General features: G+C 72.5%; 45 protein-coding genes (1 of these 45 running past the window's edge). 24 read left to right on the top strand and 21 right to left on the bottom strand.

Features of this window, described 5'->3' with window-relative positions; all coding sequences use genetic code 11:
* Window positions 1-123: 123 nt before the first annotated feature.
* Together AB0C99_RS12070 and AB0C99_RS12075 are read right to left on the bottom strand one after the other, a co-directional pair.
* Window positions 124-594: an indole-3-glycerol phosphate synthase gene (locus tag AB0C99_RS12070; RefSeq protein ID WP_362473211.1), complete on the bottom strand. Its 471-nt coding sequence runs from the start codon at window positions 592-594 to the stop codon at window positions 124-126.
* Window positions 595-700: 106 nt separating this feature from the next.
* The gene (locus AB0C99_RS12075; protein ID WP_362473214.1) at window positions 701-1,471 is read right to left on the bottom strand and encodes a pyrimidine reductase family protein; all 771 of its coding nucleotides are present in this window, start codon (window positions 1,469-1,471) and stop codon (window positions 701-703) included.
* A 36-nt stretch (window positions 1,472-1,507) separates the two neighbouring features.
* Between AB0C99_RS12075 and zapE the strand changes: the two genes are divergently transcribed.
* From zapE to AB0C99_RS12090, 3 genes are all read left to right on the top strand, one after another.
* Window positions 1,508-2,593 carry a cell division protein ZapE gene (zapE, locus tag AB0C99_RS12080; protein WP_362473217.1) on the top strand — a complete coding sequence of 362 codons (1,086 nt, stop codon included), beginning with the start codon at window positions 1,508-1,510 and terminating at the stop codon, window positions 2,591-2,593.
* A 60-nt stretch (window positions 2,594-2,653) separates the two neighbouring features.
* Window positions 2,654-3,082, top strand: coding sequence for an OsmC family protein (locus AB0C99_RS12085; RefSeq protein WP_362473219.1), 429 nt, complete (start codon window positions 2,654-2,656; stop codon window positions 3,080-3,082).
* A gap of 124 nt (window positions 3,083-3,206) precedes the next feature.
* A complete protein-coding gene (locus AB0C99_RS12090; protein ID WP_362473222.1) occupies window positions 3,207-4,574 on the top strand; it encodes an alkaline phosphatase PhoX in 1,368 nt (455 codons plus the stop codon).
* On the opposite strand, the gene AB0C99_RS12095 is transcribed toward AB0C99_RS12090, so the two are convergent.
* Window positions 4,575-5,525 carry an oxidoreductase gene (locus AB0C99_RS12095; protein ID WP_362473225.1) on the bottom strand — a complete coding sequence of 317 codons (951 nt, stop codon included), beginning with the start codon at window positions 5,523-5,525 and terminating at the stop codon, window positions 4,575-4,577.
* A 66-nt stretch (window positions 5,526-5,591) separates the two neighbouring features.
* Here AB0C99_RS12095 and AB0C99_RS12100 point away from each other — a divergent pair, with 66 nt between their 5' ends.
* From AB0C99_RS12100 to AB0C99_RS12110, 3 genes are all read left to right on the top strand, one after another.
* Window positions 5,592-6,224, top strand: coding sequence for a TetR family transcriptional regulator (locus tag AB0C99_RS12100; RefSeq protein ID WP_362473227.1), 633 nt, complete (start codon window positions 5,592-5,594; stop codon window positions 6,222-6,224).
* Window positions 6,225-6,333: 109 nt separating this feature from the next.
* Window positions 6,334-7,161: a PPK2 family polyphosphate kinase gene (locus AB0C99_RS12105; RefSeq protein ID WP_362473536.1), complete on the top strand. Its 828-nt coding sequence runs from the start codon at window positions 6,334-6,336 to the stop codon at window positions 7,159-7,161.
* Between the two features lie 17 nt (window positions 7,162-7,178).
* Window positions 7,179-8,090 (top strand): polysaccharide deacetylase family protein, encoded by a 912-nt coding sequence (locus AB0C99_RS12110; RefSeq protein WP_362473230.1) that lies wholly within the window; start codon window positions 7,179-7,181, stop codon window positions 8,088-8,090.
* A 27-nt stretch (window positions 8,091-8,117) separates the two neighbouring features.
* Here the strand turns inward: AB0C99_RS12110 and AB0C99_RS12115 are convergent, their stop codons facing one another.
* Window positions 8,118-8,795, bottom strand: a complete 678-nt coding sequence (locus AB0C99_RS12115; protein ID WP_362473233.1) for an AIM24 family protein — start codon at window positions 8,793-8,795, stop codon at window positions 8,118-8,120.
* A gap of 81 nt (window positions 8,796-8,876) precedes the next feature.
* Between AB0C99_RS12115 and AB0C99_RS12120 the strand changes: the two genes are divergently transcribed.
* Entirely contained in the window at window positions 8,877-9,590 is a 714-nt protein-coding gene (locus tag AB0C99_RS12120; protein WP_362473235.1) for a peptidyl-tRNA hydrolase, read from the top strand.
* A 38-nt stretch (window positions 9,591-9,628) separates the two neighbouring features.
* On the opposite strand, the gene AB0C99_RS12125 is transcribed toward AB0C99_RS12120, so the two are convergent.
* Window positions 9,629-9,955, bottom strand: a complete 327-nt coding sequence (locus AB0C99_RS12125) for a hypothetical protein (RefSeq protein ID WP_362473238.1) — start codon at window positions 9,953-9,955, stop codon at window positions 9,629-9,631.
* Between the two features lie 110 nt (window positions 9,956-10,065).
* Complete coding sequence (locus AB0C99_RS12130) at window positions 10,066-10,824, bottom strand: DeoR/GlpR family DNA-binding transcription regulator (RefSeq protein WP_362473240.1); 759 nt, start codon at window positions 10,822-10,824, stop codon at window positions 10,066-10,068.
* A gap of 49 nt (window positions 10,825-10,873) precedes the next feature.
* Here AB0C99_RS12130 and AB0C99_RS12135 point away from each other — a divergent pair, with 49 nt between their 5' ends.
* The 5 genes from AB0C99_RS12135 to AB0C99_RS12155 all read left to right on the top strand — a co-directional run bounded on the left by AB0C99_RS12135 (window position 10,874) and on the right by AB0C99_RS12155 (window position 16,763).
* Entirely contained in the window at window positions 10,874-11,563 is a 690-nt protein-coding gene (locus tag AB0C99_RS12135) for an NUDIX domain-containing protein (protein WP_362473243.1), read from the top strand.
* Window positions 11,564-11,691: 128 nt separating this feature from the next.
* On the top strand, window positions 11,692-13,104 hold the full coding sequence (locus tag AB0C99_RS12140) for a DUF692 family multinuclear iron-containing protein (protein ID WP_362473246.1): 1,413 nt from the start codon (window positions 11,692-11,694) through the stop codon (window positions 13,102-13,104).
* On the top strand, window positions 13,101-14,147 hold the full coding sequence (locus AB0C99_RS12145) for a TIGR04222 domain-containing membrane protein (protein ID WP_362473249.1): 1,047 nt from the start codon (window positions 13,101-13,103) through the stop codon (window positions 14,145-14,147). Before AB0C99_RS12140 ends, AB0C99_RS12145 begins: the two co-directional genes overlap by 4 nt.
* Window positions 14,084-14,944 carry a TIGR04222 domain-containing membrane protein gene (locus AB0C99_RS12150; RefSeq protein WP_362473252.1) on the top strand — a complete coding sequence of 287 codons (861 nt, stop codon included), beginning with the start codon at window positions 14,084-14,086 and terminating at the stop codon, window positions 14,942-14,944. The genes AB0C99_RS12145 and AB0C99_RS12150 overlap by 64 nt, the downstream gene beginning before the upstream one ends.
* A 124-nt stretch (window positions 14,945-15,068) precedes the next feature.
* Complete coding sequence (locus AB0C99_RS12155) at window positions 15,069-16,763, top strand: alpha/beta fold hydrolase (protein ID WP_362473255.1); 1,695 nt, start codon at window positions 15,069-15,071, stop codon at window positions 16,761-16,763.
* 22 nt (window positions 16,764-16,785) lie between these two features.
* On the opposite strand, the gene hemQ is transcribed toward AB0C99_RS12155, so the two are convergent.
* Together hemQ and hemG are read right to left on the bottom strand one after the other, a co-directional pair.
* Window positions 16,786-17,499 carry a hydrogen peroxide-dependent heme synthase gene (hemQ, locus tag AB0C99_RS12160; protein ID WP_362473257.1) on the bottom strand — a complete coding sequence of 238 codons (714 nt, stop codon included), beginning with the start codon at window positions 17,497-17,499 and terminating at the stop codon, window positions 16,786-16,788.
* A gap of 17 nt (window positions 17,500-17,516) precedes the next feature.
* Window positions 17,517-18,980 (bottom strand): protoporphyrinogen oxidase, encoded by a 1,464-nt coding sequence (hemG, locus tag AB0C99_RS12165; protein ID WP_362473260.1) that lies wholly within the window; start codon window positions 18,978-18,980, stop codon window positions 17,517-17,519.
* 138 nt (window positions 18,981-19,118) lie between these two features.
* Here hemG and AB0C99_RS12170 point away from each other — a divergent pair, with 138 nt between their 5' ends.
* Complete coding sequence (locus AB0C99_RS12170; RefSeq protein ID WP_362473263.1) at window positions 19,119-20,165, top strand: DUF4349 domain-containing protein; 1,047 nt, start codon at window positions 19,119-19,121, stop codon at window positions 20,163-20,165.
* 26 nt (window positions 20,166-20,191) lie between these two features.
* Entirely contained in the window at window positions 20,192-21,565 is a 1,374-nt protein-coding gene (locus tag AB0C99_RS12175) for an FAD-dependent oxidoreductase (protein WP_362473266.1), read from the top strand.
* A gap of 158 nt (window positions 21,566-21,723) precedes the next feature.
* Here AB0C99_RS12175 and hemE read toward each other — a convergent pair whose 3' ends face one another.
* Window positions 21,724-22,800: a uroporphyrinogen decarboxylase gene (hemE, locus tag AB0C99_RS12180; RefSeq protein ID WP_362473269.1), complete on the bottom strand. Its 1,077-nt coding sequence runs from the start codon at window positions 22,798-22,800 to the stop codon at window positions 21,724-21,726.
* Between the two features lie 91 nt (window positions 22,801-22,891).
* Here hemE and AB0C99_RS12185 point away from each other — a divergent pair, with 91 nt between their 5' ends.
* From AB0C99_RS12185 to AB0C99_RS12215, 7 genes are all read left to right on the top strand, one after another.
* The gene (locus AB0C99_RS12185) at window positions 22,892-23,596 is read left to right on the top strand and encodes a DUF3000 domain-containing protein (protein WP_362473272.1); all 705 of its coding nucleotides are present in this window, start codon (window positions 22,892-22,894) and stop codon (window positions 23,594-23,596) included.
* A 259-nt stretch (window positions 23,597-23,855) separates the two neighbouring features.
* Window positions 23,856-24,521 (top strand): response regulator transcription factor, encoded by a 666-nt coding sequence (locus AB0C99_RS12190; protein ID WP_017242457.1) that lies wholly within the window; start codon window positions 23,856-23,858, stop codon window positions 24,519-24,521.
* Between the two features lie 249 nt (window positions 24,522-24,770).
* A complete protein-coding gene (locus AB0C99_RS12195) occupies window positions 24,771-26,054 on the top strand; it encodes a ribonuclease D (RefSeq protein ID WP_362473275.1) in 1,284 nt (427 codons plus the stop codon).
* 303 nt (window positions 26,055-26,357) lie between these two features.
* Window positions 26,358-30,173 (top strand): helix-turn-helix domain-containing protein, encoded by a 3,816-nt coding sequence (locus AB0C99_RS12200; protein WP_362473278.1) that lies wholly within the window; start codon window positions 26,358-26,360, stop codon window positions 30,171-30,173.
* A 194-nt stretch (window positions 30,174-30,367) separates the two neighbouring features.
* Window positions 30,368-31,594 carry an acetyl-CoA C-acyltransferase gene (locus tag AB0C99_RS12205; RefSeq protein ID WP_362473281.1) on the top strand — a complete coding sequence of 409 codons (1,227 nt, stop codon included), beginning with the start codon at window positions 30,368-30,370 and terminating at the stop codon, window positions 31,592-31,594.
* On the top strand, window positions 31,591-33,729 hold the full coding sequence (locus AB0C99_RS12210; protein ID WP_362473284.1) for a 3-hydroxyacyl-CoA dehydrogenase NAD-binding domain-containing protein: 2,139 nt from the start codon (window positions 31,591-31,593) through the stop codon (window positions 33,727-33,729). Before AB0C99_RS12205 ends, AB0C99_RS12210 begins: the two co-directional genes overlap by 4 nt.
* Before the next feature lie 67 nt (window positions 33,730-33,796).
* Window positions 33,797-34,150, top strand: coding sequence for an NTP pyrophosphohydrolase (locus AB0C99_RS12215; RefSeq protein ID WP_362473287.1), 354 nt, complete (start codon window positions 33,797-33,799; stop codon window positions 34,148-34,150).
* Here the strand turns inward: AB0C99_RS12215 and AB0C99_RS12220 are convergent.
* The 9 genes from AB0C99_RS12220 to ngcE all read right to left on the bottom strand — a co-directional run bounded on the left by AB0C99_RS12220 (window position 34,147) and on the right by ngcE (window position 46,132).
* The gene (locus AB0C99_RS12220; protein WP_362473289.1) at window positions 34,147-35,661 is read right to left on the bottom strand and encodes an amino acid permease; all 1,515 of its coding nucleotides are present in this window, start codon (window positions 35,659-35,661) and stop codon (window positions 34,147-34,149) included. The two genes, AB0C99_RS12215 and AB0C99_RS12220, sit on opposite strands and share 4 nt — an antisense overlap.
* 126 nt (window positions 35,662-35,787) lie before the next feature.
* On the bottom strand, window positions 35,788-37,707 hold the full coding sequence (dxs, locus tag AB0C99_RS12225; protein WP_362473292.1) for a 1-deoxy-D-xylulose-5-phosphate synthase: 1,920 nt from the start codon (window positions 37,705-37,707) through the stop codon (window positions 35,788-35,790).
* A gap of 219 nt (window positions 37,708-37,926) precedes the next feature.
* A complete protein-coding gene (locus AB0C99_RS12230; RefSeq protein ID WP_362473294.1) occupies window positions 37,927-39,219 on the bottom strand; it encodes a sugar ABC transporter permease in 1,293 nt (430 codons plus the stop codon).
* On the bottom strand, window positions 39,216-40,010 hold the full coding sequence (locus AB0C99_RS12235) for an ATP-binding cassette domain-containing protein (protein WP_362473297.1): 795 nt from the start codon (window positions 40,008-40,010) through the stop codon (window positions 39,216-39,218). The genes AB0C99_RS12230 and AB0C99_RS12235 overlap by 4 nt, the downstream gene beginning before the upstream one ends.
* Window positions 40,011-40,159: 149 nt before the next feature.
* Window positions 40,160-41,260, bottom strand: a complete 1,101-nt coding sequence (locus AB0C99_RS12240; RefSeq protein WP_362473300.1) for a substrate-binding domain-containing protein — start codon at window positions 41,258-41,260, stop codon at window positions 40,160-40,162.
* Between the two features lie 122 nt (window positions 41,261-41,382).
* Window positions 41,383-42,594 (bottom strand): ROK family transcriptional regulator, encoded by a 1,212-nt coding sequence (locus AB0C99_RS12245; RefSeq protein ID WP_362473303.1) that lies wholly within the window; start codon window positions 42,592-42,594, stop codon window positions 41,383-41,385.
* Between the two features lie 156 nt (window positions 42,595-42,750).
* A complete protein-coding gene (locus AB0C99_RS12250; RefSeq protein WP_362473306.1) occupies window positions 42,751-43,704 on the bottom strand; it encodes a carbohydrate ABC transporter permease in 954 nt (317 codons plus the stop codon).
* 15 nt (window positions 43,705-43,719) lie between these two features.
* Entirely contained in the window at window positions 43,720-44,649 is a 930-nt protein-coding gene (locus AB0C99_RS12255; RefSeq protein WP_362473309.1) for a sugar ABC transporter permease, read from the bottom strand.
* Window positions 44,650-44,692: 43 nt separating this feature from the next.
* Window positions 44,693-46,132: an N-acetylglucosamine/diacetylchitobiose ABC transporter substrate-binding protein gene (gene ngcE, locus AB0C99_RS12260; RefSeq protein ID WP_362473312.1), complete on the bottom strand. Its 1,440-nt coding sequence runs from the start codon at window positions 46,130-46,132 to the stop codon at window positions 44,693-44,695.
* Between the two features lie 402 nt (window positions 46,133-46,534).
* Here ngcE and AB0C99_RS12265 point away from each other — a divergent pair, with 402 nt between their 5' ends.
* Window positions 46,535-50,368, top strand: coding sequence for a GH92 family glycosyl hydrolase (locus AB0C99_RS12265; protein ID WP_362473315.1), 3,834 nt, complete (start codon window positions 46,535-46,537; stop codon window positions 50,366-50,368).
* Between the two features lie 60 nt (window positions 50,369-50,428).
* On the opposite strand, the gene acnA is transcribed toward AB0C99_RS12265, so the two are convergent.
* On the bottom strand, window positions 50,429-53,143 hold the full coding sequence (gene acnA, locus AB0C99_RS12270) for an aconitate hydratase AcnA (RefSeq protein WP_362473318.1): 2,715 nt from the start codon (window positions 53,141-53,143) through the stop codon (window positions 50,429-50,431).
* A gap of 157 nt (window positions 53,144-53,300) precedes the next feature.
* Window positions 53,301-54,236: an alpha/beta hydrolase gene (locus AB0C99_RS12275; RefSeq protein WP_362473321.1), complete on the bottom strand. Its 936-nt coding sequence runs from the start codon at window positions 54,234-54,236 to the stop codon at window positions 53,301-53,303.
* Window positions 54,237-54,292: 56 nt separating this feature from the next.
* Here AB0C99_RS12275 and AB0C99_RS12280 point away from each other — a divergent pair, with 56 nt between their 5' ends.
* A complete protein-coding gene (locus AB0C99_RS12280; protein ID WP_362473324.1) occupies window positions 54,293-54,898 on the top strand; it encodes a sigma-70 family RNA polymerase sigma factor in 606 nt (201 codons plus the stop codon).
* A gap of 262 nt (window positions 54,899-55,160) precedes the next feature.
* Complete coding sequence (locus AB0C99_RS12285) at window positions 55,161-56,690, top strand: UDP-N-acetylglucosamine 1-carboxyvinyltransferase (protein ID WP_351661050.1); 1,530 nt, start codon at window positions 55,161-55,163, stop codon at window positions 56,688-56,690.
* A gap of 111 nt (window positions 56,691-56,801) precedes the next feature.
* On the opposite strand, the gene AB0C99_RS12290 is transcribed toward AB0C99_RS12285, so the two are convergent.
* Window positions 56,802-57,671, bottom strand: the final stretch of a protein-coding gene (locus AB0C99_RS12290; RefSeq protein WP_362473327.1) for a PA14 domain-containing protein. It continues 1,065 nt past the right edge of the window; the window shows 870 of its 1,935 coding nt (coding positions 1,066-1,935); its start codon lies off the right edge, out of view; it ends in the stop codon at window positions 56,802-56,804.

A 57,671-nucleotide genomic window follows, 5' to 3' on the forward strand; every position in this document is an offset into this window, starting at 1 on the left:
TGGAACAGGGCATGGACCAGCTCGCCGCCGCCCTCCACGACACGGACCGCCCGCTGGAGGAGCTGTGCGACGACGTGCTGGCCCGGCTGCTGGTCCCGGGACGCCCGCCCCGACACAGCGCGGCTACTCGCTGTGCGCGAAGAGCTTCAGGACGGGCACGCCGACCTTGTGCCGGGCCCGGGAGGCCCAGTCGCGGTGGAAGAACTCCTCCACGTAGTGCGGGGCGGTCAGCACGATCACCTCGTCGGCCTCGGCCTCCTCCACGACGGACTTCATCTTGTCCAGGGGGTGGTCCTCGACCACCTGTCCGACCGCCTCGCAGCCCGCCGCTCTCAGTGCCTGGAGGGAGTGCTCCAGTGCCTGTTCGGCCGGCTTGCGGGCGTCCTTGCCCTCCGGTTCCTCGCCCTCGCGGGCCGCCTCCTTCAGTTCGCCCATGGCCACGTCGTCGATGGCACGCAGCAGTACATCGGCCTGGTCACCGCGCGGCTGCATCAGAACGATGAAGGAGACGCCCTCATCGCCGTGCAGCGTGGTGACGAAGTCCACGTCGACGGCCGTCAGGGGCTTCTCGATCATCAGAACGCTTGTGAACACCTCAGGAGCCCTTCTGCGGAAACCATCCTTCCCCGTGCCCGCACGGGGACTGCGTGAGTAAGTGTGCCCAGCCGACGCAAAGCGGAACGACAAATTCCGCCGATTGTCAGATCCGACGGTAGCGGGTGAACAGGAAGCCGTCCCGCTCCAGCACCGACACGACGGCGAAGCGTCGCGGAACCTCCACGGAGGGGCCCCCGGCGATCCGCTGCGCACCCCCCGCCGTCATCGTCGGCGACAGGCTCAGGCACAGCTCGTCCAGCACCCCGGCGGCCACGAACTGCCCGAGCAGCCGGGGCCCGCCCTCGGTCAGCTGGCGCCGCAGCCCGCGCTCCGCGAGCAGCGCCACCGCCCGCTCCGGCTCGACCCCGCGCCCCTCCCCCGCGACCAGCACCTCGACCCCGGCGGCGCGGGCCGCCGCCACCCGGTCGGCGGGCGCCTGCGCCCCGGTCAGGACCAGGGTCGGCACCAGCGGCGAGGCGAACAGCGGCAGCGAGAAGTCGAGGTCCAGGGAGGCGGTCACGACCGCGATCACCGGCGCCGGACCCTGCCCCGCGGCCGCCCGGCGGGCCGCGAACGCCTCCCGCGCGCGGGCCGGCCGGTACCCCTCCTGGCGTACGGTCTCGGCACCGACCACGATCACGTCGGCCAGGCCCCGCAGGGTCCCGAAGATCCGCATGTCGGCTTCCGAGGACAGCGGCTGGGAGCGCCCGTCGTGCTGTCCCGCCCCGTCGAGGGAGGAGACCATGTTGGCCCGCAGCCAGGGACCGGAGGCGGCCTCCGCGGGGTACGCGTAGGTGTCGGCGAGCTCGTCGAGGGTCCACTCCCCGGCCGAGTCCGTGGCTGTCATGTCCGTCACAGGGAACAGGCGTCGCATCCTCGCAGTCTGACATGGCGCTTACAGTGGGGAACTGTGTCGACCCGTGCCATAACCGAAGCCGCTTCCACCGAGGCGGCCCCGCTCTCGCTCTGCTCGCGAGAGCCCCACGTCCCCGCCGAGCGGCTCGTCGCGGAGATGGTGCCGCCGCCCCGGTTCGACGCCGTGCGCTTCGACACCTACATACCGGACCCCGACCAGCCCAGCCAGATCGAGGCGGTCAAGGTCCTCTCCGGCTTCGCCGAGGGCCTCGGCGGCGCCCACGCCTCCGGCTCCGGCAAGCGCCGCTGGTTCGCCAGGAAGCCCGCCGCCCCCACCGGCCCGCGCGGGATCTATCTGGACGGCGGCTACGGCGTCGGCAAGACCCATCTGCTCGCCTCCCTCTGGCACGCCACCCCGGCCGAGCCCTCGCTCAAGGCGTTCGGCACCTTCGTGGAGCTGACCAACCTGGTGGGCGCCCTCGGCTTCCAGCAGACCGTGCGGACCCTCAGCGGGCACCGGCTGCTGTGCATCGACGAGTTCGAGCTGGACGACCCGGGCGACACCGTCCTCGTCTCCTCGCTCCTGGGCAAGCTCGTCGAGGCGGGTGTCGCGCTCGCCGCCACCTCGAACACGCTGCCCGGCAAGCTCGGCGAGGGCCGGTTCGCCGCCGCCGACTTCCTGCGCGAGATCCAGGGCCTGTCCGCCCACTTCCGGCCGCTGCGCATCGACGGCCAGGACTACCGCCACCGCGGCCTGCCCGAGGCCCCCGCGCCCTTCGGCGACGAGACCGTCGTCAGGACCGCGTACGCCACCCCGGGCGCCTCGCTCGACGACTTCCCGCACCTGCTCGACCACCTGGCCCGGGTGCACCCGAGCCGCTACGGCGCGCTGACCGACGACCTCTCGGCCGTCTGCCTCACCGACGTGCGGCCGGTCCCCGACCAGTCGACCGCGCTGCGGCTGGTGGTCCTCGCCGACCGGCTCTACGACCGCGAGATACCGGTGCTCGCCTCCGGACTGCCCTTCGACCGCCTGTTCAGCGACGAGATGCTGAACGGCGGCTACAAGAAGAAGTACTTCCGGGCGATCTCCCGGCTCACCGCCCTGGCCCGGGACGCCAAGGGGCTGGTCGCGCAGTAGCTTGGGTGCCTGTCCGATCGCAGTACCCGAAGCGCAGTACCCGATCGAAAGGCTTCCACCATGGCCACCGTCCGTCACGCCCACACCGTCTGGGAGGGCGACCTCCTCAAGGGCAAGGGCGTCGTCTCCCTCGACTCCTCCGGCCTCGGCTCCTACGAGGTCTCCTGGCCGGCCCGGTCCGAGGAGCCGAACGGGAAGACCAGCCCGGAGGAGCTCATCGCGGCCGCGCACTCCGCCTGCTTCTCCATGGCCTTCTCCAACGGCCTGGCCAAGGCGGGCAACGCGCCGACGCGCCTGGACACCAAGGCGGATGTCACCTTCCAGCCCGGCCAGGGCATCACCGGCATCCACCTGACCGTGCGCGGCGAGGTGCCGGGCCTGGACGCCGACCAGTTCCAGGCGCTCGCCGAGGACGCCAAGAAGAACTGCCCGGTGAGCCAGGCGCTGGCGGGCACGACGATCACGCTCACCGCCGAACTGCTCGGCTGAGCCCACCCGTCGCACGAGGCGACATGTGACCCGCCCGGTTCACGGGCCGCGCCATGCGTGGTACACACGTGCGGGTCACACGTCACACCACCCCTGTCCGCCAACAGAAGTGGGTCGTTGCCTCATGACCGCGACACGACGTCAGATCCTCTCCGGCACCGTGGGCATCGCCTTCACCGGCGCCCTCTCCGAACTCTTCGCCGGCACCGCCGCCGCCGTGCCGCTCGGCGGCCGGGCCGGATACGGGCCGCTGCTCCCCGACCCCGCCGGGCTGCTGGACCTCCCGGCCGGCTTCTCGTACCGGGTGCTCTCCCGGCAGGGCGAGCCGCTGCGCTCCGGCGAGGGGCCCGTCCCGGGCAACCACGACGGCATGGCCGCCTTCCCCGGCCGCCGCGGCCGGGTGCACCTGGTCCGCAACCACGAGAACCGGGCCACCGCGAAGACCACGGTGCCCACCGTCCCGGGCCTCACCTACGACCCGGCCGCCAGGGGCGGCTGCACGGCGCTCGAACTCGACGCGCGCGGCCGGGTCCTCGGCGAACGGGTCGCGCTCGCCGGCACCGCCGTCAACTGCGCGGGCGGGCCCACCCCCTGGAACACCTGGCTCACCTGCGAGGAGACCGAGGACCGGGCCGGGACCAACGGCTACACCCGGGACCACGGCTTCGTCTTCGAGGTGGACGGGGCCGACCCGCACCGCACCGGCGCCGCCCCGCTGAAGGCGATGGGCCGCTTCCAGCACGAGGCCGTCGCCGTCGACCCGCGCAGCGGGATCGTGTACGAGACGGAGGACGCCTTCCAGCACCCCTTCGGCCTCTTCTACCGCTTCCTCCCCGAGAAGCCGCTCGGCGGCCCCGGCTCGCTGCGCGCGGGCGGCGCCCTGGAGGCGATGCGGGTGCCGGGGGTGCCGGACCTGTCGGTGGTCCAGGAGCCGGGCACGTGCTTCGACGGCGTCCGGTGGGTGCCGGTGCCCGACCCGCAGGCGACCGCCACCCCGATCCGGCTCCAGGACTTCGGGCCCGGCGGCGTCACCCACGCCCAGAAGCTGGAGGGCTGCTACTTGGGCGCCGGGCCGGCGGGCGGGGCCGTGTACTTCGTGTCCTCCTTCGCCCGCGCCAAGGACGGCTCCGGGGCCACCCACTTCGGGCAGGTGTGGCGGTACGAGCCGCACCGCCGCCGCCTCACCCTGGTGGTGGTCTTCGGCCCGGACACCGACATCCGGCTGCCGGGCGAGTCGCCGGACAACATCTGTCTGACGCCGTCCGGCGGGCTGATGGTCTGCGAGGACGGCGACGGGGCCCAGCACGTCTACGGGGTGAACCGGAAGGGCGAGGTGTACCCGGTGGCGCGGGGCGCGCAGAACATCGGAACGCCGGACGCCCCGGAGTGGGGCGAGTTCGCGGGCGTGGCCTTCTCGCCGGACGGGCGCACGATGTTCGTCAACTGCTACACCCCGGGGACGACCTTCGCGGTGACCGGCCCCTGGTGCTGATCAGGAGCGCGCGTACGCGACCCCGGTGAGGCGCTCGGAGAGCTCCCACAGGCGGCGGCCGGTCCCCGGATCGGCCGCCGCCGGCGCGAGCGCCACCCGGCGCGGCGCCCCGCGCAGCTCGCCCGGCCCGTCCGGCCCGTAGAACGCGCCGCCCTCGGCGTCCGGGGCGGTCGCCGCGTACAGCAGCGGGAGCGCGCCGGACTCCGGGCGCTGGGCGAGCAGCGGGCCGAGGAGCCGCCCGAAGACCAGCCGGACGAGGGCGACCGGGGTCTCCTTCTGGAGGTTGGTGGCGGTGTAGCCGGGGTGCGCGAGGAGGCTGCGCACCGGGCTCCCGGCGGCGGCCAGCCGCTGCTGGAGCTCGCGGCCGAAGACCGCGTTGGCGAACTTGGCCCGCCGGTAGGCGCCCATCGGCGCGTAGCCGCGCCCGCCGTCGCCGCCGCCTTCGAGGGCGTCGAAGGCGGCGGAGTCGAGCCGCCCCTTGCGGTGTTCGAGCGAGCTGACGGTGACGACCCGGGGGTCGCGGCCCGCCGCGAGGAGGTCGAGCAGCAGCCCGGTGAGCGCGAAGTGGCCCAGGTGGTTCACGGCGAACTGCAGCTCGTGGCCCTGGGCGCTGACGCGGTACGGCGGGGCCATCACGCCCGCGTTGTTGACCAGGAGGTCCAGGCGCGGGTGCGCCGCGCGCAGCCCGTCGGCGAACTCCCGTACGGAGCCGAGGTCGGCGAGGTCGAGCCGGCGGACCGCCAGGAGGGCGCCGGGGTGCGCCCGGCGGATCCCGTCGGCGGCGGCCCGGCCCCGGTCCTCGTCGCGCACGGCGAGCACCACGTGCCCGCCGTGCGCGGCCAGCTCCCGGGCGGTGGCGAGGCCGAGGCCGCTGTTGGCCCCGGTGACGACGAGGACGCGTCCGGTCAGGTCGGGGATGAGGTCGGCGTTCCAGCGCTGCTGCTCTGTCATGCGGCACACGCTGCCGCTGCTGTCACTCGGTGTCAAGTGCTGCCCTTGGTGACATCGGCGGCTAGGATGGCGGCCATGCCCACCGAACCGACCGTCAGCCTGGCGGAACGCAAACGCCTGCTCGTGGCGACCGAACTGTCCGAGGCGGCGCTCCAGCTCCTGGCCCTGAAGGGCTTCGACGCGGTCACCGTGGACGAGATCGCCGCCGCGGCGGGGGTCTCCAAGCGCACCTTCTTCCGCTACTTCGCGTCCAAGGAGGACGTGGTCGTGCGGTTCCTGGCGGGCATGGGCGCCGACATCCACGCGGAGCTGTCCGGCCGGCCGGCCGCCGAGCCGCCGTCCCGTTCGCTCCGCCACGCGGTCGCGGTGCCGCTGCTGGCCTGCACGGACGCGCACCCGGACCACGCGGACCGGGCCCTGCGGGTGGTGCGGCTGATCCTCGGCACCCCCGCGCTGCTGGCCCGCTTCCTGGAGCGCCAGTCCGCCTGGCAGGAGACCCTGGCGGCGGAGCTGGCCCGGCGCGAGGGGCTCGACCCGGCGGCGGACCTCTACCCCCGGCTGGCGGCGGGCACGGCGCTGGTCGCGTTCCGGACGGTGCTCCAGCGGTGGAGCGAGAGCGGGGCGGCGCAGGACCCGCTGGCCCTGCTCGACCGGGCCTTCGCGGTGGTGGGCCCGGCGCTGGACGCGCACGATCGGTGAAGGAGCACGCACACCGACCGACGTGAGGGAAGGGGCCGCGGTGGCCGGGAAGAAGAACCCGAGGAAGCCCGAGGGGAACGGCGAAGGGGGTCCGGGCCCCGCCGGCGGGCTGCGGGCGCTGCTGCGGGTCCCGCCGGGCGAGCCGGTCGACCTCACCGCGTACGACACCCGCGCGACCCCCGGCGGCCCGAAGGGGAAGGCGGCCGGGCTGGCGGCGACGGCGGCCCTCGGCCCCGGGCTCGCCGGTCTCCAGGAGCGCCTCTACGCGGCGAGCACGGCGGGCGACCGGCGGCGCCTGCTGCTCGTCCTCCAGGGCATGGACACGAGCGGGAAGGGCGGCACGGTCAAGCATGTGATCGGCCACTTCAACCCCTCGGGCTGCCGGATCCAGGCGTTCAAGGCGCCGACGGAGGAGGAGCGGAGCCATCCCTTCCTCTGGCGGATCGCCAAGGCGCTCCCCCGGCCGGGCGAGATCGGCATCTTCGACCGCTCGCACTACGAGGACGTCCTCATCGCCCGGGTCCGCTCGCTGGCCCCGGCGGCGGAGCTGGAGGCGCGCTACGGCGAGATCCGGGAGTTCGAGCGGTCGCTGGCCGAGGACGGCGTCACGGTCGTCAAGGTCTTCCTGCACCTGTCGTACGAGGAGCAGCGCGACCGGCTCCTGGAGCGCCTGGACACGCCGGAGAAGCACTGGAAGTTCAACCCGGGCGACATCGAGGAGCGGGCGCTGTGGCCGGCGTACCGGGAGGCGTACGAGCTGGCCCTGGAGCGGTGCTCCTCGGCGGCGCCCTGGTACCTGGTCCCGGCGGACCGCAAGTGGTATCGCAACTGGGCGATCAGCACCCTGCTCGCGGAGCACTTGGCGGAGCTGGACCCGCGCTACCCGCCGGGTGACTTCGACGTGGCGGAGTGCCGGAGACGATTGCTCGCCCAATGATCGGTTAGTTTCGCCGGGTGACCATTCCCGTACGAAGACTGTCGGCGCTCGCCCTGCTGGGCGCCGTGCTCGTCGGCTGCGACGGGGGCGCCGCCGCACCGCCCGCCCCGCCCGCCCCGGCGAAGGGCGTGTCCTCGCCGGGCACCGGCCCGGCGACCCCGGCACCGACGCACCCGGCCGCGCCGACGCCCGCCGCGCCCCCGACCCTGGCGCCCGGCCCGGACGGCCTGACCCCGGTGTTCAGCCGCCGGGTCGCGCCGAGCGCGGGCGCGCCCGGCAAGAAGGCCGGGCAGGCCGAGAAGGTCGTCGCCCTCACCTTCGACGCCGACATGACGGCCGACCAGGGCCCGCGCGCGGCGCGCGGCGAGCACTTCGACAACCCGGCGCTCATCGCGACCCTGCGGCGCCTGAAGGTCGACGCGACGGTCTTCATGACGGGCCGCTGGGCCGAGGAGTACCCGGACCAGGCGCGGTCCATCGGCAACGACCCGCGCTTCGAGATCGCCAACCACTCCTACAGCCACTACGCCTTCGCGAGCCCCTGCTACGGCCTGCCGACGGTGGCCGCGCCGGACATGGCCGCCGACGTCCGGCGCGCCTTCGACGCCTTCCGCGACGCCGGGGCGACCCGGGTGGTCCCGTACTTCCGCTTCCCCGGCGGCTGCTACGACGACGAGGCGCTGCGCGCGCTGGCGCCCCTCGGCGTGACGGCCGTGCAGTGGGACGTGGTGAGCGGCGACGCGTTCGCGAAGGACCCGGACGCGGTCGCGGACCAGGTCCTCGACGGCGTGAAGCCGGGCTCCCTCGTCGTCATGCACTGCACCCGCAGCGCCGCCCCGGTCACCGAGCGGGCGATCCGCCGGATCGTCCCGGAGCTCCGCGCCAAGGGCTACCGCTTCGTGAAGGTCTCGGAGCTCATGAGCCGCTGAGCGGCGCGGCGGCGCGGGCGGGCCGGGTCAGTTGGCCGACTTCTTCTGCGGGGTCAGCTCGCTCGGGCGGACGATGACGAAGCCCTGGCCCTCCAGCTTGAGCTGGACCGCCTCGCCGGAGCCGCCGCGGACCATCGAGCCCAGCGACTGCGAGCGGTGCAGCGAGGTGCGCAGCTGCTCGCTCCAGCCGACGACGGCGTCGGTGTCGACGTAGACGGGCGCGTCGGGGGCGACGGGGATGACGATCGGGGTGCCCTCGCAGATCAGGGCGATCTTGCCGTGGCCGGTGAAGACGCTGTTGAACAGGCCGCCGCCGGTCATGCCGGCGCCCTTGACCGTCCTGATCTCGTACGCGAGCGAGGCGTCGAAGCACAGCACGTTGCGCCCGTTGACGGTGAGCGCGTCGCCCTGCTCGACCTCGACGATGAAACAGTTCTGCGCCTCGTGCGCGAACCACGCCTCGCCCTGGCCGCGGACGGTCATCAGCGGCAGGCCCTCGCCGGTCAGGGCGCGCTTGAGGAGGCCGCCGAGGCCCTGGCTCTTGTGCTCGAACTGCAGGTTGCCGCGGAAGGCGACCATCGAGCCCTGGAGGGCCCGCATCTCCCCCTGGACCGTGTACTTGACCGACTTGGCGTTCTGGAGGGTCATGCCCGGGAACGTGGCCGCCTCGGCGAGGTGCTCGCTGGCGAAAAGATCACTCTTCATGGGGGGCATCCTGTCCCGGAAGCGCCCGTTCCTACAAGAATCGCGCGGGGCGCCCGTCCGGGCCGGTGGCAGACTTGCCGGGTGAGCAGCAACGACACCGTGACCGGCGAGGCCGGCGACCCCCGCGACGAGAAGCCGCAGTACGTCCTCCCCCTGGTCGTCCGCATCGAGCGGGACGCGCCCCCGGCCCGTACCGACGCCCTGGAGACCTCGGCGCGCGCGGTCCTGGAGATCCTGGCCGACGACCGCTCGCTCGGCGAGGGCGAGTGGGCGCGGGCGATCGAGGACTGGCAGGACGCCCGGATCCGCAAGGTCGTGCGCCGGGCGCGCGGCGCGGAGTGGCGCAAGGCGGAGGCGCTGCCGGGGATCACGGTGAAAGGCGCGGGCGGCGCGGAGGTGCGGGTCTATCCGCCGGTGCCGCTGGACGGCTGGCCGAAGGAGCTGGCCAAGCTCCAGGTCTCGGGCACCGACCTGGACGACCCGGCGGCGCCGGGCCCGGTCCCGGAGGGCGCGCCCGTGCTGTGGCTGAACCCGGAGCTCGACATGTCGGCCGGCAAGACGATGGCGCAGACCGGGCACGGGGCGCAGCTCCTCTGGTGGGCCCTGCCCGACGCCGCCCGCGAGACCTGGCGCGCGGCGGGCTTCCCGCTGGCGGTGCGCACGGCGGCCCCGGAGCGCTGGGCCCGGCTCACGACGAGCGGGCTGCCGGTGGTCCGGGACGCGGGCTTCACGGAGATCGCGCCGGGCTCCTGCACGGTGGTGTCGGAGTACGGGGCGGCGGGGCTGGTGGGTTAGGGCGGGCCCGCGCCCGGGCCGCCCCGCCGCGCGCCGGGTCAGGTCGGCGTGCCGCCCGCCCAGATCACGTTGGCGGTGACGTCGCACCAGACGGTCGAGGTGCCGCCCGACGGCACGCGGTTGCCGAAGTGCCTGTAGACGTAGCCGTTGTCGGTGCGCTTGCAGTCGATGATCCCGGTGAACCACCCGCCGGTGCACGTGATGTTCGCGCCCTTGTTCTGTGAGGTCGCGATCAGTTGGGCCGAACAGTTGAGCGCCGTCTCCGACGACGGCGCCGCCGTCGCGGTCGGCGCGGCCGTCAGGAGGCTGCCCGCCCCGAGGACGAGGGCGGCGACCGCTCCCGCGGCGCGCTGGTGTGCCTTCATGTGGACCCTCCCGGATCGTCGGTGCGGCGGGGGGTGCCCCCGCCACCGCCGGGAACCTACGAGCGGTCCTTCGCCGGTCACCAGGGCGCCGGGGCGGGGTTGACCGACTTTCACCCCGCCGTCAGGACCTCCACACCGCGCTTCGCGACCCGGCCGAGGACCTCGTGGCGGGGGTCGGCGTCGGTGACGAGGCCCGTGACGTCCGCCCACGGCAGGACGCGGAATCGCGAGGCCGCGCCCACCTTCTCGGAGGAGGCGAGGACGTAGGTCTCGGCCGCCCGGGCGGCCAGCGCGCGCTTCATCGCGGCCTCCTCGGCGTCGCCGGTGGTGAGGCCCGCGTCGGGGTGGACGCCGGTGACACCGAGGAGGCAGAGGTCGGCCGAAACCTGCTGGGCCGCCTCCACGGCGGCGGCGCCGCACGCGACCGCCGAGTGCTTGAAGATCCGGCCGCCGAGCAGGAAGAGCTCCGCCCGGGGGTGGTCGAGCAGCGCCGCCGCGATCGTCGGGCTGTGGGTGATCACCGTGCACTCCAGCTCCGGCGGGAGGGCCCGCGCGACGGCGAGGGCGGTGGTGCCGCCGTCGAGGATCACGGCGCCGCCCGGCCGGACGAGCCCGGCGGCGACGGCGGCGACCTTCCGCTTGCCGTCGGGGGCGACGACCGCGCGGGCCGCGTAGTCCGCCACGGCCGGGGAGACCGGGAGGGCGCCGCCGTAGACGCGGTGGCAGAGCCCCTCGGCGGCGAGGTCGCGCAGGTCGCGCCGGACGCTGTCCTCCGAGATGCCCAGGTCGGCGGCGACCTCCTTGGCGACGATCTTGCCCTCGCGGGCGAGCAGCCCGAGCAGGTGGTCGCGCCGTTCAGCAGCAAGCATCCGCGTTCTCTCCCGTTCTTGCACGTTTCTGCGTGTACGGTAGCGCACCATGACCGAGACAGCAGACCTCACGGCCCCCCGCCCCGGCATCGACGTCCCCGACCACCGCGGCCGGACCGGCCTCGACCGGGCCGGGCGCGGCCTCGACCGGAACCCCGACGTCGTGGTCCGCGACGTGGAGCTCACCTCCCAGGGCTGGCACGTGCTCCGCCGCACCACCTACGACCGCCGGCGCCGCGACGGACGCTGGGTCACCGAGCAGCGCGAGACCTACGACCGGGGCGACGGCGCCGTCGTCCTGCCGTACGACACCGGGCGCGGCCGCGTGCTGCTCACCCGTCAGTTCCGCTACCCCGCCTACGTCAACGGCCACCCCGACGGCCTCCTCGTCGAGGCGGCGGCCGGGCTGCTCGACGGGGACGAGCCGCTCGCCGCGATCCGCCGCGAGAGCTCCGAGGAGCTGGGGGTCGAGCTCGGGCCGCTCACCCACGTGCTCGACGCGTACATGAGCCCCGGCTCCGTCACCGAGCGCCTGCACTTCTACGCCGCTCCCTACACCGCCGCCGACCGCACCGGCAGCGGCGGCGGCCTGGAGGAGGAGGGCGAGGACATCGAGGTGCTCGAAGTGCCCTTCGCCGAGGCCCTCGCCATGGTCCGGGACGGACGCGTCGCCGACGGGAAGACCATCCTGCTGCTCCAGTGGGCCGCGCTGGAGGGGCCCTTCTCCCGGGCGTCCTGAAAATCCCTCTCTGGAGACCGGCGGCGTGAAACCTCAAATGAACCTCTGAACGTCCCCATGTCCGGATTCGAACGCCTGATTCCGGGCCATCACTCAGGGACCGGTGGACGGGGACATGGGGGGGGGACATGAAGGAACTCGGTATCGGCATCGGCTGGCGCCCCGAGATCGCGGACGCGGTGGAGGCGCTGGACGGGGTCGAGTGGGTGGAGGTCGTCGCGGAGAACCTGTGCGACGGGCATCTGCCCGGCTCCCTGGAGCGGCTGCGGGCCCGCGGCGTGACCGTGGTCCCGCACGGGGTGTCGCTGGGGCTCGGCGGCGCCGCGCGGCCCGACCCGGGGCGGCTCGCCGCGCTGGCGCGGAAGGCGGAGCTGCTGGGCGCGCCGCTGGTGACCGAGCACATCGCGTTCGTCCGCGCCGGGGGCCCGCTGACCGCGTCGCCGTCGCTGGAGGCGGGACACCTGCTGCCGGTGCCCCGCACCCGGGACGCGCTCGACGTGCTGTGCGAGAACGTCCGGATCGCGCAGGAGGCCCTGCCGGTGCCGCTGGCCCTGGAGAACATCGCGGCCCTCGTCTCCTGGCCGGACGAGGAGCTGTCGGAGGGGCGGTTCCTGGCGGAGCTGGTGGAGCGTACGGGGGTACGGCTCCTCATCGACGTCGCCAACCTGCACACCAACCGCGTCAACCGCGGCGAGGACCCCGCGCGGGCGCTCGCCGAACTGCCCGTCGAGGCCATCGCGTACGTCCACGTGGCGGGCGGGGTGGAGCGGGACGGGGTCTGGCACGACACCCACGCGCACCCGGTGACCCGGCCGGTCCTGGACGTCCTGGCCGAGCTCGCCTCGCGGGTCTCGCCGCCCGGTGTGCTCCTTGAGCGGGACGACAACTTCCCGGCGCCCGCCGAGCTCGCCGCCGAGCTCGACGCCATCCGCGGCACCCTGGCGGCGGCCCGCCCGCGCCCGCTGCTCATCGGCGCCGGCGCCCGGGTCTCGGGCGGCGCCATGCCCGCCCGGCCGACCGCGCCCGCCGCGCGGGGTACGCGGGTGCCCGCGCCCCGGAGCCCCGCGCGGGAGCCCGAGCAGCACACGGACCCGGGCACGGACCCGGGCACCGCGCCCGCCGGGGCCCGGCAGCGGGTCGGTCTCGCCCAGGCGGCGCTGCTGTCGGCGCTGGTCGCCGGGACGCCGGCGCCGGAGGGCTTCGACGCGCGGCGGCTCGGGGTGCAGAGCCGGTCGCTCGCCGCCAAGCGCGCGGACATCGTGGCGAAGGTCGCGCCCGAGCTGCCGGAGATCCTCGGCGCGGGGTACCGCCCCGCGTTCCTCGCGTACGCCCGGCACCGGCCCATGAGCGACGGCTACCGCCACGACGCCCTGGACTTCGTCGAGGGGCTGCTGGTCGCGGGCCGCCCGGCGGACCCGGCGGCCCGGCGCGCGCTGACCGCCTGGTGGCGCGAGCGGGCGGGCATCCGCCCGCCGGGTCCCGCCGCCCGCCTCGCGCACCGCGTCCGCACCGCGCTCGGACGGGGGGTGACGGCGCCGTGAGCCTGCCCGTCCTCCTCTTCTACGGGTGCGGCGCCGCCGCCCTCGTCCTGCTGACCGTCCTCGCACGGCGCGCCCGGCGCGGTCCGGGCGGCCCCGTCCACGACCGCTACGAGGCCGCGTTCCTCAACGGCGGCCCGGCCAGGACCGTCGACTCCGCCCTCGCCTCGCTGGGCGCCGACGGCCGGATCGCGGTCGGCGGCCCCGGCATCGTCCGGGTCCTGCGGCCCGTCGCGCACGACCCGGTCGAGCGGGCCGTCCTGGACGAGCTGGCCGCCGCCCCGCACGGCGCCCTGGCCACCCTGCGGCTCGCCGTCATGCGGCACCCGGCGGTCCAGTCGACCGGCGACGGGCTCGCGGCGCGCGGCCTGATCACCGCGCCCGCCGACCGGCGCCGGGTGATCCGCTGGAGCCTGGGGCTCGGCATCGCGGCGGTGGCGATGCTGCCGGTCGCGGTGGTCGTCACGGTCGTCCAGTACGCGGACGGGGAGACCCCGGTCCCGTTCATCCTCAAGGTGCTGCCGGTGATCGCCGCCGTGATCGTCACCGCCGTGGTGCGCGGCATCTCGGCGGCGAGCCGGGTGTCGCCCGCGGGCCGGGCCGCGGCGGCGGCCTTCAGACGGCTGCACGCCGGGCACGGCGACCCGGGCACGCTCGTCGCGCTGTACGGGCTGCGGGCGCTGCCGGACCCGGCGCTGCGCGAGCAGCTCGCGGCGGCGGCCCGCGTCCGGGGCGCCGCGCCGCGCGCCCGCTCGGCGGCGGCGGGGGCGGCGGGGTCCCACGGCTCCGACGACGGCGCCCTGCTCCCGGTCGTGTGGTGCGCGGCGGCGGCCGGGGGCGACAGCGGAGGCGGGGGCGGCTGCGGGGGCGGCAGCTCGTGCTCCGGGACGTCCGGGGGCTCCTCGTGCTCCGGCGGCGGCTCCTGCTCCGCGGGCTCGTCCGGCTCCTGTTCCTCCGGCTCCTGTTCCTCCGGCTCCGGCTCGTGCGGCTCCTCCTCCAGCTCCTGCGGTTCCTCCAGCTCCAGTTCCTGCGGCAGCAGTTCCTGAGCACGGGACCGGCCGTTCCGGTGGCGGGGCGGCCGGTCCTCCCGTACAACCGGGTCATGGTCTGGGTCCCGCTGCTCCTCGTCGCCTTCGTCGTCTGCGGTGTCAGCTGCGCCCGGGTGTGCCGGGCCACCACGGCGGCCGACCCCCGCCCGCCCCGGGACGGCGGCGGGCTCAGCGTCAGCGAGGCCGCCTACCTGGCGGGCGGGCCGCTGCGGGTCACCGACCTCACCCTGGTCTCCATGCACCGGGCCAGGATGGTGCTGCTCGCGCACACCGGCTGGGCGACGGTGATGGCCGACACCGGCGGGCGCGACGAGCTGGAGCGGGCGGTGCTCGGGGCGATCGGCCCCGACGGGCAGTCGCGGATCCCGGCGGTGCGGCCCCTGGTCGCCGACGACGCGAGCGTACGGGCGCTGGCCGAGGACCTGGTCGCGCGCGGGCTCGCGCTGCCGGAGGACGCGCGGGCCTCGGTGGCCTCGGGCGCGCGGGCGGTGCGCGCCGCGTTCCTGCTGACCCTGGCGCTGGGGACGGGCGCGGAGCTGCTGGTGTCCTCGGACGAGCGGGCGCCGGTGCTCGCCTGGTTCGCGCTGCCGCTGCTCGCGGCGGGGCTGTGCCTGCTGATCGCCCGCGCCGACAGCCCCGGCTACGCGTGCTGGGCCTCGCCCGCCGGGCGGCGGCTGCTCGCCGGGCTCTCGCTCGCCGACCCGCTGACGGCGCTCGCCAAGCGGGGCACCGGGGTGCTGGAGCCCGAGCTGCGTGCCGCCTTCCGGGTACATGACAGGCAACACCCGGCGTAGGTCCTTTACTTCGCCCGCGCCCCGGGGTCCCTTGGTCGTCACGCCGCCGTGGCCCGGGCCGCACCGACCCTGGTCCGGCCCGCCCCGCGCGCATGCTCGCCGCACCGGCCGAAGGGAGGCGCGGATGAGGACCGCCGCGCTGCACACGCTCCTGCTGTCCGCCCTCGTCGCCCCCGCCCTGCTCGCGCCCGGCGCCGTCGCCCCGGCCGGCGCCGCGCCCCGGCTCGACGCGCCCCCGGCCGAGGCGCGCGGCACCACCCTCGCGGCGCGCGCCGCCGCCGCCGAGGGCATCCGCTTCGGGCCCTGCCCGGCGGCCGAGCACCTGCCCGCCCCCGTCGAGTGCGGCACGGTACGGGTGCCCCTCGACTACGCGGACCCCGGCGGCACCCGGATCGCGCTCACCGTCAGCCGGGTGCGGGCGACCGGGGAGCGGCAGGGCGCGCTGGTCTACAACCCGGGCGGACCCGGCGCCTCCTCCACGTACTTCCCGCTGGCCGCCGGGCTCCCCACCTGGCAGCGGATCGCCGCCGCCTACGACCTGGTCGGCTACGCCCCGCGCGGGGTGGGCCGCTCGGCGCCGGTCTCCTGCCAGGACCCGGCCGACCGGGCCAAGGGCCCGACCCTCGCGCCGACGCTGCCCTCCGAGGTCTTCAAGAAGGAGCGGATCGCCCGTGCCACCACGTACGCCCAGGGCTGCGCCCGGCGCACCGGCGCGGCGCTGCGGCACTACCACTCGCTGAACAACGCCCGCGACCTGGAGGTGCTGCGGGCGGCGCTCGGCGAGCCCCGGCTCACGTACATGGGCGCCTCCTACGGCACGTACTTCGGCGCCCTGTACGCCACGCTCTTCCCGCACCGGGTGCGCCGGATGGTCTTCGACGCGCCGGTGAACCCGGCGCCCCGGCAGATCTGGTACGCCAACAACCTCGACCAGTCGCTGGCGTTCGAGCGCCGCTGGGCCGACTTCCGCGGCTGGGCGGCGAAGCACGACGCCGTGTACGGGCTCGGCGCCACCCGGGCCGAGGTGGCCGAGAACTACGAGAAGGTCCGGGTCGAGCTGGCCGCCGCCCCCGCGGGCGGGCGGGTCGGTCCGGGGCAGCTGCACGGGGCGATGCTCCAGGCGCTGTACGACGACCGTTTCTGGCCCGCCCGCGCGGGCGCCCTCGGCGCGTACCTGAAGGGCGACCCGAAGCCGCTGCTCGCCCAGGCGGGCCCCGCCGAGGCGCCGCGCAGCGGGGAGGCCGAGGGCGGCGACCCGGGGAACGCGGCGGCCGTCTACACGGCGGTGGAGTGCAACGACGCGCCCTGGCCTGAGGAGTTCGCGCGGTGGGACCGGGACAACACCCGGCTCGCGCGGCTGGCCCCGTTCGAGACCTGGGACAACGTGTGGGCCAATCTGCCCTGCGCGTACTGGAAGGCGCCCCGGCAGACGCCGCCGGACGTGCGGACCGGTCCCGGGGTGCTGCCGCCGGTGCTGATCCTGGCGGCGGAGCGGGACGCGGCGGCCCCGTACGAGGGGGCGCGGGAGCTGGAGCGCAGGCTGTGGGGCGCGGCGCTGGTCACCGAGCGGGACGCGGGCACCCACGGCATCGGCGGCGGGAGCAACGCGTGCGTCAACGCGTATCTGGAGCGCTATCTGCTCACCGGGGCGGTGCCCGGCGGGACGGCGGAGCCGTCGGGAGGGACGCCGGTGCGGCGCGCGTCGTGCGCGCCGCACCCGGAGCCGGACCCGGTGTCGCTGGAACGGCAGGCGGAGCTCCGCAGGCCGTCTGATCTTCCGGGTCGAGGGGTCGCCGCCCGGCTGGGCGCGGGGCGGTGACCGGGTTCGGTGGGGCCGGCCGTCAGGCCAGGCCGGCCACCAGGTCCGCCACGCTGCGGCGGCGGCCGGTGTAGAACGGGACCTCTTCGCGGACGTGCATCCGCGCCTCGGAGGCCCGCAGGTGGCGCATCAGGTCGACGATGCGGTGCAGCTCGTCGGCCTCGAAGGCCAGGATCCACTCGTAGTCGCCGAGCGAGAACGAGGCGACCGTGTTGGCTCGCACGTCCGGGAAGCCGCGGGCCATCTTGCCGTGGTCGGCGAGCATCCGGCGGCGGTCCTCGTCCGGCAGCAGGTACCAGTCGTAGGAGCGCACGAAGGGGTAGACCGAGACGTAGTCGCGGGGGTTCTCGTCGGCCAGGAAGGCCGGGATGTGCGACTTGTTGAACTCGGCGGGGCGGTGCAGCGCCATGTTCGACCAGACCGGCTCCAGGGCGCGGCCCAGGCGGGTGCGGCGGAAGAGGCTGTACGCCTCCTGGAGCTCGTCGCTCGTCTCGGCGTGCCACCAGATCATCACGTCGGCGTCGGCGCGCAGACCGGACAGGTCGTACGTGCCGCGGACCGTGACGTCCTTGGCGGCGAGCTGGTCGAACAGCTCCTGGACCTCGTCGGCGTAGCCGGCGCGGTCCTCGGGCAGGTTGTCGCGCAGCTTGAAGACGGACCACAGGGTGTAGCGGATGACCTCGTTGAGGTCCTTCGCCTTCTTACCGGCGTTCGGGATCTTTTCGGGCGCACTCATGCGCCTATTCTCGCCCGTCACGAAGAGTGCCCCGCACCAGGGTCGGCCGTTTCGGACGTGGCGATGATCTCGTCGGCCGCGCGCTGCCCCGAGGCGACGCAGGCGGGGATGCCGACACCCTCGTACGCGGCGCCCGCGAGGCGCAGTCCGGGCAGCCCGGCGACGGCGGCGCGGACCCGGGCGATCCGGGCGAGGTGGCCGACCGGGTACTGCGGCAGGCCGCCGGTCCAGCGGGTCACGGTGGAGGCGACGGGCCGGGCGGTGAGGCCGGTGGCGGCGGCCAGGTCCTTGAGGGAGACGTCGACGAGGTCGGCGTCCTCGCGGCCCAGCTGCTCCTCCTCGCCGTGCCGGCCGACGGAGGTGCGCAGCACGAAGAGGTCGGGGGCGGACTCGGCGACCCAGGACCACTTCTGGCTGGAGAAGGTGGACGCCTTGATCGTGTGCCCGTCGACGGGCGGCACGAGGAAGCCGGAGCCGGGCGGCAGGCCGGTGGCATCGGCGCGCCGGAAGGCGAGGGTGACCAGGGCCATCGAGGCGTACTCGACGGCGGCGAGCTCCTCGGCGGCGGCGGGCGCGAGTCCGGCGAGGAGCGCGGCGGCGGGTCCGGCGGGGGTGGCGAGGACGACGGCGTCGGGGGTGCGGACCCGGTCGGCGGTGACCACCTGCCAGCCGCGCGGGCCGGTGCGGCGCAGGGCGGTGACCGGGGTGCCGGTGTGGATCTCGCCGCCGGCGGCGCGGATCGCGTCGGCGACGGCGCCGGGCAGGGTGCCGACGCCGCCGCGGATGCCGGCGAAGACGGCGCCGCCGAGGCCGGTGGCGGCGCCCGCCGGGTCGGCGGGGACGGCGGCGCCGGCCCGCTGGACGGCGCGGACGGCCTCGGCGAGGGTGCCGTGGGCGCGGGCGGCCTCGAAGAGGGCGGGGACGGCGGCCTTCATGGAGATGCGGTAGGCGTCGCCCGCGTAGACGCCGCCGAGGAGCGGTTCGACGAGCCGGTCGACGACCTCGTGGCCCATGCGCTCGGCGACGTACGCGCCGATGGCGATGTCCTCGCCGATCTCGGTCGGCGGGAGTACGGCGTCGCGGGCGACGCGGGCGACGCCCTCCGCGGAGAGCAGCCCGGCGAGGGCGGCGCCGTCGGCGGGGACGCCCATGACGTGGCCCTTGGGCATGGGCGTCAGCTCGCCCCGGGACCAGACGGAGGCGGTGGCGGTGGCGGGGGCCAGGAGGCGGTCGGCGAGGCCGACCCGCTCCGCGAGCGCGACGGCCTCGGGGCGGCGGGCCAGCAGGGACTCGGCGCCGAGGTCGACGGGGGCGCCCGCGATCTCCCCGGCGAGCAGCTTGCCGCCGAGCCGGCCGCCCGCTTCGAGGAGGGTGACTCTCGCGCCGGAGGTGACGAGGCGGTGGGCGGCGGCCAGGCCGGTGATGCCGCCTCCGATGACGACGACGTCCGGTCCGCCCGTGGGCTGCGCGTTCGCGTTCATGGGACCACTCTCTCAAATCGCCCACGCCCGCCCGTTCCGAGGCCGGACCGTGACCGCTTCGCGACCGGCGGACGGCAACCCGAGGCGGGTCCGCTTCGTCAAACGGGCAACGGAATCAACGGCCTTGGGGGGTCACGTATGCGAGGTACGCGAAACAGGGGAAGAACGGTCGCGGCGGCGCTGCTGGCGGGCGGTCTGCTGCTGACCGGCTGCGCCGGCGCGGGCGGGAGCGACTCCTCGACGGCGCAGTCGGACACCGGCGCGCAGAAGCCGGCCTACGAGGGCCCCGGGGCGGGCGCCGCGGGCGCGGAGAAGGCGCCGGACGCCAAGCCGGGGAGCAGGGCGCCCGCGCAGGTCGCGCGGCAGCACGTGATCCGGACGGCCGACATGGCCGTCGAGGTCGACGACACCGTCAAGGCGCTGGCCGCCGCCCGGCGGACGGCCACGGCGGCGGGCGGCCACGTCGAGGGCGAGACGACCGAGCGGATCGACGACACCCATGTGACCTCCCGGGTGGTGCTCCGCGTCCCCGAGGAGCGGTACGACTCCGTCCTCACCGAACTCGCGGGCTCCGGCAAGCTGCTGTCGCGCAAGGCGGAGGCCAAGGACGTCACCGGCCAGGTGGTGGACGTGGAGAGCCGGATCGCGACCCAGCGGGCGAGCGTGGCGCGGGTGCGGGCGCTGATGGACAAGGCGACGGCGCTGAGCGACGTGGTGACCCTGGAGGCGGAGCTGAGCCGCCGCCAGGCGGACCTGGAGTCGCTGCTGGCGCAGCAGGCGGCGCTGAAGGACAGCACGACGCTGGCGACGATCACCCTGGAGCTGCGGCAGCCGGATGCCGTCGCGGCGGACGAGGACGACCGGCCCGGTTTCCTGGACGCGCTCGACGGCGGCTGGAGCGCGCTGGTCGCGGCGCTCGCCTGGACCCTGGTGGTGCTCGCCGCGCTCGCGCCGTGGCTGCTGCTGCTCCTCGTGGGCTTCGTCCTGTGGCGGCGGGTGATCCGGCCCCGGCTGCCCCGGCGGCCGAAGCCGCAGCCGCAGCCGGGCGGGCCGTACCCCGCGGGGCCGTACCAGCCGTGGCCGAGGCCCGACGCGCGGACGGCGTCCGGCGTGCCGGGCCCGGCGCGGCCCGCCGAGGGTCCCGGGGCTTCCGAGGCGCCGGACGAGGAGGAGACCGCCCCCTGATCCCCGTCCCGTCGTAGCGTGGGCGCATGACGGAACGACTGGTGGTCATCGGCGGGGACGCGGCGGGCATGTCCGCCGCGTCCCAGGCGCGTCGGCTCAAGGGGCCCGGGGAGCTGGAGATCGTCGCCTTCGAGCGGGGGCACTTCAGCTCCTACTCGGCCTGCGGCATCCCGTACTGGGTCGGCGGCGACGTCACGGCCCGGGACGAGCTGATCGCCCGCAGCCCCGAGGAGCACCGGGCCCGGGACATCGACCTGCGGACCCGCACCGAGGTGACCGCGCTCGACGTGGCCGGGCGGCGGGTGCTGGCCCGGGACCTGGAGTCGGGCGCGGAGGGCTGGACCGGCTACGACAAGCTGGTGATCGCGACCGGCGCCCGCCCGCTGCGCCCGCCGCTGCCGGGCATCGACGCGCCGGGGGTGCACGGGGTGCAGACCCTGGACGACGGGCAGGCGCTGCTGGACTCGCTGGGTCTGGCCCGGGGCCGGCGGGCGGTGGTCGTGGGCGCCGGGTACATCGGCGTGGAGATGGCGGAGGCGCTGCTCGGCCGCGGCTTCGAGGTGACGGTCCTGAACCGGGGCGAGCAGCCGATGGCGACGCTCGACCCGGACATGGGGCGGCTGGTGCACGCGGCGATGGACGGCCTCGGCATCACGACGGTCGGCTCGGCGGCGGTGACGAAGATCCTGACCGGCGCGGACGGCCGGGTCCGGGCGGTGGCGACGGACGCGGGCGAGTACCCGGCGGACGTGGTGGTGCTCGGCATGGGCGTGGTGCCGGAGACCTCGCTGGCGCGGGCGGCGGGGCTGCCGCTGGGCGCGCACGGCGGGCTGCTGACGGACCTGGCGATGCGGGTGCGGGGGCACGAGGACATCTGGGCGGGCGGCGACTGCGTCGAGGTCCTGGACCTGGTGTCGGGGCGGGAGCGGCACGTCCCGCTGGGCACCCACGCCAACAAGCACGGCCAGGTCATCGGCTCCAACGTGGGCGGCGGCTACGCGACCTTCCCCGGGGTGGTCGGCACGGCGGTGTCGAAGGTGTGCGACCTGGAGATCGCCAGGACCGGGCTGCGGGAGAAGGACGCCCGCGCGGTGGGGCTGCGGTACGTGACGGTGACCATCGAGTCGACGAGCCGGGCGGGCTACTACCCGGGGGCGGCGCCGATGACGGTGAAGATGCTGGCCGAGAAGCGCACCGGGCGGCTGCTCGGGGTGCAGATCGTGGGCCGGGAGGGCGCGGCGAAGCGGGTGGACGTCGCGGCGGTGGCGCTCACGGCGGGGATGACGGTGGAGGCGATGACGGCCCTGGACCTGGGGTACGCGCCGCCGTTCTCCCCGGTGTGGGACCCGGTCCTGGTGGCGGCCCGCAAGGCGGTGGCGGCGGTGCGGGCGGCGGGCTGAGCGGACGGGGCCCGTGACGCGCCCGGCGGGCCCGGGAGCGGGGTTACGGGCGGGCAGGCGGGTCTACGGGCTCCCGCGGGCTTACGGGCCCGGTCCCCCGTACGCGCGCGACGGCCGTCCCCGGGGTACGGGGACGGCCGTCGCGGGCGCGGGGCGGATCAGACGGCGGTGCGGGTGTGCACGTGCTCGACCAGGCGGGTCAGGGCGTCCGGGTCCATCGCGGGCATGACGCCGTGGCCCAGGTTGAAGACGTGGCCCTCCAGGCCCTTCGCGGCGGCGAGGACCTCGTCGGCCTTCTCCTCGACGACCTCGCGGGAGGCGAAGAGCACGGCCGGGTCCAGGTTGCCCTGGAGCGCCTTGCCGGGGCCGACGCGGCGGGCGGCCTCGTCGAGCGGGACGCGCCAGTCGACGCCGACGACGTCCGCGCCCGCCTCGCCCATGAGGCCGAGCAGCTCGCCGGTGCCGACGCCGAAGTGGATGCGCGGGACGCCGTACGAGGCGACCGCGTCGAACACCTTCGCGGAGGCGGGCATGACCGAGCGCCGGTAGTCGGCGGGGGCCAGCGCGCCGACCCAGGAGTCGAAGAGCTGGACGGCGGAGGCGCCGGCCTCGATCTGCACCTTGAGGAAGGCGGAGGTGATCTCGGCGAGGCGGTCGAGCAGGTCGGCCCACAGCTGCGGGTCGCCGTACATGAGGGCCTTGGTGTGCTCGTGGCTGCGGGACGGGCCGCCCTCGACGAGGTAGCTCGCGAGGGTGAACGGCGCGCCGGCGAAGCCGATGAGCGGGGTGGCGCCGAGCTCGCCGGTCAGCATCCCGATGGCCTCGGTGACGTAGTGCACGTCCTCGGGGGTCAGGTCGCGCAGCCGGGCCAGGTCGGCGCGGGTGCGGATCGGGTCGGCGACGACGGGGCCGACACCGGGCTTGATGTCGAGGTCGATGCCGATGGCCTTCAGCGGGACGACGATGTCGCTGAAGTAGATCGCGGCGTCGACCTTGTGGCGGCGCACGGGCTGCAGGGTGATCTCGGTGACCAGCTCGGGCCGCATGCACGACTCGAGCATCGGGATGCCCTCGCGGACCTTGAGGTACTCGGGCAGCGACCGCCCGGCCTGCCGCATGAACCAGACCGGCGTGTGCGGCACCGGCTCCCGGCGGCACGCCTTGAGGAACGCGGAGTCGTACGTCTGCGGCTGGTGCTTCGTCTGCTGGCCCTTCGGGCTGTCAATGGCGCTCACGCCCAGAATCTTCGCATGTGGCGAGAAGCCGCTCGCCCGGCGCGGGTGTCCCTCCCTGCGCACGGGCCCCGTTCCGCCTACTCTTCCCCGCATGGCTGCGGCTCAGGGACATTTTTCCGATCATTCCGACGGCATTCGAGGGACGGAGAAGACGGCGGGCGACAGGGTGGACCCCACGGAGAAGAACCCGGTGCCTCCCGCGTTCGGGCGGGCGGTCGAGGGGCTGCGCACGGCCCGGCTGCGGCCGGAGATCGAGGTCGATCCGACCCGGCCGCCGCAGCGGCTCGCCCCGTACGCGTACGCCCTGGAGGCGGCCGTGGTGGACGGCGAGGACGATCTGGCGGACGGGCGGCTCGTGCTGCTGCACGACCCGGCCGGGCACGAGGCGTGGAAGGGCACCTTCCGGCTGGTGACGCTGGTCAGGGCCGAGCTGGAGCCGGAGATGGCCGCCGATCCACTGCTGCCGGAGGTCTGCTGGTCCTGGCTGACCGGGGCGTTCGAGGCGCGCGGTCTGGCGTACGGGGAGGCGAGCGGGACCGTCACGATGGCGGGTTCGCACTACTTCGGCGGGCTGGCGGAGCGGCGCCCGGCGACCCAGATCGAGATCCGCGCCTCGTGGACGCCCCGGGAGGGCGCGGCCGGGGTGCCGGACACCGGGGCGCACCTGGCGGCCTGGTGCGACCTGCTCTGCCAGGTCGCGGGCCTGCCGCCGTCGCCGGCCGATCCGGGGGCGGGGACCACCTCGGGCGCGGGCGTCGTCTCGCTGCCGCAGCGGCGCGGGCCGCAGCAGCCCTAGCAGTCCGAGGCGCGCGAATGGGGTCGCCACCCCGTGCGGAACGTCGATTTCCGGACAGATCCTGTCGCGCGGCGCGTACGGCTCGTACGATGATCGATCACGCGTCCGAATTGCCCCAATTATTACTCACCAAATCGTGATCTTTCTCTAAAGGCGGGCGGCCCAGCTGCCGAAGGAGTCAGTGACCCCTTCACAGCACGGGTTCGCCCCCGGCTTCTTCCCCGAGCCGGCTCCGTCCCGCACCCTCCCAGGAGGCCTGGTGTCCGTTCTCCTCGAGCAGCCCGCAAGCCTGGTCGCCTACCGCCCGAACAAGCCGACCGCCATGGTCGTCGTGGCCGACCCGCGCGTCCGCTCCACCGTCACCCGCCACCTGTGGGCGCTCGGCGTGCGCGACGTCATCGAGGCGTCGTCCATCGCGGAGGCCCGCCCCCGCGTCGGCAACCCGCGCGACATCTGCGTGGCCGACGTCCACCTCCCCGACGGCAGCGGGCTCACCCTGCTGTCCGAGACCCGCGCGGCGGGCTGGCCCAACGGCCTGGCCCTGTCCGCCGCCGACGACATCGGCGCCGTGCGCAACGCCCTCGCGGGCGGCGTCAAGGGCTATGTCGTCACCGGTACGCGTACCAACATCGGCCACCCGACCCGCCCCGGCGCCGCCCCCATCGGCTCCGCCGCGGCCCGCCTCGGCCACCGCCGCCCCCCGGGTGCCCCGAGCCACCCGGGCGGCTACCGCGAGCTCTCCGGCCGTGAGGTCGAGGTGCTCCGGCTGGTGGCCGAGGGCCAGTCCAACAAGGCGATCGGCGTCTCCATGGGGCTGTCCGCCCTGACCGTGAAGAGCCACCTCGCCCGCATCGCCCGCAAGCTGGGCACCGGTGACCGGGCCGGCATGGTCGCCGTGGCCCTGCGCACCGGGATCATCCACTGAGCGGCACGCCCCTCTCCCTCCGTCCCCTCACTCCCCCTCCCCACCCCCTCCCCACCCCTCTCCCTCCCCGCCCCGAAGCCCTGAGCCGCTGAAGCGCCGAGCCCCGAGGGCCCGACAGCGCACGACAGGCTCTCCAGAGTGGACAAACCCCCGGCACCTGTCGACGGAACGTTCCCTCCGGCGCGACCACCCCGGTCGTTCCGGCCGTTCCGTCGGCGGGTGCTTGCCATTCGCAGATACCCTTGACAGGTGACCGACGCCCAAGACACCGCTAGCGACACAGCGCTGCGAACCACCGGGGGCGCCCCCTCGGACGACGACGTCCCTGCGAATGGGCTGCCGATCCCGTTGCTCGAACCCCGCGAGGGCGTGCCGCCCGTCGTGGAGACCGCCGAGGCCCTCGCCGAGGTCGTCGCCGCCTTCGCGGCCGGCCGGGGCCCCGTGGCCGTGGACGCCGAGCGCGCCTCCGGCTACCGCTACGGACAGCGCGCCTATCTCGTCCAGCTCCGCCGCGAGGGCGCGGGCACCGCGCTGATCGACCCGGTCGGCTGCCCGGACCTGACGGCCCTCGGCGAGGCGCTGGCCGGCACCGAATGGATCTTGCACGCCGCGACCCAGGACCTGCCGTGCCTGCGGGACATAGGCATGGTGCCGACGCGGCTCTTCGACACCGAGCTCGCCGGACGCCTCGCGGGCTTCCCCCGGGTCGGCCTCGGCGCGATGGTCGAGTCCGTCCTCGGCTACGCCCTGGAGAAGGGGCACTCCGCCGTCGACTGGTCCACCCGCCCGCTGCCCGAGCCCTGGCTGCGCTACGCCGCGCTCGACGTGGAGCTCCTCGTCGACCTGCGCGACGCGCTGGAGAAGGAGCTCGACCGGCAGGGGAAGCTGGGCTGGGCCCTGGAGGAGTTCGACGCCATCGCCTCGGCCCCGCCGGCCCCGCCGCGCAAGGACCCCTGGCGCCGCACCTCCGGGATGCACAAGGTGCGCAGGCGCCGCCAGATGGCGGTGGTCCGCGAGCTGTGGACCGCCCGCGACAAGGTGGCGCAGCGGCGGGACGTCTCCCCCGGCAAGGTGCTGAGCGACTCCGCGATCGTGGAGGCGGCCCTCGCGCTGCCGCCGAACGCGGGCGCGCTGTCCGCGCTGCCGGGCTTCGGCCAGCGGATGGGCAAGCGGCAGCTGGAGCAGTGGCAGGCGGCCGTGGACCGGGCGAAGGCGCTCCCGGAGTCGGAGCTGCCGCAGCCGGGCCAGCAGCCGGCGGGTCCCCCGCCGCCGCGCGCCTGGGCCGACAAGGACCCGGCCGCCGCGGCCCGGCTCTCGGCGGCGCGCGCCGCGGTGTCAGCGCTGGCGGAGGAGCTGAACCTGCCGCAGGAGAACCTGATCACCCCGGACACCGTGCGGCGGGTCTGCTGGGAGCCCCCGGCCCCGGTCACCGCGGACAGGGTCGCCGAGGCCCTGACCGCGCACGGTGCCCGCGCGTGGCAGGTCGGCCTGGTCACCCCGCTCCTGACCACGGCCCTCCAGGCCCACCCGTAACGCTCCCACCGGCCCGGACCTGACGAAGTACGGCCGACACCGCCGCCGAGCACGAGCCCCCGGACCCCGGTCCGGGGGCTTCGGCGTGTCACCGGCGGCGAGCCGCCCGGGAGCGCCTTCGTCGGGTACCCGACAGGCGCGTGAGCACGTCGAGGGCGGCACGGCGGCGCTCTGGCCGGGAGGACCACACGGCTGGCAGCGCGACCGCGGCCAGCAGCATCACGGGGCCGAGTCCGATCAGGTTGAGCAACAGCATTAGCGGCCAGGACTGCATGGAGGTCTCCCGTCTTCGAGGCGACGGTCGTGTACCGCCGCACCCCCGACTGTGGCGGCCCCGACTTCGACACCGTTCCTTTTCCGAAGATTTCCGAAGGGCCGGGCGGCCTCGCAGGTCAGGCCGTACGCTGCTGCGGCCGGAGCCGCAGTCGTCCGAAGCCGGGGGGCCAGTTCGTGACTGAAGGAGGTCCAAGCGCCGTCGCGCATTTCTGTGCCGCGCTACGTCACCTCGTCGAGACGCACAACGTGTCGCAGTCGGGCATCGCACGGGCCCTGGGCCGAAGCGAGTCCACCGTCTCCGAACTCTTGAGCGGCCGGCGCTCCACGCCGCCTCGGTTGGACGACGTACTCGGAATCGTCCAGTACTGCGGGAAGCACTCGCGGACCCGAGAGCGGTCCGGCCTCTCGCTCGACCCGGCGTACTGGCGTGCCCGCCATGCGGAACTGGAGGTCGTCGCCGACAGAGTGATCGTCGAGAGGCCGCGGCGCCCTCGCTCCGCCGAAATCGATCTGTGGGCGTGGTTCGACGAGGACCATCGTGACGTGGCCGGCGCAGTGGCGATCCTGGCCTCGGGACGTGCGCGTCTCGACGGCTTCATCGACGCACTGCTCGCGCCACTGGCCCTGGACGGATCACCACCGGCCGACGTCCACCGGCTGCTGAGCGGGTACGGAAGCCGTGTCCGCGGCACCTTCGGCATGGAACGGACTGCCCTGCTCTGTGCCGCCGACGTACTGGTCCATGTCGCGGCGTTCTGCGAGACGGTGGCCCGAGCGGACATCACCCCGTCCGAGGACTGGGGTGCGGGTCCGGCAGACGTCATGACGGACGCCCTCCACGAACTCGGCCAGGTCGACCTCGGCTCCTTCCGGACCCGGGATCCCGCCGAGCTGCGCGCAGAGCTGATGTCCTCGTACCGCGCGGCAGGCGCCGTCGTCTGTCGGCCCGCCATTGCCGACTCCCCCTCGGCCGAGCGGATCGCACGGACAGCGATGCGCAGGTACGACGCCTTGGTGTCCGAGCTGGCCTGGTCCTGCCCTGAGTTCGGCTTGACGTCCGACAGCATGCTGGTGCCCGCCGACGAGGACGAGCCCCCGACACGCGCGGACAGGACGGGACTGGGGAGGCTCGGGTCACTGCTGAGCGACTTCGCCGGAGGCGGGCATCCACGAGGACGCGCGCGGGCACGGCTGCGTGACCCGATCGCTCCCGTCGACGTCTCGGGACTCGTGATCCCCTCGCTCGCCGACGGTTACGTGGCCCCTTCCTTCCGCTTCGCCCCCCGCCCGGAGAATCGCCACCTGGCCAGTGACGAGTGGTGGGAACGCCAGCCGGTGCGCGAGGACCTCGCCACCTTCCTGGCCGCGTACCTGCTCACCGAGCGGGCTGTGCGGGCCCCGCTCCTGGTGCTCGGACACCCCGGATCCGGGAAGTCGCTGCTGACCCGGCTCTTGGAGGCTCATCTACCCGAGGAGGAGTTCTTCCTCATCCGAGTGGAGTTGCGCCATGTGTCCGCAGACCTGGATGTACAGGAGCAGATCGAGCAGGCGATGGCACGGGCCACAGGGCGCCGCACGCCGTGGCCCGACGTGGTGAACGAGGCGTCGGGTGTCGTCCGTGTCGTCCTGCTCGACGGCTTCGACGAACTGCTTCAGGCCGGCGCGCAGGGCCGCGGCCGCGAACGACTGTGGGGCTACCTCGACGAGATCGAACGCTTGCAGTCCAGGGAGGCGCAGTGGGGCCGCCCCACGGTCGTCGTGGTCACGAGCCGGACCGTCGTCGCCGACCGGGCACATCTGCCGGCCACTGCCACTGTGGTGCGGCTGGAGCCGTTCGGCGAGCAACACATCACGCGATGGCTGGACATCTGGGCCGCGGCGAACAACCGGTACTTCAGGGAGCGGAGCCTCCAACCACTCACCTGGGAGGTCGTGCATCCTCACGAGGATCTCGCACGGCAGCCGCTGCTCCTGCTCATGCTCGCGTTGTACGACGCGGCGGGGAATCCACTGCGCCTCCACCGGGAGCTCGGCCGGGAGCGCGTCGAGGTCTACGAGACGCTACTGGAGGAGTTCGTCCGGCGGGAGGTCGTAAAACTGTCCGGCTCGCTGCCAGACGTCACGGAGGCCATCGCCGTGGAGACGGAGCTACGCCGTCTCGGGGCCATCGCGACCGGCATGTTCCATCGCCGCAGCCAGAGCATCACGGCGACCGACGCCGAACGGGACCTCGCGGAGCTGTTGGAGAGCAGTGGCTCGCCGCTCGTCTTCGGCCGTTTCTTCTTCGTCCACGAGTCGCAGGCCGTGGTCGCGGAGGAGGAGCTTCGCACCTACGAGTTCCTCCACGCGACCTTCGGTGAGCACCTCGCGGCGCGGCTGCTCTGTAGCAAACTCACCGGTCTGCTGGACACGGCTGCCCCCGAGGCTCAGGATCTGGACGACCGTCCGCTGCGCGCCCTCCTGTCTGTGGTACCGCTCACCGACCGGGTGGAAGTGGTGCGCCACGTACACGGGCTGCTGACCACCAGCGGCGAAGCGCGCCGTGACGCCTTGGTCCGACTGCTGCGGGGGTTGTTCGCGAAGGCGCACGACGACAACGGGCGTGGCACGGACATCGCCTACCGGCCGATCCCCCAGAGCGCCGTCGAACGCGACGCGGTCTACGGCGCCAACCTGCTCCTGCTCTGCGTCGTGGTCGCGGGAGAGCTCGATCTCGCCTCGTTCCTGCCCGGGACCCAACTCGTCGCGGATGCGTGGGCCCGCTGGAGCCATCTGTGGCGATCCCAGTTCAGCGACGCCTCGTGGACGTCCTTCACCAGGTTCCTCGCCGTGCGGCGCGCCGGAGGGCTGCGTGAACGGTGGATCGGCTTGCGAGCGGAAGGCTCGGCGGAGACCGATTCGGCCTGGTCCGTTGCCGTGCCAACGTCCCGGGCCGGTGGATTCCACACGCCTGATGCACGATCCGTGGCTGAGCTGGCCCGGCGGGTCACGTTCCTGGGGGACGCGGACGCGGCGGAGCTATTCCACGCACTCGTCCCACTGCTCAGCCGCCTGCCCGGCGCCCTGAGGACGTACGTGGCCGATCCTGCGGGTGACGTCCGGTCCTCGGCCCACGCCCTCACCAATCTGGTGAGCGGTGGACGGCAGAAGGCCGGGGACGTCACCGCCGCATATGCCGATCTCCTCGCGATGCTGCCACACCTGTCCGAGGAGGATCGCCCAAAGATGTCGGAGATCCTGGCACGACAGCTCACGGAGGACGCCGCCGTGCTACCCGGGCCCACCGTCTTGGCCCTGCTCAGGGCCCTGACATTGCCGGCTGTGACGTCCGCGGACCGGCATCGCCTCGTGCCTGTCTGGCGCATGCTCATCGGCTGCGTCCACAGTCTCGTGGGCCGTCCCGATGTGCCTCAGCCGGAACTGGACTTGGCGGCCGCGCGCCTGAGCGACTTCCTGTGGGGAGCCGAACGGCATCAGGGCCTCGCCGCTGTCATCGCCCAAGCAGACACGACCCAGGTGTGGCGGCACACCGCGTCGGGCACGACGGACGGAACCCTCAGTCGGCATGCCGTGGCGCTGTCTGGCGCTCCGCCCACCGAACGCCCCTTCCTCACCGTCGGGCTCCTGCGTCTCGCCCGGGAGCTCGGCCGGACGGACTGGCTGGCCGAGCACGCGGAGCCACTTCTGCTGACGCTGGACCTCGCCTCGCTGGGGCGGCTGAGGGCCACGGACGTCGATGCCCTTCTGCCGCTGGTCCACGACACTGCCCTGCGGCAGCTGCTCACCCGCATCCGCAGCGTGTGGCGCGGCGGAGAAGCGCCACTCTCGGGCGGCACAAAATGATCGGGCCGTACGGCGGAGGGCGCGTCGGCGCCGCGTCCGGGTACCGTCGCGCGATGTGACCTTCGCCGCTTGGCGCGGGGGGACTGGGCAGTGCGGTTACCCGCAAGTAGCATGGGGGAGCAAGCGCGCGCTTAGGCGCGTGCCGGGCAGTGCGCCCGCAGCAGTGCCACCCCGCACCCTGGAGGAGAGCCATCGTGCCTCGTACCGTCAGGGACGTCGTCTTCGTCGACGGCGTCCGTACCCCGTTCGGCAAGGCGGGCCCGAAGGGCATCTACCACGAGACCCGCGCCGACGACCTGGTCGTCAAGGCCATCCGGGAGCTGCTGCGCCGCAACCCCGGTCTCGACCCCGCCAAGATCGACGAGGTCGCCATCGCCGCGACCACGCAGATCGGCGACCAGGGCCTGACCCTCGGCCGGACCGCGGGCATCCTCGCGGGGCTGCCGCAGTCCGTGCCCGGCTACTCCATCGACCGCATGTGCGCCGGTGCGCTGACCGCCGTCACCTCGGTGGCCGGTTCGATCGCCTTCGGCGCCTACGACGCCGTCATCGCCGGTGGCGTCGAGCACATGGGCCGCCACCCCATGGGCGAGGGCGTGGACCCGAACCCGCGCTTCGTCAGCGAGAAGCTGGTCGACGAGTCCGCCCTCTTCATGGGCATGACCGCCGAGAACCTGCACGACCGCTACCCCTCCATCACCAAGCGGCGCGCCGACGAGTACGCCGTGCGCTCGCAGGAGAAGGCCGCCAAGGCGTACGCCGACGGCAAGATCCAGCAGGACCTGGTGCCGATCTCGGTGCGCCGCACCTCGCCGGAGGCCGGTGAGACCGGCTGGGGCCTGGTCACCGCCGACGAGCCGATGCGCCCGGGCACCACCCTGGAGTCGCTGGCGGGCCTGAAGACGCCGTTCCGCGTCCACGGCAACGTCACCGCGGGCAACGCGGCCGGCCTGAACGACGGCGCCACCGCCTCGATCATCGCCTCCGAGGACTTCGCCCGCGAGAACGGCCTCCCGGTCAAGATGCGCCTCGTCTCCTACGCCTTCGCCGGCGTGGAGCCCGAGGTCATGGGCTACGGCCCGATCCCGGCGACCGAGAAGGCGCTGGCCAAGGCCGGCCTGTCGATCGACGACATCCAGCTCTTCGAGATCAACGAGGCGTTCGCGGTCCAGGTCCTCGCCTTCCTGGAGCACTACGGCATCGCCGACGACGACGCCCGCGTGAACCAGTACGGCGGCGCCATCGCGTACGGCCACCCGCTCGCCTCCTCCGGCGTCCGTCTGATGACGCAGCTGGCCCGCCAGTTCGAGGAGCAGCCGGAGGTCCGCTACGGCCTCACCACCATGTGCGTCGGCTTCGGCATGGGCGCCACGGTCATCTGGGAGAACCCGAACCACAAGGACGCCGGAGGCAGCAAGTGAGCACCACCGCAGAGCTTCTGAAGGGCGCCGCCGAGCTCTTCCCGGACGAGGTCGTCACCTCGGCCCACGTACGTCACTTCGAACTCCCCGCGGGCGCGGGCCGGTTCGCGCTGATCACGCTGGACAACGGCTTCGACCACACCAAGCCGACCACCTTCGGCCCGCAGTCGCTGGCGAACCTGAACACCGCGATCGACCAGGTCGAGGCCGAGGCCGCGAACGGTGAGATCGTCGGCGTCGGCGTCACCGGCAAGCCGTTCATCTTCGCCGTCGGCGCCGACCTCAAGGGCGTCGAGCTGCTCAAGCGGCACGAGGACGCGCTCGCCATCGGCAAGGGCGGCCACGACGTCTTCAAGCGGCTCGCGGGCCTCGCCGTGCCGACCTTCGCGTACTACAACGGCGCGGCCATGGGCGGCGGCGTCGAGGTCGGTCTGCACTGCTCCTACCGCACCGTGTCGAAGGCCCTGCCGGCCTTCTCGCTGCCCGAGGTCTTCCTCGGCCTGGTGCCCGGCTGGGGCGGCTGCACGATCCTGCCGAACCTGATCGGCGCGGAGAAGGCCGTCTCGGTCATCATCGAGAACAGCCTCAACCAGAACCGTCAGCTCAAGGGCAAGCAGGTCTTCGAGCTCGGCATCGCCGACGCGCTGTTCGAGGGCGCCGACTTCCTGGAGCAGTCCCTCATCTGGACGGCCGGTGTCCTGGGCGGCTCCGTCGCCGTCGAGCGCCCGGAGATCGACCGCGGCGAGGGCTGGGACCAGGCCGTCGCCAAGGGCCGCGCCCTCGCCGACTCCAAGGTGCACGGCGCCGCCCCCGCCGCCTACCGCGCCCTCGACATCATCGAGGCCGCCAAGGACGGCGACCTGCAGAAGGGCTACGACGCCGAGGACCAGGCCCTCGCGGACCTGATCATGGGCGGCGAGCTCCGCTCCGGCATCTACGCCTTCAACCTGGTGCAGAAGCGCGGCAAGCGCCCCGCCGGTGCCCCGGACAAGTCCCTCGCCCGCCCGGTCACCAAGGTCGGCGTCGTCGGCGCCGGTCTGATGGCCTCCCAGCTCGCGCTGCTCTTCCTGCGCCGCCTGGAGGTGCCGGTCGTCCTGACCGACATCGACCAGGAGCGCGTCGACAAGGGCGTCGGCTACGTCCACGGCGAGATCGAGAAGCTGCTCGGCAAGGGCCGCATCAACCAGGACAAGGCCAACCGCCTCAAGGGCCTGGTCTCCGGCGTGCTGGACAAGGCCGAGGGCTTCGCGGACGCGGACTTCATCATCGAGGCCGTGTTCGAGGAGATGTCCGTCAAGCAGAAGGTGTTCGCGGAGGTCGAGGCGGTCGCCCCGGCGCACGCGATCCTCGCCACCAACACCTCCTCGCTGTCGGTCTCCGAGATGGCGTCGAAGCTCCGGCACCCCGAGCGCGTGGTCGGCTTCCACTTCTTCAACCCGGTCGCGATCCTCCCGCTCCTGGAGATCGTGCGCGGCGAGCGGACCGACGACGCCTCGCTGGCCACCGCCTTCGGCGTCGCCAGGAAGCTGAAGAAGACGGCCGTGCTCACGAAGGACGCCCCGGCGTTCGTCGTGAACCGCATCCTGACCCGCTTCATGGGCGAGATCCAGAACGTCATCGACGAGGGCACCCCGGTCGCCGTCGCCGAGAAGGGCGTCGAGCCGCTCGGCCTGCCGATGTCGCCGCTGGTGCTCCTGGAGCTGGTCGGCCCGGCGATCGGCCTGCACGTCTCCGAGACCCTGAACCGCGCCTTCCCGGAGCGCTTCACCGTCTCCCCCAACCTGAAGGCGGTCGTCGAGGCCGGCAAGCGCGGCTTCTACGTCTACAAGCCGGAGAACGGCTTCAAGCCGGAGCTGGACCCCGAGGTCGCCGCGCTCCTCAAGCAGGGCGACGTCGTCCTGACCGAGGAGCAGGTCCGCGCCCGCGTCCTGGACGCGGTCGCGCAGGAGATCGGCCTGATGTTGGAGGAGGGTGTCGTCGCCGAGGCGCAGGACATCGACCTCTGCCTGATCACGGGCGCGGGCTGGCCCTTCCACCTGGGCGGCATCACGCCGTACCTGGACCGTGAGGGCGTCTCCGAGCGCGTCAACGGCAAGCGGTTCCTCGCGCAGGGCGTCGCGAGCGTCCCCGCGTAACGCCGCCGTACGGCCCCTGACGGCCCCGGTACCGCTTCGGCGGTGCCGGGGCCGTCATGCTGTGCGCATGGAGCTTCTGATCGTCGACGGGGCGAACGTGGTCGGGTCCGTACCCGATGGCTGGTGGAAGGACCGGTTCGGGGCCGCCGAGCGGCTGCGGGACCGGCTCGCCGCGCGCGGCGGGCCCGCTGAGGGCGGCCCGTACGAGATCGTGCTCGTCGTGGAGGGCCGGGCCCGGGGCGTGGCCTCCGTGCCGGGGGTACGGGTCGAGGACGCGCCCGGCAGCGGTGACGACCACATCGTGGAGCTGGTCCGGAACGCGGCCGGCCGGCCGTGTCTGGTGGTCACGGCCGACCGGGAGCTGCGGCGGCGGGTGGCGGAGGCGGGCGGGCGCTGCGCCGGGCCCCGGAGCCTGCCCTAGCGGGTCTCGTTCGCCCGCTCCGTGGCCAGGCGGCTGTGGGTGCGCCCGTACAGGTAGTAGACGACGAAGCCGATCAGCATCCAGACGGCGAAGCGGAACCAGGTCTCGGCGGGCAGGTTGAGCATCAGCCAGACCGAGGCGGCGATCGAGATGACCGGCAGCACCGGGACCCACGGGGTGCGGAAGGCGCGGGGCAGGTCGGGGCGGGTGCGGCGCAGGACGATCACGCCGACGGCGACCACGACGAAGGCGAACAGGGTGCCGATGTTCACCAGGGTCGCCAGCTCGTTGATGCTGGTGAAGCCGGCGACGACGGCGATGACCGCGCCGAGCAGGATGGTCGGCCGGTACGGGGTCTTGAAGCGCGGGTGGGTGATGGAGAAGAAGCGGGGCAGCAGCCCGTCCCGGCTCATCGCGAAGAACACCCGGGTCTGGCCGAGCAGCAGGATCAGGCAGACGGTGGTGAGGCCGATGGCGGCACCGAAGCTGATCACCCCCGCGTAGAAGGGGTGGCCGACGGCCTTGAAGGCGTCGGCGAGCGGGGCGCTGACGGAGAGGTCGGTGTACTTCTGCATCCCGGTGACGACGAGGGCGACGGCCACGTACAGGATCGTGCAGATGAGCAGCGAGCCGAGGATGCCGCGGGGCATGTCCCGCTGCGGCAGCTTGGTCTCCTCGGCGGCGGTGGCGACCACGTCGAAGCCGATGAAGGCGAAGAAGACGACGGAGGCGGCGGTGAAGATGCCCATCACGCCGAAGTTGGTCGGGGCGTAGCCGAACATCAGCTGGATCAGCGGCTCGGTCCAGTCGGAGCCGCCGCCGGGCGGGGTGACGGCGGGCGGGATGAACGGCTTGTAGTTGTCGCCGACGATGAAGAACAGGCCCGCGACGATCACGATCAGCACGACCGCCACCTTGATGGAGACGACCACGGCGGTGATCCGCGCCGACAGCTTCATGCCGAGCACGAGGACCGCCGTCAGCACCAGGACCAGCACGAAGGCGAGGATGTCGAAGGTGCCGCCGGCCACGTCCGGGCCTTCGAGGGCGGCCGGCAGGTGCCAGCCGACGTTGTCCATCAGCGAGCGCACGTAGCCGGACCAGCCGACGGCGACGACGGCGGTGCCGAGCGCGAACTCCAGCACCAGGTCCCAGCCGATGATCCAGGCCGGCAGCTCGCCGATGGAGGCGTACGCGAAGGTGTACGCGGATCCCGCGACCGGCACCGTGGAGGCGAACTCCGCGTAGCACAGGGCGGCGAGCGCGCAGACGATGCCGGCGGCGACGAAGGCGAGCGCGGTGGCCGGGCCCGCGTTCTCCTTGGCGACCTTGCCGGTGAGGACGAAGATGCCGGTGCCGATGATGACGCCGACGCCGAAGACGGTGAGGTCCCAGGCGGACAGGGACTTCCTGAGGGCGTGCTCCGGCTCCTCGGTGTCGCGGATCGACTGCTCGACCGACTTGGTCCGGAACACCCCTGCACGCGCGGGTGGTCGCTGGTCCGTACTCATGTCGCACCTCCTGCCGGGTGGGCTGCCCGCCCCCGGGCCGGAATGCACGCGGAAGGGCCGGTCGGCACTCCGAAGAGTGAACCGACCGGCCCAAAGGTGACGCTCAGTGAGTCCGCCGCCGCCGGATCAGTCGCGGACGGGTGCCACGGCCTTGGCGCTCGTCTCGAACCTGCCGTCCAGCCGCGAGACCAGGCCGGTGACCTGGCGCGCGATGTCCGGGGCGGTGAGCCCGATCTCCGCCATGACCTCGCCCCGGGAGGCGTGGTCGAGGAAGACCGGCGGGATGCCGAAGTCGCGCAGCGGGACGTCGACACCCGCGTCGCGCAGCGCCTGGGCGACGGCGGAGCCGACGCCGCCGACGCGGCTGTTGTCCTCGACGGTGACGACCACGCGGTGCCGCTCGGCGAGCGGGGCCATGGCCTCGTCGACGGGCTTGACCCAGCGCGGGTCGACCACGGTGGTGGAGATGCCCTGCTTGTCGAGCAGGTCGGCGATCTCCAGGCACATCGGCGCCAGCGCGCCGACCGAGACCAAGAGGACGTCCGGCGTGTCGCTGCCCGGCTCGCGGAGCACGTCCATGCCGCCGATCCGGCGCAGCGCCGGGACCGCGGGGCCGACCGCGCCCTTGGAGAAGCGGACCACGGTGGGCGCGTCGGTGACCTCGACGGCCTCGCGCAGCTGGGCGCGGACCTGATCGGCGTCGCGCGGGGCGGCGAGCCGCAGGCCGGGCACGACCTGGAGGATCGACATGTCCCACATGCCGTTGTGGGAGGCGCCGTCGGTGCCGGTGACACCGGCCCGGTCCAGGACGAAGGTGACGCCGCACTTGTGCAGGGCGACGTCCATCAGGACCTGGTCGAAGGCGCGGTTGAGGAAGGTCGCGTAGACGGCGAAGACCGGGTGGAGGCCGCCGGTGGCGAGGCCCGCCGCGGAGACCGCGCCGTGCTGCTCGGCGATACCGACGTCGAACACGCGGTCGGGGAACGCCTTGGCGAACTTGTCGAGGCCGACCGGCTGGAGCATGGCCGCGGTGATCGCGACGATGTCCGCGCGCTCCTTGCCGAGCTCGACCATCTCCTGGCCGAAGACGCTGGTCCAGTCGGCGCCGGAGGAGGCGATCGGCAGACCCGTGTCGGGGTGGATCTTGCCGACGGCGTGGAAGCGGTCCGCCTCGTCCTGGAGGGCCGGCTGGTAGCCGCGGCCCTTCTCGGTGAGGCAGTGCACGATCACCGGGCCGCCGAAGCGCTTGGCGCGGGTGAGCGCGGACTCCAGGGCCTCGATGTCGTGCCCGTCGATGGGGCCGACGTACTTCAGGCCGAGGTCCTCGAACATGCCCTGCGGGGCGATGAAGTCCTTGAGGCCCTTCTTGGCGCCGTGCAGGGTCTCGTAGAGCGGCTTCCCGACGACGGGGGTGCGCTCCAGGATGTCCTTGCCGCGGGCGAGGAAGCGCTCGTAGCCGTCGGTGGTGCGCAGGGTCGCCAGATGGTTGGCGAGGCCGCCGATGGTGGGCGCGTAGGAGCGCTCGTTGTCGTTCACCACGATGACCAGCGGGCGGTCCTTGGCGGCGGCGATGTTGTTCAGCGCCTCCCAGGCCATGCCGCCGGTGAGGGCGCCGTCGCCGATGACCGCGACGACGTGGTCGTCCTTGCGGCGGATCTCGTTGGCCTTGGCCAGTCCGTCGGCCCAGCCGAGGACGGTGGAGGCGTGCGAGTTCTCGATGACGTCGTGCTCGGACTCCGCCTGCGAGGGGTATCCGGACAGGCCGCCCTTCATCTTGAGCTTGGAGAAGTCCTGGCGGCCCGTGAGCAGCTTGTGGACGTAGCTCTGGTGCCCGGTGTCGAAGAGCACCTTGTCCTTGGGCGAGTCGAAGACGCGGTGCAGGGCGATGGTCAGCTCGACCACGCCGAGGTTGGGGCCGAGGTGCCCGCCGGTCTTGGAGACGGCGTCCACGAGGAACGACCTGATTTCTCCGGCCAGCCGGTCCAGCTGTTCCGAGGAGAGCCGGTCCAGATCCCGCGGTCCCCTGATACGGGTCAGCAGAGCCACCCGTGCCTCCTTGCGTTTGAGCTGGTCGAGCTTGCCGATTTGTCGAGTCTAATGTTCCGTCTTGGATCGTGGGCATCGGGCCGGGGTACCGAGCGTCACTCGTCCGGCCTACACACCGATGATCCGTGCGGCCGGTGCACTGGTCCGGACGCAGCAGCGCCCGGCGCCGGTTCTCGGCGCCGGGCGGAGTGTGGCGAGCGTTACGCCCGCCCGGGTGCGCTAGGCGCGCCCCGCGGTCTTCTGCGTGCGGCGGGAGACCGAGTCGATCACGACGGCGGCGAGCAGCACCGCGCCGGTGATCATGTTCTGGATCGCGTTGGACATGCCGATCATGTTCAGGCCCTGCTGGATCGACTGGATCACGATCATGCCGAGGAGCGCGGACCAGACCTTGCCCCGGCCGCCGAAGAGGCTGGTGCCGCCGATCACGGCCGCGGCGATGACCAGCATCAGCGTGTTGCCGCCGCCGAGGCTCTTGGTCGCGCCGCCGGAGAGGCTCGCGATGAACAGGCCGCCGAAGGCGGCGAGGGTGCCGGAGATCGCGAAGACGGCGATCCGGACCCGGTCCACGTTGATGCCGGCGCGGCGGGCCGCCTCGGCGTTGCCGCCGACCGCGAAGACCTTGCGGCCGAAGAGGGTGCGGCGGGCCACGAAGTCCGCGATCACCAGGACGGCCACGAAGAGCACCAGGGCCAGCGGGAGGCCGCGGGCGCCGGCGGGCTCGTTCATCACGTACGCGACGACGAAGACCAGGACGGCGACGACGGCGGTGCGCAGCACGATCTCGGCGACCGGGCGGGCCGGGAGCTGGGCGGCCCGGCGGCGGCCGCTGTCGCGCAGCAGGGAGAACAGGTACGCGGCGACGGCGAGGAGCGCGAGCCCGTAGGCGGCGATCTTGTCGGCGAAGAAGTAGTTGGTCAGGTTCTCCACCACGCTGCCGGACGGCGTGTTGATGGAGCCCTCGCCGCCCATGAGCCATTCCTGGAGGCCCATCCAGCCGAGGAAGCCCGCCAGGGTGACGACGAACGCGGGGACGCCGATCTTGGCGAAGAAGAAGCCGTGCAGCGCGCCGATGGCGGTGCCCGCGAGCACCGCGAGCACGATGGCCAGCCACTGGTTCATGCCGTTGCTGACCTGGAGCCCCGCCCAGACGGCGGCGCCGACGCCGGCGACGGAGCCCATCGACAGGTCGATCTCGCCGAGGACCAGGACGAAGACGATGCCGACGGCCATGATGCCGAGGCCGGAGGCGTACACCGCGACGTTGGCGACGGAGCTCGCGGAGAGGAAGTTGGCGTTCTGGATCTGGAAGACGACCGCGATGACGATCAGGCCCAGGATCACGGGGAGCGAGCCGAGCTCGCCGCCGCGTATCTTGCGGGTGAACTCCGTCCAGTACCCCTTGACACCCTCCTCGCGCACGAGGAGGCGGGGGTCGACGGCCGGGGCGGCGGGGGCGGGCGCGGCGGACCCCTCGGCGGGGGCCTCGGGGGTCTTGGCGAGGTCGCTCACTGGGAGTCCTCCTTCGCTGCGGTACGGGCCTGCCTGCGGGTCACGGCGTTGTCCGTGGCGCCGGTGATGGCGGCGATGATCGTCTCGTGGGTGGTGTCCTCGACGTCGAAGACCCCGTTGTTGCGGCCGAGGCGGAGCACGGCGACCTTGTCGGCGACGGCGCGGACGTCGGCCATGTTGTGGCTGATGAGGATGACGCCGTGGCCGCGCTCGCGCAGCCGCTCGACCAGGTCGAGGACCTGGGCGGTCTGCTCGACGCCGAGGGCGGCGGTGGGCTCGTCGAGGATGACGATCTTCGGGTCGCCGATCAGGGCGCGGGCGATGGCCACGACCTGCCGCTGGCCGCCGGAGAGGGCGGCGACGGGGATGCGGACCGAGGGGATGCGGATGGACAGGGTGTCCAGCAGCTCCCGGGCGCGCTTCTCCATGGCGATCTCGTCGAGCACCTTGGCGGAGCTGAGCTCGCTGCCGAGGAAGAGGTTGGCGACGACGTCGAGGTTGTCGCAGAGCGCCAGGTCCTGGTAGACGGTGGCGACCCCGAGGTTCTGGGAGTCGTGGGGCTTGTTGATCTGGACGGGGCGGCCGTCCCATTCGATGGTGCCCTCGTCGATCGGGTGGACACCCGAGATCGTCTTGACGAGGGTCGACTTGCCGGCGCCGTTGTCGCCCACCAGGGCGACGACCTCTCCGGCATGGATCTCCAGATCGACATCGGTGAGCACCTGGACGGCACCGAACCGCTTGGAGACCCCGCGCAACGCCAGCACGGGCGTAGCGGACACGTGAATCATCTCCTTCGCCGCCTGACCGGCGGGGATGTGAAGCGAGGAGCGCGGCGGGACACCGCGAGCAGCGAGGGGGTCCGGCGCCCCGCCCCCGCTTGCGGGGCGTGGATGTGGGGCGGGGGCGCCGGACGGTCTTCCGTGGGGGGCGGGGCGGGCTACTTGATGCCCGCGGCCTCGCAGGCCGCCTTGTACTCGGCGGTGCAGATGTCGGCGGCCTTGTAGACGTTGTCCGCGATGATCGTGGAGGCGATGTTCTCCTTGGTCACGACCTGCGCGTCGTACAGCTTGGCCGGGATGTCCTTGAACTCGCCGGTGAGGCTGGTGACCTTGACGGGGACGAGGTCGTCGATCTTCTCGCCCTTGAGGAGCTTGACCGCGATCTCGGCGGTGGTCTCGGCCTCGGGCTTGATCTGCTTGTAGATGGTGAAGGACTGATCGCCCTTCAGGATCCGCTGCAGACCCGCGAGTTCGGCGTCCTGGCCGCCGACCGGGACCTTGACGCCCTGCTTGCTGAGGGCGGTGATGATGCCGCCGGCCATGCCGTCGTTGGCGGAGTAGACGCCCTGGAAGCCCGCCTTGCCCAGGGAGTCGATGGCGGCGCCCATCTTCTTGTTGGCCTCGTCCGGGGACCAGTCCGGGATGTCCTGCTCGTAGACGACCTTCTTGACGCCGGTGTCGAGGACGCTGTGGGCGCCCTTCTTGAACAGCGGGGCGTTGGGGTCGGTCGGCGAGCCGTTGATCATGACAACGTTGGCGTCCTTCGCCTTGTCGCCGAGCGCCTTCACCAGGGCCTCGCCCTGGAGGCGGCCGATCTTCTCGTTGTCGTACGAGACGTAGGCGGAGATCGGGCCCTCGGCCAGGCGGTCGTACGCGACCACCTTGACGCCCTTCTTCTCGGCCTGCTGGACCCAGGACTTGGTGGCCTTGTAGTCGACCGAGTCCAGGATGATGACCTTCACGCCCTGCGTGACGAGCGCGTCGAACTGCTTCTTCTGCGTCTCGGTGTCCTGCGCGGCGTTGTTGTACTTGACCTCGCAGTCCGAGCAGAGGGACTTGATCTTCGCCTCGATGATCGGGCGGTCGAAGGTCTCGTAGCGGGTGGTCTTGTTCTCCGGCAGGAGCAGGCCGATGGTCTTGCTGTCGCCGCCGTTCGCGTCACCCGAGCCGTTGTCGCCCGCCTTGCCACAGGCGGCGAGGGAGAGGGCCATGGAAACCGCGGCCGTGCCTATGACGACGCGGCGCGTCATTGCGTTCATGTGGGGTTGCCTCCCTGACGAGGCCGCGACGTTGCGGCCGAGGTGGCTGGAAGTCAACTCGGCCGCAGGGGCGCCGTCAAGGAGTAAATCCTTAACGAGATGACAACGGTGCCATCCGTTATCTAAGTGAACGCAAGAGTGGCCCCGTTGAGGGCGCTTCCCGTCCCGCCCTCCAAAAGCGTCGAATCGCCCATTTCGCTGAGGACGAGGGCGAGCGCGCCGAGCACCTCGGCGCGGCCGCCCAGCGCCCCCTGGGCCAGCGAGAGCTGCCGGGCGGCGCTGGGGATCGCGTACCGCGAGACGGAGTCCCTGATGGGCGCCAGGACCAGCTCACCGGCCTCCGCGAGGTCGCCGCCGAGGATCACCCGGCTCGGGTTCAGGAGGTTGCAGAGGTTGGCGATGCCGCTGCCGATGTGCCGGCCGACGTCGGCGATCACCCGGCGGCAGCCGGGGTCGCCCTCGCGGGCCAGCTGGACCACCCGCTCCATGGTCAGGTCGGGGCCGTGGCTCGACTGGAGCAGCGGCAGCACGTACCGGGCGGCGGTGAAGGTCTCCAGGCAGCCGCGGTTGCCGCAGCGGCAGACCGGGCCCGACTCGTCCAGGGTGATGTGCCCGATCTCGCCGGCCGTGCCCCCGGGGCCCCGGTAGACCCGCCCGTCGATCACCAGGCCGGCGCCGACGCCGCTGGCCACCTTGATGTACGCGAGGTCCTTCACGCCCCGGCCGCTGCCCCAGACCAGCTCGCCGAGCGCGCCGAGGTTGGCGTCGTTGTCGACGTGCACGGGGACGCCGAGCCGGGCGGACAGCTCGTCGGCGGGGTTGATCCCGCTCCAGCCCGGCAGGATCGAGGTGGAGCCCAGGGTGCCCGAGGAGACGTCGATCGGGCCGGGTACGCCGAGGCCCACGCCGACGACCTTGTCCCGGCCGATCCCGGTGGCCCCGATCAGCCGGGTGACCAGCTGCTCGGCCCGGTCGAAGCCCTCGGCGGCGGAGGCGTCCACGTCCAGCGGCTCGGCCTCCTCGGCGAGCACCTGGTGGGCCAGGTTGCCCACCGCGACCCGCAGGTGGGTGTGGCCGAAGTCGACGCCGATGACGATGCCCGCGTCGCCGCTGAGCGAGACGCTGCGGGCCCGGCGCCCGCCCGCGGACGTGGGGGTGACCTCGACGGTCCCGCCGTCCTTCAGCTCCCGCACGATGTTGGAGACCGTGGCGGCGGACAGGCCCGTCGCGCGGGCGATCTCCGCCTGGGTGAGCGAACCGGCCATCCGGACCGCCCGGACGACCCGCTCCAGATTGGCCCGGTGCAGCGACGACTGCGACCCCGGAGTCTCCATTGACTCTCTCCACCCTACGACGTGTACAAGTTATGAACTCCAAGCTCCTTCGTAGGGCTTGTCGTCGTCAAGTCCTCGACGGTAGCCGAAAGCGGACGCAAAAGGTCCGGTCCCGGGGTGGAATCCCCGGGACCGGACCTCGTGGCGCGGATGTCGTTACTTGAGCGTGGCCGAAGTGAGACCCGCCTGGACCTGCCGCTGGAAGGACAGGTAGACGACCAGCATCGGGATCATGGCGATGGTGACGCCGGCGAAGAGCACCGGCAGGTCCGTCTCGTAGCCCTGCTGCTGCTGGAGCTGGATCAGGCCCTGGGTGAGCACGTACCGCTCCGGGTCGTCACCGCTCTGCGGCTGCATCAGCACGGTCGGCAGGACGAACTGGTTCCACTGCCCCAGCGTGTTGAAGATGCCCACGCTGAGCAGGCCCGGCTTGGCCATCGGCAGCATCACCTGGAAGAACGCCCGGGTGTGCGAGGCGCCGTCCAGGATCGCCGCCTCGAAGACCGCCGTCGGCAGCGTCCGGAAGAACGCGTGCATGAAGAAGACGGTGAAGGGCATCGAGTAGGCGACGTACACCAGGATCAGGCCCTGGTACGTGTTGAGCATCCCGAGCATCTTCACCATGAAGAAGAGCGGGACCAGGGCCAGGAAGACCGGGAACATCGCGCCGGCGACGAAGAAGTAGTAGATGACCCGGTTGCCCCAGAACTGGTAGCGGGCCAGCACGTACGCCGCCATGGAGCCGAAGAGCATGGTCAGCGGCACCGAGAACACCAGGACGATCACGGTGTTCACGAAGTAGTCGCCGATGCCCTTGCTCCAGGCGCGGCCGAAGACGTCCAGCGACCAGTTGGACGGCCAGCCGAAGGCCGAGCCGGCGATCTGGGAGTCGGTCTTGAAGGAGCTGAGCACCAGCCACAGCAGCGGCAGCACGATCAGCAGGGCCCACACGGCGAGGAAGCCGTGCGAGAAGACGTTGAGGACGACGCCCTCGCGGGCGGGTCCGGGGGCCGGGGTCCGGCCCTGGCCGGCCGCGCGCTGCCGGGGCACCGGGGCCCCGTCCGGCTCGGTGGCCGGGCTCGCGTCGGACTTCTGGATGGGTGCAGTCATCGTCGGTTCTCCCGCTCAGAACTCGAGGCGCTCGCGGCGGGTGGCGCGCAGCGTGACCACGGACACGATCAGGGTGAGGAGCAGCATGACCACGCCCATGGCACAGGCGTAACCGCTCTTACCGAAGTAGAGGAAGTTGCGCATCATGACCGTCGACATGGTCTCGCTGTGGTGGTCGGGGCCGCCGCCGTAGTCGCCCGAGGTCATCGTGGAGACCAGGACGAACATGTCCATGGCGACGATGCCGAGGTAGACCCAGGCGGTCTGCACCGAGTCCCACAGCAGCGGCAGGGTGATGCGGAAGAAGGACTGGGCGCGGCCGGCGCCGTCGATCAGCGCGGCCTCGTAGATGTCCCGGGGGATGGACTGCATGGCGGCGGAGAACAGCACCAGGTAGAAGCCGACGCCGTGCCAGACGACGACCGCCATGAGGGCCCACAGGACGAAGTTGGGCTCGTTGAGCCACTCGATCGGATCGTTGGCCTCGATCAGGCCGAGCTTGAGCAGCAGGCCGTTGAGCATGCCGCCGGTGTCGCTGCGGTACACGGCGCCGAAGAGCACCGCGAGGATCGCCAGCGAGAGCACCTGCGGGAAGAAGTAGACGACCTTGTAGAACTTGGACCCGGAGACGCCGGCCACGCCGCCGGCCTTGCTGCGCCCGCCCGCGTTCACCATGAAGGCGAAGAAGAGGGCCAGCAGGATGGTGATCACCGGGATGAACACCAGGAACAGGATGTTGTGCCAGACCGCTCCCAGGAAGACGTCGTCCTGGAACAGGGCGACGTAGTTGTCGAATCCGACGAAGGAGAAGGTCTGCGACTGGCCCTTCCAGTCGGTCAGCGAGTAGCCGATCGTCTGGATGTACGGCCAGATGACGAAGACCAGATAGAGGGCCACGGGTATGAAGAGGAATCCCGTGACGAACTGGTACTGCCCTTTGCGCATGGCGTTCCTGTCCCTGATGTCCCCGGTTTTTGCTAGGTGTCGGTCAGTCGCGGCGGTTCTTCTTGGACGCCGGGTCCTTGGCGGCCTTGTCGACGGCGGCCTGGGCCCGCTTGAGCCACTCGGCGGGCTGGATGCGCTTGGCCATCAGCTCGTTGGAGGCGTTCTGGATCTCGGTGTCCATCTCGCTGTACCACTCGGTGTACAGGTAGCGGAAGGTGTTGGTGCCGGCCGCCTTGGAGGCCACGACCGTCGACTGGGTGCCGGGGCGCAGCTTGACGCTCGGGTCCACGCCGTCGGCGAGGATGGTGAGGGAGTTGGCCTCCTTCGCGAAGAGCGTCGACCACTCCTTCGACAGCATCATCCGCATGAACTCCTTGGCCTCGGTGAGGTTCTTGGCCTTGGAGGGGATGATGAAGGGCTCGCCGGAGCCGGCCCGGATGGCCTCGTACGGCATGGCGCTGCCGGGCAGCAGGGGCATCGGCATGAACTTCATGTCGAAGTCCTCCGGCGTCTGCTTGAGCTGCTCGTTCTCCAGCCAGGAGCCACAGGTGATGAAGGCGGCCTTGTACTGGTTCCAGCGGGTCTGCGACTCGGTGTGGGTGAGGCCGTTGGTGCCGGCCATCAGGTAGCCCTTCTCCACCAGCTCGTAGACCGCCTCGACGGCCTCCTTGGCCGCTGCGGAGCCGACGAACGCCTTCGGGTCCAGGTTGTCGATCGCCTTCATGGCGTCCAGACCGCCCTTCTTGGCGATCAGGTCCATGATGGCGACGTTGATGTAGTACGGGAACTTGCCCTGGTGGGCGAGGCCGCCGATGCCCTTGGCGGTGGCGGCCTTGCAGATCGCCAGGAACTCGTCCCAGGTCTTCGGCTCGGTCCAGCCGTTCTCCTTGAAGAGCTTGCCGGAGTACCACAGGCCCCACACCGTGTAGATGTAGTTGAGGGCGACGACCTTGCCCTCCTGGAGGCCGGCGTCGATGGTGCCGGGGATCAGGGTGTCCCGGACCTTCTTGGCGGGGTCGTCGACGGACGGCGCGTCGAGGACCTCGGCGAGGTCGAGCAGCTGCCCGTTCTTCGCGAGCACGTCGATCTTGATCTTCTGGGCGCCGGAGTCGTCGACGATGTCCGGCGGGTTGCCCGCGTTGAAGCGGGGCTGGAGCTTGCCGGTGATCTCCTGGGTGCCCGTGTGGGTCGCGGTGACGCCCCACTTCTTGTTGAAGCTGGCCTCCCACGCCTTGGCGTAGTCGTCGCCGTAGCCGCCCTTGAAGACGACGACGTCGATCTTGCCGCCCTTGGTCATGCCGAAGGGATTGTCCTTCGTCTTCTCGCCCTTGGGCTTGTCGCCGCCCGTCTCGTCGCCTCCACCGGAGGCGCACGCGGACAGGAAGCTCATGGTCGGCACCGAGATCAGACCGAGGGCGGCGGAACGCTTGATCAGATCGCGACGGCCGAGGCCCTCATGGTTCTGGGCGGGGGTGGATCCCATGCTCAAGTCCTCGCCTTCATTCAGGACTCTGGCGGTGTACCGGTCACCCGTAGAGATTCGCCTCAGGCGAAGGGCCCCGCCACCGCGGTCAATTGCAGCTGGGTCGTACGTGTGCAGCTGGGTGGTACATGGGTCGGGCCGTCGTGCGCAGCGTCACAACGGGCGGGACGCCGACAGGTATAGTCCACTTCCCGCCGCCGGAGCAAGATCGAAACAAGCTTTCCCCAAGAGTCGTCTCCGAGTTGAGACCTGCGGCCTCTCCAGGGCGCTTCTGCCCCATTTCCTCCCCGATTTTGCCCTCAACACCCTTGACACCACCCGTCACTTGGCCGTCTCCTGGGGACTTGCTCAGTGTGAATGACAACGTTGTCTCAACTTCACCGGCAGGAGCGACGACACGGCATGCGTCCCCCTCTCAGAGCGGTCTGTCTGGCGGCCTCGGCGGCACTGGTACTGAGCCTCACCCCCGCGGTGGCTCAGGCGCTTCCGGACCGAACGGACCATTCGACCGAACACGACTCCTCCGCACGGGAGTTCACGAGCTCCTTCGAAGCGGACGAACCCCAGCCGACCTGGCGGAACACCGTCGAAGTCGGCCCGGACGGCAGGAAGCGGACGGGCGGCGTGGACGGCGGCTTCGCCACCGGCATCCCCGGCAACGTCACCGACCGCGTCACCGCCCTGCGCGCCAGCGCCGAGAACGCGGGCTCGGGCGAGGTCAAGGAGAACCTGACCGACCTCCAACCGGGCACCAAATGGCTGGCGTTCGAGCCCACCGCCTGGATCGAGTTCGACCTCGACGAGCCGGTGCGGCTGGCGACGTACGCGCTGACCTCGGCCAACGACGCCGCCGAACGCGACCCCCGGGACTGGACCCTCAAGGGCTCGGCGGACGGCAAGGAGTGGACGGTCCTCGACACGCGCGCGGGCGAGTCCTTCGCCAAGCGCTTCGAGACCCGCCCGTACGACCTCGCGGGCGGCGGCACGGCCTACGCCCACTACCGGCTGGAGATCACCAAGAACGCGGGCGCGGGCCTCACCCAGCTCGCCGACGTTCAGTTCTCGAACGGGGACACCTCCCAGCCCGTCCCCGAGGAGATGCGCAGCCAGGTGGACCGCGGGCCCAGCGGCTCCCCCACCGCCAAGGCGGGCGCGGGCTTCACCGGGAAGCGGGCGCTGCGCTACGCCGGCACCCACAAGGGCGAGGGCCGGGGCTGGTCGTACAACAAGGTCTTCGACGTCGACACCCGGATCACCCGGGACACCGAGCTGGCGTACCGGGTCTTCCCGGCGATGAACGAGACGGACCTGAACTACCCCGCCACCAACGTCGCCGTGGACCTCGCCTTCACCGACGGCACCTATCTGAGCGAGCTCGGCGCCACCGACACCCACGGCGGGCTCCTCACCCCGCAGGGCCAGGGCGCCGCCAAGCGCCTCTACGTCAACCAGTGGAACCAGGTCACCGCCCGGATCGGCGCGGTCGCGAACGGGAAGACCGTCGACCGGATCCTCGTGGCGTACGACTCCCCCAAGGGCCCGGCGAAGTTCCAGGGCTGGATCGACGACGTGTCGCTCGCGCCGCGCAAGCCGGCCAGGCCGCTCGCCCGGCTCTCCGACTACGCCTCGACGACCCGGGGCACCAACTCCTCGGGTGCCTTCTCGCGCGGCAACACCTTCCCGGCCACGGCGGTGCCGCATGGCTTCAACTTCTGGACGCCGGTGACCAATTCGGCCTCCCAGAGCTGGCTGTACGAGTACGCGCGGAGCAACAACGCGGACAACCTGCCGGTCCTCCAGGCGCTGTCGGCCAGCCATGAGCCGAGCCCCTGGATGGGCGACCGGCAGACCTTCCAGCTGATGCCCTCGGCCGCCGCCGGGCCCCCGCCCGCCGACCGGACGGCGCGGGCGCTGCCCTTCCGGCACGAGAACGAGACGGCGAGGCCGCACTACTACGGCGTCACCTTCGAGAACGGGCTGAAGGCGGAGATCGCCCCGACCGACCACGCGGCGGCGATGCGCTTCACCTACCCGGGCGCCGACGCGACCGTGCTCTTCGACAACGTCACCGACCAGGGCGGGCTCACCCTCGACCCGGCGACGAGTTCGTTCACCGGATTCTCGGACGTGAAGAGCGGGCTGTCCACGGGCGCGGGCCGGATGTTCGTGTACGGCGTCTTCGACGCGCCGGTCACCGGCTCTGGCAAGCCGTCCGAGCAGGGTGTGAAGGGCCACTTCCGCTTCGACGCGGGCGCGGACCGCACGGTCGGGCTGCGGATCGCGACCTCGCTGATCTCCGTCGAGCAGGCGAAGGCGAACCTGGCCGACGAGATCCCGGCGGGCACCGGCTTCGACACCGTCCGCGAGCGGGCCCAGCGCGCCTGGGACCAGGTGCTCGGCCGGGTCACCGTCGAGGGCGCGAGCCACGACCAGCTGGTGACCCTGTACTCCAGCCTCTACCGGCTCTACCTGTACCCCAACTCCGGCTACGAGAAGGTGGGTTCGGGCTACAAGTACGCCAGCCCCTTCTCCGCCCCGACCGGGCCCGACACCCCGACCCGGACCGGCGCGAAGATCGTCGACGGCAAGGCGTACGTCAACAACGGCTTCTGGGACACCTACCGGACGACCTGGCCGGCGTACTCGTTCCTCACCCCGCGCAAGGCGGGCGAGCTGGTCGACGGCTTCGTGCAGCAGTACAAGGACGGCGGCTGGATCTCCCGCTGGTCCTCCCCCGGCTACGCGGACCTGATGACCGGCACCTCCTCGGACGTGGCGTTCGCGGACGCGTACGTGAAGGGCGTGGACTTCGACGCGAAGGCGGCGTACGAGGCGGCGCTGAAGAACGCCACCGTCGTCGCGCCCAGCCGGGGCGTCGGCCGCAAGGGCATGGAGACCTCGCCCTTCACCGGCTACGCCTCGACCGAGACCCACGAGGGCCTGTCCTGGTCGCTGGAGGGCTACCTCAACGACTACGGCATCGCGACGATGGGCCGGGCTCTCTACGAGAAGACCGGCGAGAAGCGCTACCGGGAGGAGTCGGAGTACTTCCTGGACCGGGCCCGGCACTACGTCTCGCTCTTCGACGCGAAGGCGGGCTTCTTCCAGGGGCGGGACGCGAAGGGCGCCTGGCGGCTGCCCTCGGAGTCGTACGACCCGCGGGTCTGGGGCTACGACTACACGGAGACCAACGGCTGGGGCTACGCCTTCACCGCCCCGCAGGACTCCCGGGGGCTGGCCAACCTGTACGGCGGGCGGGCGGGGCTGGCGAAGAAGCTGGACGCGTACTTCTCGACCCCGGAGACGGCGAGCCCGGACCTGGCCGGCTCGTACGGCAGCGTCATCCACGAGATGACGGAGGCGCGGGACGTGCGGATGGGCATGTACGGGCACTCCAACCAGGTCGCCCACCACGTGCCGTACATGTACGACGCCGCCGGGCAGCCGTGGAAGACGGCGGAGAAGGTCCGCGAGGTCCTCGCCCGGCTCTACACCGGCAGCGAGATCGGGCAGGGCTACCACGGCGACGAGGACAACGGCGAGCAGTCGGCCTGGTTCCTGTTCTCCGCGCTCGGCTTCTATCCGCTGGTGATGGGCGGCGGGGAGTACGCGATCGGCTCGCCGCTCTTCACGAAGGCGACGGTCCGGATGGACAACGGCCGCACCCTGGTCGTGGAGGCGCCGCGCAACAGCGCCCGCAACATCTACGTCCAGGGCGTGAAGCTGAACGGCAAGCGCTGGACCTCGACCGCGCTGCCGCACGACCTGCTGGCCAAGGGCGGGGTGCTGCGCTTCGACATGGGCGCCAAGCCCTCGGCCTGGGGCACCGGCGGCTCGGCGGCGCCGGTCTCGATCACGAAGGGCGACGCGGTGCCGGAGCCTCGGGCGGACCTGGTGCGGGGCGTGGGGCCCCTCTTCGACGACACCTCGGCGACGGCGGGCGCGCTGGCCGGCCCGCTGGACCTGCCGGTGGCGGCGCCCGGGAAGGCGGTCCAGTACACGCTGACCTCGACCGGCGACCGGGCGAAGGCCCCGACGGGCTGGGTGCTCCAGGGCTCGGCGGACGGCGTCACCTGGCGGGACCTGGACCGGCGGACCGGCGAGTCCTTCGCCTGGGACCGGCAGACCCGGGCGTTCTCGGTGGCGAAGCCGGGCACGTACGCGAAGTACCGGCTGGTGCCGACGGGACCGGGCGGCTCGGGCGGCGAGCTGGCGGAGGTGGAGCTGCTGGGCTGACCGTCCCGGCGCACGCGTAAGGCCCGTCCCCCAGGGGGGACGGGCCTTACGTCTGGCCTTCTAGCCGCGGATCAGGTTGCGCAGCACGTACTGCATGATGCCGCCGTTGCGGTAGTAGTCCGCCTCACCGGGGGTGTCGATGCGGACGACCGCGTCGAACTCGACACCGGTGTCGGTGGTGACCTTGACCGTGCTCGGGGTCGTGCCCTCGTTCAGCTCGGTGATGCCCGCGATGGAGAAGGTCTCCTCGCCGGTCAGGCCGAGCGAGTCGGCCGACTGGCCGGCCGGGAACTGGAGCGGGAGGACGCCCATGCCGATGAGGTTCGAGCGGTGGATGCGCTCGTACGACTCGGTGATGACGGCCTTGACGCCGAGGAGCGCGGTGCCCTTGGCGGCCCAGTCGCGGGACGAGCCGGAGCCGTACTCCTTGCCGCCCAGGATGACCAGCGGGGTGCCGGCGGCCTGGTAGTTCTGCGAGGCGTCGTAGATGAACGACACCGGGCCGTCGGCCTGGGTGAAGTCGCGGGTGAAGCCGCCCTCGGTGCCCGGCGCGATCTGGTTGCGCAGGCGGATGTTGGCGAAGGTGCCGCGGATCATGACCTCGTGGTTGCCTCGGCGCGAGCCGTAGGAGTTGAAGTCACGACGCTCCACACCGTGCTCGGTGAGGTACTTGCCGGCCGGGGTGTCGGCCTTGATGGCGCCGGCCGGGGAGATGTGGTCGGTGGTGACCGAGTCTCCCAGCTTGGCCAGGACGCGGGCGCCGGCGATGTCGGTGACCGGGGTGGTCTCCATCGTCATGCCCTCGAAGTACGGGGGCTTGCGCACGTAGGTCGACTCGGCGTCCCACTCGAAGGTGTTGCCGGTCGGGATGGAGAGCGCCTGCCACTGGGCGTCGCCCGCGAAGACGTCCTGGTAGGACTTGTTGAACATGTCCTCGCCGATGGCGTTGGCGACGACGTCGTTGACCTCGGCCTCGGTCGGCCAGATGTCGGTCAGGTAGACCGGCTTGCCGTCCTGGTCGACGCCGAGGGCGTCCTTGGTGATGTCCACCTTCATGGAACCCGCGAGGGCGTACGCGACGACCAGCGGCGGGGAGGCCAGGTAGTTCATCTTGACGTCGGGGTTGATGCGGCCCTCGAAGTTCCGGTTGCCCGAGAGGACCGAGGTCACGGCCAGGTCGTGCTCGTTGACCGCCTTGGAGACCTCCTCCGGCAGCGGGCCGGAGTTGCCGATGCAGGTGGTGCAGCCGTAGCCGACGAGGTTGAAGCCGACCTTGTCGAGGTACGGGGTCAGGCCCGCCTTGTCGAAGTAGTCGGTGACGACCTTCGAGCCCGGGGCGAGGGTGGTCTTGACCCACGGCTTGCGGGTCAGGCCCTTCTCCACGGCCTTCTTCGCGACGAGCGCGGCGGCGACCATCACGTACGGGTTCGACGTGTTGGTGCAGGAGGTGATCGCGGCGACGGTGACGGCGCCGTGGTCGATCGTGTACGTGGTGCCGTCGGGGGCGGTCACCTCGACCGGGTTCGACGGGACGCCGTTGGAGACGGCCGGGGCGTCGGAGGCCGGGAAGGACTCCTGGCCGGCCTCGTCGGCGGTGGCGACGTAGTTGCGCACGTCCTGGGCGAACTGCGCGGCGGCGTTCGCGAGGACGATGCGGTCCTGCGGGCGCTTCGGGCCGGCGATCGACGGGACGACCGTGGAGAGGTCGAGCTCCAGCTTCTCGGAGAAGTCGGGCTCGGCGGCCGGGTCGAGCCAGAGGCCCTGCTCCTTGGCATACGCCTCGACGAGCGCGACCTGCTGCGCGGAGCGGCCGGTGAGCTTGAGGTAGTTCAGGGTCTCGCCGTCGATCGGGAAGACCGCGGCGGTGGAGCCGAACTCGGGCGACATGTTGCCGATGGTGGCGCGGTTCGCGAGGGAGGTGGCGGCGACGCCCTCACCGTAGAACTCGACGAACTTGCCGACGACGCCGTGCTTGCGCAGCATCTCGGTGATGGTGAGCACGAGGTCGGTGGCGGTGGTGCCGGCCGGGAGCTCGCCGGTCAGCTTGAAGCCGACGACGCGCGGGATCAGCATGGAGACCGGCTGGCCCAGCATGGCGGCCTCGGCCTCGATGCCGCCGACGCCCCAGCCCAGCACGCCGAGGCCGTTGACCATGGTGGTGTGCGAGTCGGTGCCGACGAGGGTGTCGGGGTACGCCTGGCCGTTGCGGACCATGACGGTGCGGGCCAGGTGCTCGATGTTCACCTGGTGGACGATGCCGGTGCCCGGGGGGACGACCTTGAAGTCGTCGAAGGCGGTCTGGCCCCAGCGCAGGAACTGGTAGCGCTCCTTGTTGCGGCCGTACTCCAGCTCGACGTTCTGCGCGAAGGCGTCGTTGGTGCCGAACTTGTCGGCGATGACGGAGTGGTCGATGACCATCTCGGCCGGGGAGAGCGGGTTGATCTTCGCCGGGTCACCGCCGAGGGCGGCGACGGCCTCGCGCATGGTGGCGAGGTCGACGACGCAGGGCACGCCGGTGAAGTCCTGCATGATCACGCGCGCCGGCGTGAACTGGATCTCCTGGCTCGGCTGGGCCTGGGAGTCCCAGTCGCCGAGCGCCCGGATGTGGTCGGCGGTGATGTTCGCGCCGTCCTCGGTGCGGAGCAGGTTCTCCAGGAGAACCTTCAGGCTGTAAGGCAGCCGGGCCGAGCCCTCGACCTTGTCCAGCTTGAAGATCTCGTACGACTCGTCACCCACGCGCAGCGTGGCGCGGGCGTCGAAGCTGTTCGCCGACACGACAGTCTCCTTCATATATGTGCGCGTTCCACCACATCCTGCCGCCACGTACACGTCGTCGATCCGCTAAGGTAAGGCTAAGTTAGGTAACCCTTACCGGGGTGGCGGCAGCGGTGCGCCTCGGCAGATATCTCGATGTCGAGATAACTCTAGTACATCACCGGCGGTCGGTCATGCCCGGCCGCGCTGTGGCGGACGTCGCAGCGAGGAAGCCTTCCACCGCGGCGGCGAAGCGTTCCGGGTCGTCGAGCCACGGATAGTGCCCCGCGCCCGGCTGGACGCGGAGCGTGGCGTACGGGAAGAGGGCGGCGTACGCGGCCACCGCGGCCGGCGGGCTGTTCAGGTCGTGGGCGCCCGCGAGCAGCAGCACCGGGCCGGGGAAGGCGGCGAGCGCGGCGCGGGTGACGGCCGGGGTGAAGGCCCCCTCGGCGCCGAAGCCCGCGACGGCCTCGGGGTTGCCGGGCCGGGCCCCGTCGTGGTGCCGCCGGGCGGCCTCGTCCCAGCGCCCGTAGAGGAACGGGGCGATGGCCTCCCAGTCGCTCCCCTCCCCCGCGACGATCGCCTCCAGCGCCGCGAAGGCCGCCGGGAACCACGGCTCGTCCGCCCGCTCCAGGGCCAGCGCGCGCCGGGTCTCGGCCCGGGTCTCGATCCCGACGGCCCGCGCCCCGGGCGTCACCAGGACGAGCCGGGCGACGCGGTGCGGGTACCGGGCGGCGTACCCGGTGGCGATGTCGGCGCCCGCGGAGTGGCCGAGCAGGTCGAAGCGGTCGAGACCGAGGTGGCGGCGGAGCGCCTCGATGTCCTCGACCTGACGGTCGCAGCGGTACGAGCCGGGGTCGACGGGCACGGCGGAGCGGCCGGTGCCGCGCAGGTCGGGGATCACCAGGGCACGGTGGGCGGAGAGTCCGCCCAGGTCGCCGAGGTAGGCGGAGTCGGCGGGACCGCCGGGGACGCAGAGGAGGGGGTCGCCGGAGCCGGAGCGGCGGTGGGCGAGGCGGGTGCCGTCGGGGGCGGGGAGGAAGGCGGGGGCGGAGAGGAGGGTAGGGGCGGGGAGGGAAGCGGCGACGGAAAGGGGGGCCGGAGAGATGCTCATAACCACGTTATATAACGAGGTTATGCGCCCCGTCGAGCGACGGGTATAACTGAGTCATGACACCGGGGAGCGACAAGGGCACGACGCCCGGCGGCCTGACCGAGCGGCAGGTCGCGGACCTGTTCGCGGAGATGAACGAGGTCGTCCGGGCGGGCGAGGAGATGCGCCGGACGCGCGCCGCGATGATCCAGCTGTTCGCGGACGCGGGGTGGACGCAGGACCGCCTCGCGCGGCTCGCCGGGATGAGCCAGCCGGCCGTCTCCAAGCAGTTGGCCAAGCCGCGCGCCGGGGAGCGGGCGGACCCGGCGGAGCCCGAGCCGGGCGACGTGCCGTGGCTCGAAGGGCGCCTGTGGGGACTGGCCGAGGAATTGTCGGAGGCGCTGGACGGCATGGCCCAGTGCACCCGCCCGGCGCACGCGCTGGCGCGCGGCCGGAAGCGGTTCACGCCCCAGAACATGGACGCGCTGCGGCGCCTGGTCGAGGCGGACCTCCGGGAGCGGGCGACGGAACTGCCGGGCGCGTACCGGAAGGCGTACGACCGGATCGCCCGCGCGCTCGACACGCGCGGGCCGGCGGACGCGTCCGGCGAGTCCGGCGGCCCCTCGGCGCGGCGCGAGCTGGCGCGCCGGATCGAGCGGGCGCGGCTGCGGGAGGCGGAGTGACGCGGGAGGAGCGGCCGCCCGGACACGCCGGGCCGACACGCCGCACAGGCGCGGAATGATTGCCATAAAAGGTACATAGGAGGATGATCGGGCAAGCCGAGGTCTCACGGTCCGTCAATGGCGGGCGGGGCTCGGGCGCGCCGGGAACGTGGGCTCGAACTCCCCCTCCACGGGGAGCGCGTCACCCACTCGCACACATCCCGTCACTCCGATGGCCCACCCCAACGCGAACGTCATCTCATATCTGAGATAACGTGACGGCATGGCAGACGACTACCTCGTACGCATCGGCAAGCTCATCCGTGACGCCCGCCAGCACCGTGGCTGGACGCAGACGCAGCTCGCCGAGGCGCTCGGCACCAGCCAGAGCGCCGTCAACCGGATCGAGCGCGGCAACCAGAACATCAGCCTTGAGATGATCGCCCGCATCGGCGAAGCCCTCGACAGCGAGATCGTCTCTCTCGGTTACGCCGGCCCGATGCACCTGCGGGTCGTCGGCCGCCGCCGCCTCTCCGGCGCCATCGACGTCAAGACGAGCAAGAACGCGTGCGTCGCGCTGCTCTGCGCCTCGCTCCTCAACAAGGGCCGCACCGTGCTGCGCCGGGTCGCGCGCATCGAGGAGGTCTTCCGGCTCCTGGAGGTCCTCAACTCCATCGGCGTCCGCACCCGCTGGATCAACGAGGGTGTCGACCTGGAGATCGTGCCGCCGGCCGAGCTGGACATGGAGTCGATCGACGCCGAGGCGGCGATCCGCACCCGCTCCATCATCATGTTCCTCGGCCCGCTGCTGCACCGCCTGGACCGCTTCAAGCTGCCGTACGCGGGCGGCTGCGACCTCGGCACCCGCACGATCGAGCCGCACATGATCGCGCTGCGCCGCTTCGGCCTCGACATCACGGCGACCGACAACCTGTACCACGCCCAGGTGGAGCGGTCGGTCTCCCCGGACCGCCCGATCGTGCTGACCGAGCGCGGCGACACGGTGACCGAGAACGCCCTGCTGGCCGCCGCCCGCCACGACGGCGTGACCGTCATCCGCAACGCCTCGTCCAACTACATGGTCCAGGACCTGTGCTTCTTCCTGGAGGCGCTCGGCGTCCGGGTCGACGGCATCGGCACCACCACGCTGACCGTGCACGGCGTCCCGCAGATCGACGTCGACGTCGACTACTCCCCCTCCGAGGACCCGGTCGAGGCGATGAGCCTGCTCGCCGCCGCCGTCGTCACGGAGTCCGAGCTGACGATCCGCCGGGTCCCGATCGAGTTCATGGAGATCGAGCTCGCCGTCCTGGAGGAGATGGGCCTTGACCACGACCGCTCGCCCGAGTACGCGGCGGACAACGGGCGCACCCGCCTGGTCGACCTGACGGTCCGCCCCTCCAAACTGGAGGCGCCGATCGACAAGATCCACCCGATGCCCTTCCCGGGCCTCAACATCGACAACGTGCCCTTCTTCGCGGCCATCGCGGCCACGGCCCAGGGCAAGACCCTGATCCACGACTGGGTCTACGACAACCGCGCCATCTACCTCACCGACCTCAACCGCCTCGGCGGCCGCCTCCAGCTCCTGGACCCCCACCGCGTCCTGGTCGAGGGCCCCACCCGCTGGCGCGCCGCCGAGATGATGTGCCCGCCGGCCCTCCGCCCGGCCGTGGTCGTCCTCCTCGCGATGATGGCCGCCGAGGGCACCTCGGTCCTCCGCAACGTCTACGTCATCAACCGCGGCTACGAGGAGCTGGCGGAGCGGCTCAACTCGGTGGGGGCGCAGATCGAGATCTTCCGGGACATCTGAGCCCGAGGAGCGCGCGGAGCGGTACGGAACGGGGGCGGCCCGTCGGCTTCAAGGCCGATGGGCCGCCCCCGTTCGGGTCGTCCCCGTTCGGGTCGTCCCGTCAGGGTCCGGTCAGCGCGTCCAGAAGAACTCCTGTGTCGCCGACGTCTCGCTGCTGCCCGTGCCGTACGGGCCCCTGGCGAAGACGCGGAGGGTGCACGGGCCCGCGTTCGGGGCGTAGAAGTCGATCGTGGCCGACTCCCCGGTGACGGTGCGCCAGGCCGGGGTGGCGGTGCAGGTGGCGTGCCATTCGTAACCGCTGACGCCCTTGCCCAGGTCCGCCTCGGCCGGCCGCACCGTCACGCGGACGGCGGTGCGGACGTCCTGGACGACGGTCAGGCGGGGCGGGCTGAGGGGTGCGGTGAGGACGGGGGAGGTCCGCTCCACCGTGAGCGGGGCGGACGGGGCGCCCTCGCGGCCCTCGTGGTCCACGGCGACCAGGTAGTAGGCCGAGCGGCCGACGGGGGCAGTGCGGTCGGTGGCGGTGCCGCCGCCGTTGACCAGGTCCACCGCGGTCCACGCCCCCCTGGCGTCGGTGCGGCGGTAGAGGCGGTGGCCGCTGACACCGGTGGTGCCCTCGGGGACGGTGAAGGAGACCCGGTTGTACATGTCGTAGGGCCGGCCCTCGGTGAGGGTCGGGGTCGCCACGTCGGCGGGGGCCGGACGGGTCGCCGCCCCGGCCACGGGCTCCGAGCGGTTGCCGTGGGCGTCGACGGCCGCGATCCGGTACGCGTACGGGACGCCGGTCTCCGCGAGGGGGTCGTGGAGGGAGGTGCCGGTGACGAAGTCGGGGCCGTCCGGGTCCGACTGGCCCACCGGGGCGGCCCATACCTCGTAGCCGACGGTGTCGGTGGCGGCGGAGGCCGTCCAGGTGACGCCGTTGCCGGCCGTCGTGCCGGTGACCGCGAGGCCGGTGACCGGGTCCGGCGCGGTCAGGTCAGG

This window comes from Streptomyces sp. NPDC048659 (assembly GCF_040650575.1).
Classification (GTDB): Bacteria; Actinomycetota; Actinomycetes; order Streptomycetales; family Streptomycetaceae; genus Streptomyces.

What these genes read in the sequence shown, in the direction of transcription:
- AB0C99_RS12090 (WP_362473222.1), top strand. Translation starts at nt 3,207, where the DNA reads ATGACCGCGACACGACGTCAGATCCTCTCCGGCACCGTGGGCATCGCC.
- ngcE (WP_362473312.1), bottom strand. Translation starts at nt 46,132, where the DNA reads ATGGGATCCACCCCCGCCCAGAACCATGAGGGCCTCGGCCGTCGCGAT.
- hemQ (WP_362473257.1), bottom strand. Translation starts at nt 17,499, where the DNA reads ATGAGTGCGCCCGAAAAGATCCCGAACGCCGGTAAGAAGGCGAAGGAC.
- AB0C99_RS12085 (WP_362473219.1), top strand. Translation starts at nt 2,654, where the DNA reads ATGGCCACCGTCCGTCACGCCCACACCGTCTGGGAGGGCGACCTCCTC.
- AB0C99_RS12275 (WP_362473321.1), bottom strand. Translation starts at nt 54,236, where the DNA reads ATGAGCATCTCTCCGGCCCCCCTTTCCGTCGCCGCTTCCCTCCCCGCC.
- AB0C99_RS12255 (WP_362473309.1), bottom strand. Translation starts at nt 44,649, where the DNA reads ATGCGCAAAGGGCAGTACCAGTTCGTCACGGGATTCCTCTTCATACCC.
- AB0C99_RS12155 (WP_362473255.1), top strand. Translation starts at nt 15,069, where the DNA reads ATGAGGACCGCCGCGCTGCACACGCTCCTGCTGTCCGCCCTCGTCGCC.
- AB0C99_RS12140 (WP_362473246.1), top strand. Translation starts at nt 11,692, where the DNA reads ATGAAGGAACTCGGTATCGGCATCGGCTGGCGCCCCGAGATCGCGGAC.
- AB0C99_RS12175 (WP_362473266.1), top strand. Translation starts at nt 20,192, where the DNA reads ATGACGGAACGACTGGTGGTCATCGGCGGGGACGCGGCGGGCATGTCC.
- hemG (WP_362473260.1), bottom strand. Translation starts at nt 18,980, where the DNA reads ATGAACGCGAACGCGCAGCCCACGGGCGGACCGGACGTCGTCGTCATC.
- AB0C99_RS12170 (WP_362473263.1), top strand. Translation starts at nt 19,119, where the DNA reads ATGCGAGGTACGCGAAACAGGGGAAGAACGGTCGCGGCGGCGCTGCTG.
- AB0C99_RS12235 (WP_362473297.1), bottom strand. Translation starts at nt 40,010, where the DNA reads ATGATTCACGTGTCCGCTACGCCCGTGCTGGCGTTGCGCGGGGTCTCC.
- AB0C99_RS12075 (WP_362473214.1), bottom strand. Translation starts at nt 1,471, where the DNA reads ATGCGACGCCTGTTCCCTGTGACGGACATGACAGCCACGGACTCGGCC.
- AB0C99_RS12130 (WP_362473240.1), bottom strand. Translation starts at nt 10,824, where the DNA reads ATGCTTGCTGCTGAACGGCGCGACCACCTGCTCGGGCTGCTCGCCCGC.
- AB0C99_RS12265 (WP_362473315.1), top strand. Translation starts at nt 46,535, where the DNA reads ATGCGTCCCCCTCTCAGAGCGGTCTGTCTGGCGGCCTCGGCGGCACTG.
- AB0C99_RS12280 (WP_362473324.1), top strand. Translation starts at nt 54,293, where the DNA reads ATGACACCGGGGAGCGACAAGGGCACGACGCCCGGCGGCCTGACCGAG.
- AB0C99_RS12185 (WP_362473272.1), top strand. Translation starts at nt 22,892, where the DNA reads ATGGCTGCGGCTCAGGGACATTTTTCCGATCATTCCGACGGCATTCGA.
- AB0C99_RS12250 (WP_362473306.1), bottom strand. Translation starts at nt 43,704, where the DNA reads ATGACTGCACCCATCCAGAAGTCCGACGCGAGCCCGGCCACCGAGCCG.
- AB0C99_RS12240 (WP_362473300.1), bottom strand. Translation starts at nt 41,260, where the DNA reads ATGAACGCAATGACGCGCCGCGTCGTCATAGGCACGGCCGCGGTTTCC.
- AB0C99_RS12215 (WP_362473287.1), top strand. Translation starts at nt 33,797, where the DNA reads ATGGAGCTTCTGATCGTCGACGGGGCGAACGTGGTCGGGTCCGTACCC.
- AB0C99_RS12285 (WP_351661050.1), top strand. Translation starts at nt 55,161, where the DNA reads ATGGCAGACGACTACCTCGTACGCATCGGCAAGCTCATCCGTGACGCC.
- AB0C99_RS12125 (WP_362473238.1), bottom strand. Translation starts at nt 9,955, where the DNA reads ATGAAGGCACACCAGCGCGCCGCGGGAGCGGTCGCCGCCCTCGTCCTC.
- AB0C99_RS12100 (WP_362473227.1), top strand. Translation starts at nt 5,592, where the DNA reads ATGGCGGCCATGCCCACCGAACCGACCGTCAGCCTGGCGGAACGCAAA.
- AB0C99_RS12135 (WP_362473243.1), top strand. Translation starts at nt 10,874, where the DNA reads ATGACCGAGACAGCAGACCTCACGGCCCCCCGCCCCGGCATCGACGTC.
- AB0C99_RS12115 (WP_362473233.1), bottom strand. Translation starts at nt 8,795, where the DNA reads ATGAAGAGTGATCTTTTCGCCAGCGAGCACCTCGCCGAGGCGGCCACG.
- AB0C99_RS12245 (WP_362473303.1), bottom strand. Translation starts at nt 42,594, where the DNA reads ATGGAGACTCCGGGGTCGCAGTCGTCGCTGCACCGGGCCAATCTGGAG.
- AB0C99_RS12220 (WP_362473289.1), bottom strand. Translation starts at nt 35,661, where the DNA reads ATGAGTACGGACCAGCGACCACCCGCGCGTGCAGGGGTGTTCCGGACC.
- AB0C99_RS12095 (WP_362473225.1), bottom strand. Translation starts at nt 5,525, where the DNA reads ATGACAGAGCAGCAGCGCTGGAACGCCGACCTCATCCCCGACCTGACC.